This is a genomic window from Streptomyces sp. NPDC052020, from assembly GCF_040680575.1.
GTDB lineage: Bacteria > Actinomycetota > Actinomycetes > Streptomycetales > Streptomycetaceae > Streptomyces.
This window is the reverse complement of the sequence record NZ_JBFAWY010000004.1, coordinates 1-54,569: the sequence shown is the minus strand read 5'-3', so window position 1 is coordinate 54,569 and position 54,569 is coordinate 1. Positions and strand designations below refer to the sequence as shown.

The window sequence follows — 54,569 nt, the reverse complement described above, 5'->3', positions numbered from 1 at the left end:
CACCCATCGTGATGGTGCCGTCCTTCTCATAAGCCAGAAGATCGGCCTTGCCGTCACCGGTGACATCCGCGAAGGAAAGCCGGCCGTCATACCCGCCGAACCCGGACGTGATCTTGTGATAGTCGGTGAACCCGTCACCGAAACCACGCCCCATCGTGATGGTGCCGTCCGGCTCGTAGACAGCCAGATCGGCCAAACCGTCACCGGTCAGGTCCTTCGTCGTCTTGCCGGCACCGCTGTCCACGATGTTGTTGTAGCGGCGCGGGCTGAAGGTGCCGTGGCCCGACCAGTAGGGGTAGGGGATGGTGCGGTGTACCGCGCCAGTGCTGCCCGCCTGCTCGTAAGCGTCGTACGACGTGCGGCTCGAGTCGGTCCAGCCGTTGAAGATGACGACGTGGCCGTCGGCTCCCGCCGCCGGGTTGAGCAGGATGTCACCCGGCTTCAGGGAGTCCTTGTCAATGGCACTGGTGAAGTTGAGGAGCGTGCCTGTGGTCTCCCCGTAGTTGTTGGCGGAGGACGACTTCAGGTGCCACGCCATCGAGACGAAGCCCGAGCAGTCCGTTCTGTAGGTGCCGTTCGCGTCCGTACGGTACGAGGTCATGCTGTACGGCACGCCCGCGTCCACCCAGGTCTTGGCTCTGCTGATGACCTCCGCGCGGGTGATCTGGCCTCCCACGGCGGAGTCCGCGGCCAGTGCCGCAGGAGCGGACTGTGCCGACGGCAGGCTCAGGCCGCGCTTCTTGGCCGCGGCCTGCAACTGCTCCTTGGTGGCGGTAGTGGGGTTGGGCACGGTCGGCGCGAACGGGGTGATGGTGCCGTCGGCCGGAGCGGAGGCGACTGCGACGGACTTGGCGGGAGCGTGCTCGGCGGCGTGGGCCGGGACCGAGACACCCAGGACCACGGAGGCGAGCGAGGCGGCGAGCAGGGTGGTGCCGGCAGTGAGGGTGCGGCGGAAGGAACGAGGCATGGGTGTCTCCAGTGAAGTCGCAGGCAAGTGACCCCCGTGTCGATGGCTCGGGGGCGGAGTGTGCGAGGGCGCTTCAGTCGGTTGAGAGGTTGGCGCTCAACCCCTGGGCGCCGAGGAAGCCGCGGGCACGGACGAGCAGGTCGCGTGCGTGCGCGAGGGCGATCACGTCCGAGTCGGCGCGGAGGAAGAGGAAGACGTCGACACCTGACGGTGTGGGGCGGGCCCGGATGTGCTCCACTCCGATGGCGGGCACTGCGTGCGCCCACAGCAGGTCTTCCACGGGGACGCTGATGCTCCGGACGGCAGCGGACGAAGCGCTGTGGCAGAGCGAGGCGCGGACCACGCGCACGTTGGTCAGTCCCAGCTGATACTGATGCGGACGGCAACTGGCCGGGAGTCCCGGCTGGTGTCAGCCGACTCGTCGGCGGCCGCCGCGGTGGTGGCCGTCACAACGCCCAGGACGGCGGTGACGACGAGCAGGGCAGCGGTGCGCAACATCTGATCCTCCAGGTACGGCGATGCGTGGCGAACAGCCGGACGGAGAAGTGCTGTGCGTGACTTCCGCCCTTCCGGTGATCACCATCCTGCTGTGCCTACGACCTGCGAAGAAGACTTTTCGGTGGCACTAAGATGACTGACATCTTGGTGACAGGTGTCGAACTGTGTGCCGCACAGGGCACGGAACGTGTGGCCTGCACTCATTCGGCTGGGGGGCTGGGGAATGTTGGAAGCGTTGGGGCTCGACCCGCATGTGGAAGCGGTGTACCGGGGGATGCTGGACGATCCCTCCGGTGGGGTGGCGGAACTGGCCGCGCGGCTGTCGCTGACCGAGGCCGAGACGAGGGACGGCCTCGACCAGTTGGTGGACCTGGAACTGCTCAGACCCTCCCGCGACCTGCCGGGCGGGCTGCGCGCGGTCACACCGGAACTGGGGCTGGAGGTGATCCTGCACCGCCAGGAGGAGGAAGTGGCCCGGCGTCAGCAGGAATTGGCCCGCAGCAAAGCGGCCGCCGCGCAGATCGTGGCCGAGTACGCGACGCTGCGGCCGAACACCGAGTCCGAGGGCGCCGAGCGCTTGGTCGGCATGGACACCATCCAGGCGCGGTTGGAGCAGCTCACCTGCGAGCTCACCGAGGAATGCCTGGCACTGATACCGGGGGGCGCTCAATCGGACGCCAGCCGCGAGGCCTCGCGGCCGTTGGACCAGAGCGCGCTGGCGCGTGGCGTGCGGATGCGGACGGTCTACCAGAACAGCATCAAGAACCACCCTGCCACCCTGGCCTACGCACGCTGGCTCACGGATGAAGGTGCCGAAGTGCGCACCAGCCCTGTGCTCTTGTCCCGTCTGCTCGTCTTCGACCGGTCGGTCGCGCTCGTTCCCATCTCTCCGCACAACTCCCGCCTGGGTGCCTTGTGCACGCGATCACCGGGCATCGTCGCCTCGCTGCTCGCCCTCTTCGAGCAGGTCTGGGACTCCTCAGTCCCGCTCGGAGCCGATCAGGTCACCCAGTCGGCGACCGGTCTCAGTCCCGTCGAACAGCGCCTTCTCAAACTGCTCGCCTCCGGTATGACCGACGAGGCCGCCAGCAAGCGGCTCGGAACCTCGCTGCGCACGGTGCGCCGCCAGATGGCCGCGCTGATGGAACGCCTCGACGCGACGAGCCGTTTCGAAGCAGGCCTCAAAGCGGCGCAACGCGGCTGGCTGTAGGAGGGTTGGAGCCCTGTCGGCCGAAGCGGCAGTGCGCCGGTGCGGAGGAGCCGTGCGGCGGGGTCGCTAGTGCCGCGGCAGGCAACGTTTGCCCGTCAAGGAGCGGTGTCCGGTGCGTGCTCTGGGGGTCCCCCCGGCCGAAGGCTGGGGGAGTGTCGGCCGGAAGCCCTCGTACTGGACGTACTTGGGCTTTCGGCCGGTGCGGCGAGTGGGGGTCCCCCTGCTCGAAGAGCTTGGGGGGGGTGCCGGGCGTCGCGACGGGGCAAACGTTGCCTGCCGCGGCACTAGAACAGCGCCGCGCCCCGCTCGAAGTCCAGCAGGCGCCGTTTGCGGTCCAGGCCGCCGCCGTAGCCGGTCAGGCTGCCGTTCGCGCCGATGACGCGGTGGCAGGGCACGATGATGCTCACCGGGTTGCGGCCGTTGGCCAGGCCCACGGCGCGGGAGGCGGACGGGACGCCGAGGGCGTGGGCCAGCTCGCCGTAGGTGCGGGTCTCGCCGTACGGGATCCGGTTGAGCTGGTCCCAGACCCTGCGCTGGAACGGGGTTCCGGCCAGGCTCAGCGGGAGGCTGAACTCCCGCAGCTCGCCGGTGAAGTACGCCTGGAGCTGTTCCTCCACCGCGGCGAACGAGTGCGCGTCCCTCCCCGCCGCCCGGCCGCGCTCGCGCGCGGGAACCCTCGTGCCGAAGGTCTCCTCCGGCGGGCGGTGACGGTGGTCGGTCATGTACAGGCCGCACAGGACGCCGTCGTCGGCGACGAGGGTGAGCGGGCCGTACGGGCTGTCGATGACCGTGTGCTGTTTCATCGGCGCGTGTCCTTGCTGTCTTTCCGGATCTCAGACGGGGAGGAAGTTGATGGGGTGGCCGTCCGTGGCCCACAGGTACTGGACCGCGTAGGCCCGCCAGGGGCGCCAGGCGGCGGCGCGGGCGGTGAGGGCCGCCGGCGTGGCGGGCAGCCCCAGCTCCTTGGCGGCGCGGCGGACGCCGAGGTCGGTGGGGAGGAAGGCGTCGGGGTCGCCGAGGGCGCGCATGGCGATGACGTCGGCCGTCCAGGGGCCGAAGCCGGGCAGGGCGAGCAGGCGGGCGCGGGTGTCCGCCCAGTCGCCGGCGAGGCTCAGGTCGAGGGAGCCGTCGGCCAGGTGGCGGACGAGGGTGGTGAACGTGGTGCGGCGGGTGCGGGGCATGGCCAGGGTGGCCGGGTCGAGCGCCGCGAGCGCCGCGGGGACCGGGAAGAGGTGGGTGAGGCCGCCCTCGGGGTCGTCGACGGGCACGCCGTGCGCGGTGACCAGGCGGGCGGCGTGGGTGCGGGCGGCGGCGGTGGAGACCTGCTGGCCGAGCACGGCCCGTACGGCGAACTCCGCCTCGTCGGCCGTGCGCGGTACCCGGCGGCCGGGGGCCTTGTCGACCAGGGGCGCGAGCACCGGGTCGACGCGCAGCCGCTCGTCGACGGCGGCCGGGTCGGCGTCCAGGTCGAGCAGGCGGCGGCAGCGGCTGATGGCGACGGTCAGGTCGCGCAGGTCGGTGAGGGTGAGGCGGCAGGCGATGTGGTCGGGGCGCGGGGCGAGGGCGACGATGCCGTGGCCGTGGGGCAGGCGGAGCGTGCGGCGGTAGGCGCCGTCCCGCCACTCCTCCACGCCGGGCACGGCGGTGGCGGCGAGGTGGCCGAAGAGGTTGTCCGGGTTGAGGGGGGCGCGGAAGGGCAGGCGCAGGGCGAGGGCGCCGGGGGTGGTGCCGGTGCGCCGCTCGGGTGCGCGGGCGCGCAGCTCGCTCGGGGTGAGGGCGAAGACCTCGCGGACGGTGTCGTTGAAGGTGCGCAGGGAGGAGAAGCCGGCGGCGAAGGCGATCTGCGCCATCGGCAGCGCCGTGGTCTCGATGAGCAGCCGCGCGGTCTGGGCGCGCTGGGCACGGGCCAGGGCGAGGGGGCCCGCGCCCAGCTCGGCGAGGAGCTGGCGTTCGATCTGCCGGGTGCTGTAGCCGAGCCGGGCGGCGAGGCCGGGCACGCCCTCGCGGTCCACGAGGCCGTCGGCGATCAGCCGCATGGCGCGGGCGGTGAGGTCGGCGCGCCGGTTCCACTCCGGGGAGCCGGGGGTGGTGTCCGGGCGGCAGCGCTTGCAGGCCCGGAACCCGGCCTGCTGGCACGCCGCCGCGCTCGGGTGGAACACCATGTTCTCCGGCTTGGGCGGCACCACCGGGCAGCTGGGCCGGCAGTAGATCCCGGTGGTCAGGACGGCGGTGAAGAACCATCCGTCGAACCGGGCGTCCTTGGACCGGACGGCGCGCACGCAGCGCTCGGTGTCGGTGTGCATCCCCGTCTGCATGCGTCCAGCATGGCCCGTCGGCCGCGCCGGGGCTGGCGGAATTCCGACATCAGCGTCGTCCTTCCTGGGCGGGGCCGGATCGCCACGCGGATTCCCTGAGCAGCCGCAGCCCGTTGAGGCCGACCAGCACGGTCGATCCCTCGTGCCCGGCGACGCCGAGCGGCAGCGGCAGGTGGCCGATCAGGTCCCACAGGACGAGCACGGTGATGAACGTCCCCGCGATCACCAGGTTCTGCACGACCAGGCGGCGGGCGGCCCGGGAGAGGCGGATCACCGCGGGGACGGCGGCCAGCTCGTCGCGCACCACGACCGCGTCGGCCGTCTCCAGCGCGAGGTCGGAGCCCGCGCGGCCCATGGCGACACCGGCGTGGGCGGCGGCGAGGGCGGGCGCGTCGTTGACGCCGTCGCCCACGAACAGCACCTTGCGGCCGGCCTGTTCCAGCGCGCGTACGGCGGTGACCTTGTCCTCGGGCAGCAGGTCCGCGCGGACGTCGGTGATGCCGGTGGCGGCGGCGACGCGGGCGGCGGCGGGCGCGTTGTCGCCGGTGAGCAGGGTGGGGGCGGTGCCGGTGAGGGTGGTCAGCGCGGCGGCGGCGCCGGCGGCGTCGGGGCGCAGCCGGTCGGTGAGGGCGAGGGTGCCGACGGGGGTGCCGTCGCGGGTGACCTGGACGGTGGTCTCGTCGCCCTCGGGGGTGTCGGCCCGGCCGACCAGCACCTCGTGGCCGCCGACGGCCGCCTTCACACCGCGTCCCGGGGTCGCCGTGAAGTCCGTCGCGGGCGCCAGGCGCAGGCCGCGGGCGCGGGCGGCGGCCACGACGGCGCGGGCCAGCGGGTGCTCGCTGGGGTGCTCGGCGGCCGCGGCGAGGGCGAGGAGGGCGTCCTCGTCGAGGCCGGAGCCGGGCAGCGGGCGTACGGCGGTCACCTCGGGGGCGCCCTCGGTGAGGGTGCCGGTCTTGTCCAGGGCGGTGGCGTCGATCTCGCCGAGGCGTTCCATGGCGACGGCCGACTTCACCAGGACGCCGTGGCGGCCGGCGTTGGCGATGGCGGACAGCAGGGGCGGCATCGTGGCGAGGACGACCGCGCACGGGGAAGCGACGATCATGAAGGTCATGGCGCGCAGCAGGGCACCGGTGAGGTCCTCGCCGAAGGCGAGCGGGACGCCGAAGACCGCGAGGGTGGCGGCGACCACGCCGACCGCGTACCGCTGCTCGATCTTCTCGATGAACAGCTGGGTCGGGGCCTTGGTGCGGGAGGCTTCCTCGACCAGGGTGACGATCCGGGCGATGACCGAGTCGGCCGGGTCGCGCTCGACGCGGACGCGCAGCGCGCCGGTGCCGTTGAGGGTGCCGGCGAAGACCTCGTCGCCGGGGGTCTTGAGGACCGGGAGGGGTTCGCCGGTGATGGTGGCCTGGTCGGCCTCGCTGGTGCCGTCCAGGACGGTTCCGTCGGCGCCGATCCGCTCCCCCGGCCGCACCAGCAGCACGTCGCCGACGGCGAGCTCGGCGGTGGGGACGCTCTCCTCGCCGCCGTCGCCGCTCAGCCGGGTGGCGGTGGCGGGGGCGAGGTCGAGCAGACCGCGCACGGAGTCGGCGGTGCGGGCGGTGGCCAGCGCCTCCAGGGCACCGGAGGTGGCGAAGATGACGATGAGCAGGGCGCCGTCGAGGACCTGGCCGATGGCCGCCGCGCCCAGTGCCGCGACGATCATCAGCAGGTCGACGTCGAGGGTCTTCTCGCGCAGCGCCCGCAGGCCCTCCAGCGCGGGCTCCCAGCCGCCCGCGGCGTAGGCGATCGCGTACAGCGGCCCGTAGGCCCAGGCGGAGGCGCCGCCGAGGTCCGCCGCGAGCGCCAGGAGGAAGGCGATCAGCGACGCGAGCGCCCAGCGGGCCTCGGGCAGGGCGAGGACGCGGGTGCGCCGGCGGGGCGCGTGCCGGGCCGGCGCGGGGACGGAGGTCGGGGTGAGGGTCGTGGACACGCGGACACCATACAGGAATACATGAAGACTCATTCAACCTTTCATTAGTTCAGGTGTTCATGGGAGGTGAGTAGGATGGCCGCATGGGTCACGGAGCCGTCATCCCCGCGCAGGAAGCCGCCGCACGGGTGCGCCTGGACGCGGACAACGTCGCGAAGGTCGCCACCACGCTCCAGGCCCTGTCCACCCCCTCCCGCCTGCTGATCCTCGCGCGGCTGCGCGAGGGCCCGCTGCCGGCCACGGAGCTGGCCGCCGAGGTGGGCATGGAGCAGTCGGCCTGCTCGCACCAGCTGCGGCTGCTGCGCAACCTGGGGCTCGTGGTCGGCGAGCGCCGCGGCCGGTCGGTCGTGTACGCGCTGCACGACCACCATGTCGCCGAGCTGCTCGACCAGGCCGTGTACCACGTGGAGCACCTGCGGCTGGGGATCAGCGACGCCGCGGAGTGAGCAGGCCGCTCATCGTCTCGGCGGCGCGCACGGCGGCGTCCGCGCAGCAGTTGTTGAACAGCACATGCAGTTCGTCCGCGTGCCGGGCCGCGCGCCGTAGCCGGGGCACCCACGCGGCGAGTTCGGCCGCCGCGTAGTCGTGGCGGAAGCGGTCCTCCTTGCCGCCCCTCCCCCAGTCCGGGCTGCGGCCGTGGAACCGCACGACCGCCAGGGCGGGCCGGGTGACCGGCGCGATGGGCGGCAGGGACCCGGGCAGGCCCTGGGCCATGTCGGTGCCGACGGCCGTCGCGCCGAGGCCGGACAGCAGATCCCAGGTGGCGTCGGCCCGCTCCGCCTCCCACCAGCCCGGATGCCGGAACTCCACGGCCAGCGGCCACCCCGCGGCGCGCCGGGCGCACGCCTCCAGCGCCTCCTCGCTCGCGGAACCGGGGGCGAACCACGGCGGGAACTGGAACAGCACGGTGCCCAGCCGCCCGGCCTCGCGCAACGGCTCGACCGCCTCCGCGAACCGCCCCCACACCTCGTCCAGCAGCGCCGGGTCCGCCTGCCCGCGCCGGATCGGGCCGAGCCCGGCCCGGCGCAGGTCGGCGGGGAGCGCCTCGGCGCGCGTGGGATGGCCGGTCAGCAGGGAGAACGCCTTGACGTCGAAGCGGAAGCCCTCCGGCGTGCGCTCCACCCACAGCTCGCTGTTGCGCCGGCTCGGCAGCGCGTAGTACCCGGAGTCCACCTCGACGACGGGCAGCCGGGAGGCGTAGTGCCGCAGCCGCCCCTCGGCGTCCCGCCGCCCGCGCGGATACCAGCCGCTGCCCACGAGCTGACGGTCCGTCCACGAACACGCTCCGACCAGAATGTCACCCATGGGAGCCCGGTTACCCCGGGCTCCCGGATCATGACAGGGCTCAGCCGTCCGCCGTGCGCCGCCGCGAGGCGGCCATCGCCTCGCGGACGTCGGCCAGGGGGCGCAGCCGGTAGGTGTAGGAGTAGTCGCGGTCGGCGAACAGCTTGTACTCGTCGTGGGTGTGGGCGCCCCAGCTGTTGTCGCCGCCGACGCCCATCTGACGGTGGTTCACCCGCAGGACGACCTGGTCCCGCGGGGTGAGCTGGTAGTCGTGGCGGACCCCGGAGGACAGGTCCTCCGGGGTGAAGTGGGAGGCGTTGACCTCCAGCAGCGGCTCACCGCTGACCAGCAGGCCGGCGCCGTCGCGGCCGGTGAGGGCCGCCCAGCGGACGTCGGTCTTGTTGCCGTTCTCCTGGGGGCGGATGTAGGGGGTCCACTGCTCGGCGACGGTGCCGGAGTACAGACCCACGTCGGTGCCGTTGTTGCGGTCCCAGTGGTTCTCCTCCGGGCCGCGGCCGTAGTAGTGCAGGCGGTCCAGGCGGCGCGGCAGGAACAGCAGCGTCCCGACCTCCGGGATGTACGGCAGGTTCGGGGCGCCGGGGCGCAGGGTGTTGTCGACCTTGATCTCGCCGTTGCCGAAGACCGTGTAGACGGTGGTGTACGCCGACTCCACCATGGTCGGCAGGGTGCCGCGGACCTCGATCCGGACGGCCCGGTCGCGCAGGGCGCGCACGGCGGTGCCGGTGACGGTGCGGCGGGCGCCGGCGTCGCGCCAGGTCTGGTTGCGGGTGTGCTGTCCGTTGCCCTTGTCGTTGTCGGTGGGCGCCCGCCAGAAGTTCGGCACGGGCCCGGAGTCGATCAGACGGCTGCCCTTGGCCTCGTACGAGGTGATGGTGCCGGTGCGCTTGTCGACGACGACGGAGAACGCCGTGCCGCGCACCGTGATCTCCCGGTCGCCGTCCTCGTACCGCAGGGCGGGCACGCTCTCCAGCGGTGCCGGGGTGACGGGCGGGCCGCCGGCGTCGAGGGGGAGCTGCTGGCGGGCCACCTCGAACCCGGCCTCGGCCCAGGGCGTGCGTTGCTTGGTGGTGAAGGACAGTTCGAGGAAGTACTCGGTGCCCGGCGCCGGGTCGTCCGGGAGCCGTACGGGCAGGGTGATGTCCTTGCGGGACAGCGGCGCCACGGCGAGCTGCTCAGGGGTCAGCCTGCCCCGCTGCACGGTCCCGCCGTCGGCGACCAGGGCCCACCGGCCGTCGAACTCGCGCAGGTCGGTGAAGAGGTACTCGTTGGCGAGGGTGACCGCGCCGGGGCCGCCGCCGGGGGTCAGGGCGGCGTTGACCGCCTGATAGATCCGCTTGACCTCGGCGGCCTTGCCGGTGTGGCCGCGGTCGGCGGTGACGACGCCGTCGGCGACGAAGTTGCCGTCGTTGGGGTTGTCGCCCCAGTCGCCGCCGTAGGCGAAGAAGGTCTTCTCCTTCGGTTTCCTCCGGGTGACCTCGACGGTGGCGGCGTCGAACCAGAACCGCACGCCGTCGTCGCCCGGACGGCGGTCGTCGGAGGCCAGTTCGGCGGCGGTCAGGGCACGGGCGTAGACGCGGGCGCGGCGGATGGTGCCGCTGAACTCCCGGGTCCAGTTGTCAACGTCGGTGGCGAGCGCGAGGGGCGCGGTGGTACTGCCCGGGCGCCGGGTGGTGGTACGGGTGGCGCGCGCCTCGCCGTCGACGTACAGGGTGAGCGTGCCGGCCTCCGCGTCGAACACACCGGCGAGGTGGTGTTCGCGGCCGGTCCAGTCGTCCGGCAGCGCCCAGGTCGCGGTGATCCACTGGCCGCCGGAGTGGATGAAGAACTCCAGTCTCCGGCCGTTCTGCTTCAGCGCGTACTGCGTGTCGCCCTTGGCGACGATGGGCTGGTGATAACCCGTCACGTGCGGGGTGACCCACGCCTCCAGGGTCAGCGACCCGGTGATGTCGAGGCGGTCGTCGCGGGCGAAGACCGTACCGCCGGACAGGCCCTTGTCGCGGTCGAAGGTGCCGCTCGCGGCGAGGATCTCGCCGCGCAGCCCGGCCGGCCCGGTCTCGGTCAGCAGGGTGCGCTCCGGGACGGGCCAGCTCAGCGACTGGTCCGCGAAGTCCCAGATCCAGCCGCCCTGGAGCACGTCGTAGCGGCGGACGAGGTCCCAGTACTTCTTGAAGTTGCCGTTGGAGTTCCCCATCGCGTGGGAGTACTCGATCATGACGTACGGGCGGGTGTCGGTGGTGTCCCTCGCCCGCTGCTCGACCCGCTGGGGCGTGTCGTACATCTCCGAGCGGATGTCGCTGATACCGGGGCGGTCGTCGCCCTCGTACTGGATGACCCGGGTGGGGTCGTAGGAGCGGATCCAGTCGTGCATGGCGGTGAAGGTGGAGCCGCCCCCGGCCTCGTTGCCCAGGGACCAGATGACGACGCTGGCGTGGTTCTTGTCGCGGTGGACCATGTTCTGGGCGCGGGCCACGCAGGCCGCGGTCCACTCGGGGTGGTCGCCCGGGTACTCGTCGCGGATGCCGTGGGTTTCGAGATTGGTCTCGTCGACGAGGTAGAGGCCGTACTCGTCGGCGAGTTCGTACCACAGCGGGTTGTCCGGGTAGTGCGAGGTGCGGACGCTGTTCATGTTCAGCCGCTTGATGAGCCTGATGTCCTCGACCATGTCCTCGCGGGTGAGGGCGGTGCCGCGGGCCGGGTGCATCTCGTGCCGGTTGGTGCCGCGGAAGGAGACGGGCTTGCCGTTGATGCGCATCAGCCCGTCCTTGAGCGCGAACTCGCGGAAGCCGACCCGGTGCGAGAGGGTCTCGGTCACCTTGCCGGACGGGTCGCGCAGCCGCAGGACGGCGGTGTAGAGGTACGGGTGCTCGGCCGACCAGAGCTCGGGGTCCGCCACGGCCTTGGCGGCGCGTACGGTGACGTCCTCGCCGGCGCGGACCGTGCCGAGGTCGGCGGCCTGCTCCAGCGGCCGGGGCCAGACGGCGTGGCCGCGGGCGTCGTACAGCTGGGTCTCGACGGTGTACCGTCCGGCGCCGGCACCGCCGTAGGCGCGCACGCTCGCGGTGACCGTCAGTTCGGCGGCGGTGTAGCTGTCGTTCAGCGGGGTGCCGAGGGTGAAGTCGCGCAGGTGCACGGCCGGGGTGGAGTACAGGTAGACCGAGCGGAAGATGCCGCTCAGCCGGATCATGTCCTGGTCTTCCAGCCAGTCGCCGTCGGAGTAGCGGTAGACCTCGACCGCGATCTGGTTGGTGCCGGGCCGGAGGTGGTCGGTGATGTCGTATTCGGCGGGCGTGTAGGAGTCCTCGTGGTAGCCCACCAGTTCTCCGTTGATCCACACGTAGTGCGCGGACTTGACGCCCTCGAAGTGGAGGAAGGCGCGCCGCCCGGACCAGTCGCGGGGGACGGTGAAGGTACGGCGGTACTGGCCGACCGGGTTGTAGCGGGTCGGGGCGGCCGGGGGCTGCGGCTCCTCCCCCAGGCCGTTCGGGCCCCAGTACGGATAGGTGATGTTCAGGTAGATCGGGCGGTCGTAGCCGTGCAGCTGCCACACGGACGGGACCGGGATGGTGTCCCAGTCGCCGTCGTCGACGTCGGTGCGGTGGAAGTCGGGGTCGCGGTCGTCGGGCCGCTCCGCGTAGGCGAACTTCCACCGCCCGTCCAGGCTCAGCCGGTAGGGCGAGCGGGTGCGGTCGCCGGCCAGGGCCTGCCGCACGTCCGCGTACGGCATCAGGGTGGTGTGCGGCGGCTCGGTGCCGAGCCGGAAGACACCGAAGTCGTTCCATGCCGGGGGGCCGTCGGTGACCGGGCGGGGTCCGGCCGCTGGGGCCGCGGCGGACGGCGTGGACGGCGTGGAGAGGACGGCGCCGCCGAGGAGGGCGGCGCCCGACTCCAGCAGACGGCGGCGGCTGACGACCGGGCGGGGGCGGGGGGCCGGGAGATCGGCGGGTGACGTGTGCGAGTGCGGCATGACCGTGGCCTTCCTCGGGACGACAGGGCGCTGCACCGGCTTCGGGACGCGACGGGGTCCCGCCCCCGGGCAGCCGGACCGGACGCGTCCGGCTGCCCGGGCCGCGCGGGGCGACGGCGGCTCAACCCGCCGTCGGGCGACGGAAGTTGGGGCTGGGCAGGACCACGACCGCTGAGGACAGGGCAACCTCTGAGCCAGAGTCACCCTAGGACCCGAACACAACCGAATCAATGACCCCGTCGGACTTTGTGTGGTCCTGTGAACACGGTGGGTGGCCGAGGCGTATCGCGCCGCCGCGCGCCGCCGGTCCCGCCGGAGACCGGCGCGCGGCGTCGCGCCGGCCGCGGTGCCGCGGTGCCGCCGTCTCGGGGTCAGCCGGTGAGCGCGGCGAACGCCGCGTGGGCCCGCGCGTCGAACAGGACGAACCGGACCTCCTCGACCGAGGTCCGCGCCTCCCGTACGGCCGTGACCGCGATACGGGCCGCGTCCTCCATCGGCCAGCGGTAGACCCCGGTGGAGAGGGCGGGGAACGCCACCGTCCGCGCGCCGAGTTCGTCGGCGACCCGCAATGACTCCCGGTAGCAGGAGGCGAGCAGGGCGGAGCGGTCCTCGGTGGCGCTGTGGACGGGGCCGACCGTGTGGATCACCCAGCGGGCATCGAGGTCGCCCGCGGTGGTGGCGACCGCCTGCCCCGTGGGCAGCCCCCTGCCGTACCGGGAGGCGCGCAGCCCGCGGCACTCGGCGAGGATGGCGGGGCCGCCGCGGCGGTGGATCGCGCCGTCGACGCCGCTTCCGCCCAGCAGGGAGGAGTTGGCCGCGTTGACGATCGCGTCGACGCTCTGGTCGGTGATGTCGCCCTGGACGAGGGTGAGGGTGGTCATGTCTGCCTGAGCCTTCGCCAGACGGCCTTCGCCGCGTTGTGTCCCGCCATGCCGTGCACTCCGGGGCCCGGCGGGGTGGCCGACGAGCAGATGAAGACGGCCGGGTGCGGGGTGGCGTAGGGGAACAGGGAGAGCTTGGGGCGCAGCAGGGTCTGCAGGCCGCGGATCGCGCCGGAGGCGATGTCGCCGCCGACGTAGTTGGCGTTGCGGGCGGCGAGCTCGGGCGGGCCGGCGGTCGCACGGGCCAGGACGCGGTCGCGGAACCCCGGCGCGAAGCGCTCCAGCTGGCGTTCGACGGCGTCGGTGAGGTCGCCGGTCCAGCCGTTCGGGACGTGGCCGTACGCCCAGAACACCTGCTTGCCGGCCGGGGCCCGGGTGGGGTCGGCGACGCTGGGCTGCACGGTGATGAGGAACGGTCTGTCGGGGGCGCGGCCCTCACGGGAGGCGGCGCGCAGGGCGGCGCCGATCTCGGCGCTGTCGGCGCCGATCTGGACGGTGCCGGCGACTCGGGCCTCCCGCGCGGTCCACGGGACCGGGCCGTCCAGCGCGTAGTCGATCTTGAAGACGCCGGGGCCGTAGCGGTAGCCGTCGTAGTACCGGCCCAGGCCGGCGATCCGGGCGAGTGCGGTGGGCGAGGTGTCGAAGACGTACGCGCGCGCGGGCGGCAGGTCGTCCAGGCGCTTGACCTCGTAGTCGGTGTGCACGGCGCCGCCGAGGTCCGTCAGGAGGGCGGTGAGGGCGTCGGAGATGGCCTGGGAGCCGCCGCGGGCGACGGGCCAGCCCCGGGCGTGCGCGGCCAGGGCGAAGACCAGGCCGATGGCGCTGGTGGCGAAGGAGCCGAGCGGGGCTATCACGTGGGCGACGAGCCCGGCGAACAGGGTCTTGGCCTTCTCGTCTCGGAAGCGGCGCATCAGCCACGTCGACGGGGGCAGGCCGGTGAGGCCGAAGCGGGCGAGGGTGACCGGGTCGCGGGGCAGCGCGGTGAGCGGCAGGGACATGAAGTCGCGGACGAGGGTGTCCCACCGGGGCAGGAAGGGCTCGACCAGCCTGCGGTAGGTGCCCGCGTCGCGGGGTCCGAAGGAGGCGGCCGTCTCGCCCACCGAACGGGCCAGCACGGCGGCCGAGCCGTCCGGGAACGGGTGCGCCATGGGCAGCTCGGCGTGCAGCCACCGCAGGCCGTAGCGCTCCAGCGGCAGGGCGCGGAAGGCGGGTGAGTTGATGGCGAGGGGGTGGGCCGCGGAGCAGGGGTCGTGCCGGAAGCCCGGCAGGGTGAGCTCCTCGGTGCGGGCGCCGCCGCCGACGGTGCCGCGCGCTTCGAAGACGGCCACGGAGAAACCGCGCCGGGCCAGCTCAACGGCGGCGGTCAGCCCGTTCGGCCCCGCCCCCACCACGACCGCATCGAGCATCGACGGCACCTTCGGACTCCTTCGTCAGCCGATGGCAACTGAGGATCAGGATAGGCCGGGGCACCGGCGGCGCCCCGCCTCGGGGTCCGGCCCGCGGATCGGCCGGGGCGGCGGGACCGGTCCGGGGACGGTGTCACGCGGTGAGCCGGGTCCACGGGGGCGGTCGCATCCCGGCGGATTCGGTCTCCGGGGCGGTCTTGTCCCGGCGGGCCCGGTCTCCGGGGCGGTCGCGGGCGGTCAGGCCGCCCCGCCGGACAGCAGTGCCGCCACCTGCCGGGCCGTGGCGGCGTCGCGGGCGGCGGTGAACGGCAGGTCGTTGCCGCCCGTGACGCGGAAGGGCTCGCCGGTGCGGGTCAGGTGGGTGCCGCCGGCCTCCTCCACGAGGAGCAGGCCGGCCGCGTGATCCCAGGCGGCCTCCCACGAGAACGCCGTGGCGTCCGACTCGCCGCGGGCGACGGCGAGGTACTCCAGGCCGGCCGAACCGCAGGCGCGGGGTGCCACCCCCTTGGTCCGCAGGCCGAGCAGGGCGCGCTTCTGCTCCTGCGTCGTGTAGTCCGGGTGGGACGTGGCGACCCGCAGGTCACGGCCCGGCTCCGGCGGCCCGGCGTGCAGCCGCCCGCCCTCCAGGAAGGCGCCCCGGCCGCGTACCGCCGTGGCGAACTGCTCCCGGGCGGGCGCGTAGGTCCAGGAGGCGTACACCACTCCGCGCAGGGCGAGCGCGATCAGCGTGCAGAACCCGGTCTCGCCGTGCACGAACTGCCGGGTCCCGTCGACCGGGTCCACGATCCACACCGGTGCCTCGCCCCGTATCGCCTCGTAGGACGCGGGGTTGGCGTGCACCGCCTCCTCGCCGACGACCACGGAGCCGGGCAGGAGGGCGACGAGCTGCTCGGTGAGGTACTGCTCGGCCTTGCGGTCGGCGTCCGTCACCAGGTCGTGCGGCCCCGCCTTCTGGTCGACCTCGTGCGCCGCGAGCCGCCGCCAGCGCGGCATGATCTCCAGTGCGGCGGCCTGGCGGACGGTTTCCTCCACGTCGGAGGCGTGCCGGGCGAGAAACCCGTCGACGGTTTCGCTGTCTTCGATCATGACTCCATGAGAGCACGCTCCACTGACAATCCCCACCCGGCCGGTGTACTCCGGGCGGAACCGGCATGAACACGTGCTTCTGAGCCGTCCCCGGCCACGGGGGCGGGGTTCCGTGCCGTCCCCGGTCACCGGGTTCCGTGCGTCCCCGGCCCCCGGTCACGGAGGGTCCGTGCCCGGCCCGTGGCGCCCCGGCCGGGGGCTCCGTGAACCGGACCCGCCCGCAGACGTCAGCGTCCCACCGCGTACCCCTGCATACCCCTCGGGTTCGCGGCGGCCGACAGGATGCCCGTCTCCGGGTCCCGGGCGACGGCGCACAGCCGCCCTTCCGACCAGGGCTCGCCGACGATGACGTCGTGGCCGCGGCGCCGCAGTCCGTCGACGACCGCCGGGTCCGTGCGGGACTCGACGGTCACGCTGCCCGGCCGCATGCCGCGCGGGAAGAAGGAACCGGGGAAGCTGTCGTTGTGCCAGTTCGGGGCGTCGATGGCGCCCTGGAGGTCGAGCCCCCCGCGCACCGGTGCGCGCAGCGCGACCGCGAGGAGGAAGTGGAGCTGCCACTGGTCCTGCTGATCCCCGCCGGGCGTGCCGAACGCCATGAACGGGACGCCGTCGCGCAGCGCGATCGAGGGGGTGAGGGTGGTGCGGGGGCGGCGGCCCGGCGTGAGGGTGTTCGGCAGGCCCTCCTCCAGCCAGGCCATCTGGAGGCGGGTGCCGAGCGGGAAGCCGAGTTCCGGCACGACCGGGTTGGACTGGAGCCAGCCGCCGCTGGGCGTGGCGGCGACCATGTTGCCCCAGCGGTCGACGATGTCGAGATGGCAGGTGTCGCCGCGGGTGCCGCCGTCCGGGGAGACGGCCGGCTCGCCCGGCACCGGGGAGGCCGGCCCCTTGGCGACCGTGGGCTCCCCCACGCCCAGCGCGTCGAAGCCGGCGCCCTCGGCGGCCGCCGCCCGCGCGTGGGCCGCCAGGCGCGGCGTGCGCCCGCCGGGGCTGCCGGGCCGCAGCTCGCGGGAGGCCGTGTCCCCGACCAGACGCCTGCGCCGCGCGTTGTACGCCTCCGAGAGCAGGTCCTCGACGGGGACGTCGGCGGCGTCGCCGTACCAGGCCTCCCGGTCGGCCATGGCGAGCTTGCAGCCCTCGATCAGCAGATGGACGTAGTCGGCCGAGCCGTAGGGCGGCAGCTCGGGCGGGAGCAGCGCGAGCTGCTGGAGGAGGACCGGGCCCTGGCTCCAGGGGCCGGGCTTGCATATGGTCCAGCCGTTCCAGTCGTACGTCACCGGTGTCTCGTACGTCGCCGACCAGGCGGCGAGGTCGGCGGCCGCGAGGGTGCCGGCGTGCCGCTCGCCGCTGGTGTCCAGCGCGGGGCGCCCGGCCTGCCGTACCAGGGCCTCGGCGATGAACCCGGTGCGCCACACCTCGCGGGCGGCCTCGATGCGCGCCTCGCGGTCCCCCGCCCCGGCGGTCTCGGCCAGGAGCCGCTTCCAGGTGGCGGCGAGGGCGGGGTTGCGGAACAGCTCGCCCGCGCGGGGCGGCCGTCCGCCGGGCAGGTACACCTCCGCCGAGGAGGTCCACTCCGTCTCGAACAGCTCGCGCACCGTCTCGACGGTCTCGCCGACGCGCTCCACGGGCGCGTGTCCGTGCTCGGCGTACCCGATGGCGTACTTCAGCACGTCGGGGAGGTCCTTGGTGCCGTGGTCGCGCAGCAGGAGCATCCAGGCGTCGAACGCGCCGGGCACGGCGGCGGCGAGCGGGCCCGTGCCGGGTACGAGTTCCAGACCGAGCCCCCGGTAGTGCGCCGCGGTGGCGCCGGCCGGGGCGACGCCCTGCCCGCACAGCACCCGGACCTCGCCGCCCGCCGGGGCGAGCAGGATCGGCACCTCGCCGGCCGGTCCGTTCAGGTGCGGCTCGACCACGTGCAGGACGAACGCGCCCGCCACGGCGGCGTCGTAGGCGTTGCCGCCGTCCTCCAGGACGGCCATCGCGGTCTGCGAGGCCAGCCAGTGCGTGGAGGACACCATGCCGAAGGTGCCCTGGAGGGTGGGACGGGTGGTGAACATACGGCCTCTCACCTCGCTGTTGACGCGCACAGCCTGATGCGCGCTCGGGACCGGTCCTGGGGAAACGCTGGGGAGTTCGGGCCGGGGCTCCCCCGCCTCCGCTCCCCCAGCAGGCTATCGATCGCCCTGCGCCCCTTCCGCCCCGCCTCCGGCACGAAGGGGGCCCCGTGGTCGAGGGCGATGGCCGGCGACGAGCGGGCCGGCCGCTGGGCGAGGGTGACGGCGACGTGTGCTCGGTTCGCGTCCGGCTTCTCCCTCAGCCGGCCACGCGAGGTGATCCCGAGCTTCGGGAGGACGCGGCAGAGGTGCGCGCCGATCGTCCGCGGTGACGGATACCGCGGCCGGTCCTCCCGCGCCCCGTACGGCCCGTCCCCGAGCCAGTGGCGCGGCACTCACGGCGGTGCTGTGCCGCCCGGCCGGTAAGGCGGCATCCGGCGTGCGGGGCCGGCCGTCGTGGCCCCGTGCTTTCCGCTCGCCGCTTCTGTTGCCCGGAAGTGCCCAGGACGGGAGATGACCGGCAGGGGTCACGGGCGGGACTCGCGCGGCAAGGACAGGGCCTCCAGGGCCCGGGGGGCGCGCCTACCGCAGGACGGCGTCGCGGCCCGGGCCGCCTTCGACGGTGTCCTGCCCCGGGCCGCCGCTGACCAGGTCGTCACCGCCCTCGCCGTGCAGCGTGTCGTCGCCGGGGCCGCCGAGGACGATGTCGCGGCCGTCCCCGCCCAGGGCGTGGTCGTCGCCCGGGCCGGCGTACACGACGTCCGCACCCTCGTACGCCTCGATCATGTCGTCGCCCCGGCCGCCCCACAGCCGCTGGCCGCTGTCGTCGCCCATCAGGTGGTCCATGCCGTCGCCGCCGTCCAGGACCGCGCGTCCCATGACCATGTCGTCCCCCGCGTCGCCCCGTACCGTGTGCGCGGTGTGGGCGTGCAGTTCGTCGTCGCCGGGGCCGCCGCGGACGGTGGCGACCGCGGGATCGCTGGTGACGATCGTGTCGTCGCGGTCGCCGAGGAAGACGTCGATCCTGTCCGGCCGGGGGCTGCCGGTGGGCAGTTCGCAGACGACGAAGGTGTCGTCCCCGGGTGCGAGGTACGCGCAGTGGTCGCCGGGTTCGAGCGGGACCGCGTCGCGGAAGCCGATCCGCCGGATGCCGGCGCCGAGATCCATCGGGATCACGTGGAGGTCGTTGGCCTGCCCCGCGGCGGCGGTGAAGACGACCGACTGTGCCGCCCAGTCGGCGCCGACGCGGGCCTTCGCCCCGGTGGCGGCGGGGGCGGCGGCTGCCGGGGCGGCGGCGAGACCGGTGGCGAGCAGGGTCACGGCGACCGCGCGGGCGGTGGCTCCGTGTCGATTCATGGGACCTCATCTCGATGGGGCGCGACCGGTGGGCCGGCCTGCTGGCGGGGTGGCCGCCGGGGAGCCGGCGGGCGGTCGTGACGGCGGCGTCCTCGTCTCGTGGCCGCCCCTTACGGGCGGGGGCGGTTCGCGGGGTGTTCGGGGCGGGCCACCGCGCCACGGCCGGCGCGCTCCGGTGCCCGGACGTCCTCACGGCGGCGCGGCCCGGCCCCACTCGTCGGCCGCCACCACGAGGCAGGCCGCGACCAGGACGACGTTCTTGATGATGTACTGGCCCTCCAGGGTGGGGACCGGCGCGTCCCCCTGCCACATCTCCCCGGGGAGCAGCAGGAGCGCGGAGAAGACTCCGGCCATGTGGGCGAAGAACCCCACCAGGGCCACGCGGAGCAGCACTCCCGTGACGAGGCCGAGGCCGATGGCCGTCTCACACGCCGCCAGCACCCGCAGCACCGCGTCCGGCGGCAGCAGGCCGAGGGTGAGCTTGGTCGCGGCCCGTACGGCGACCCCCTCGGCGGGGCTGGCCGCGGGGAAGAACTTCAGGACGCCGAAGAAGAGGAACACCGTGCCCACGCAGACCCGGAGGAGCCCCGGGCCGCGCCGCTGGACCCGGGCGGCCAGGGACCGGGCCGCCCGGGTGGCCCGCCCGCCGTCCCCGGTTCCCTCACGGGCGATCCCCCGAGGGCGGCACAGGTTTCGCTCGCCGGTTCTCTCCACCGCCGCACCCACCCTTTCGCACGTGCTCGTACGCGGTCGTCCGAGAGCTCCCGGCCGCCGCCGGACGGCCGGGAGGGGAGGAGGCACCCGGTGCCCGGAGCGGGCGGCGCACCGTCCGCTCCGGGCACCGGGACAGAGGGCCGGCCCCTACCGGGCCGGTGCGTCCCGGCAGGGCCGGTGCGTCCCGGCAGGGCCGGTCCGTTCCGGCAGGGCCGGGTGGTGCGGCGCCGCGTCAGCTCACGTTCACGTCCACGCAGGCGTAGAAGGCGTTGGCGGTGTCGGCGATGTTCCACACGGCCAGTACCTTCTGCTTGCCGGTCAGGCTGCCGAAGTTGACCTGGTGGGTGACGGTCTCGCCCGGCCGGGCGCCACCGTCGTTGAACTCCGCGATCTTCCGGCCACCCGCGTAGTACTGCCAGGTGCTGGTGGCGTGCCGTGCGGTCAGCCGCCAGTTGAAGCTGGTCGTCCGGCTGACCGGGGTGACCCTCCAGCCCTTGCTGTCGTTGTCGAGCTCGGCGAAGCGGGCGTTCCCTCCGCTGCAACTCATCAGGCCCTTGGGGCCCTCGACGCTCTGCGGCTCGTACTTGATGGAACCGCAGGAGACCAGGCCTGCGGCACACTGCGCCTGCCGGCTGGGGGGCGAGGATATGTAGCCGTGCGCGCTCGCGCTGCCGGCCGGCAGGCTCACGGCCAGGAGCGGGGCGATCCCCGCGCCGATGGCGGCGGCCAGCATCTTCTTGCTCTTCATGACGACTCCTGGTGTGGGGGTTCGTGCCCGCCCGCCCTGAGGCCAGACAGGCATGAGCATGTCAAGCAGCGGCTCCATGGCCGTGGGGAACGGTCAGGGGCAGCGACGGAAGCTTACCCCGCTTGGTCTAGACCAAACCAGTACTCGGGCACGACCGCTGTGTCCGACCGCCGGGGGCCGGTCTCCCGAGCACGAACGGGAGCCGGGCGGCCAGTGCGCCGAGGGCGGCCTCCCCGGCGCGGGCGAGGGCGCGCCGCCTGGTGCCGGTCAGCAGGGCGTCCTTGTCGGACAAGGCCGGGGGGAACGCGGCCGCGGCGATCTTCTCCGGCAGGGCGCGGGACCGGGCGAGCCCTTCGGCGGGCGGTTCCGGCGCGCGGGGGAGGTGAGCTGTCAGGTCGAGGGGGTGCGGCGTGCATTCCGGGACGTAGGCGCACAGGTAGTGCCGCACCAGGCAACGTTCGCCCCGTCGCGGCACCAGTGCGGTGCCGCGAGGGCGACCAGCGCGAGGCCGGCCGCTCCCGGGGGCCTGTGGAGGGACGTCTCCGCGGGCGTCTCCGGCCGGACCGGACCGGGGCGGGGTTCCGGTCCGGCCGGGGACGCGTCTCATGCCCGCGGTGCCGGCTCCTGGCGGAAGGACGCGTGGAAGGCGCGCGTGTGGTCCACGTGGCGGGCGCGGCCGGTCAGGGTGACCGTCGCCGTCAGGCGGGGGTCGGTGCTGGAGGCGGCCAGGCGCAGTTCCAGCGCGCCCGGCTCGACCACGCGCCGCCCGTCGCGCCCGGTGAAGGAGGCGAGGTCGGCGGGGACCGTGACGTGTACCCGCCGGGCCTCGCCGGGGGCGAGCGGCACCCGGGCGTAGCCGATGAGCCGCTGCACCGGCTGGACGACGGAGGCGACCGGGTCGTGCAGATAGAGCTGGACGACCTCGGTGCCGTGCCGTTCGCCGGTGTTGCGGACGGTGCAGGCGAGCAAGAACGCGCCGTCGGTGGGCGCCTCGCCGGCCTCCACGGAGAGGTCGCTCCAGTCGAACGTCGTGTACGACAGGCCGTGCCCGAAGCCGAACGCGGGCGTGGGGTCGATGCTGGACACCTCGCTGGCGTGCGCGAGGCGCGCGCCGAGGTAGGTGGCCGGCTGGGCACCCTCGCCGCGCGGCACGCTGACCGGCAGCCGTCCGCTGGGTTCGGTCCGGCCGCTGAGCACCCCGGCGATGGCCGCGGTGCCTTCGACGCCGGGGAAGAACGACTGGACGATCGCGGCGGCCTCGGTCAGGGCGCGGCCGAGCGCGTAGGGCCGTCCGGCGAGCAGCACGGCCACCACCGGCTTGCCCGTGTCGAGCAGGGCGTCGAGGAGCTGCCGCTGGGCGCCGGGCAGGGCGAGCGACTCGGCGTCGCAGCCCTCGCCGCTGGTGCCGCGGCCGAAGAGCCCCGCCCGGTCGCCGAGCACCGCGATGACGACGTCGGCCTCCTCGGCGGCCCGGACGGCGTCGGGGATACCGGAGACGTCACCGTCGTCGACGCCGGTGCCGCGTACGGCCGTCAGCTCCGCGTCGGGGAACTCGCCGGCCAGCGTGTCGCCCAGGGTGGGCAGGTCGATGCCGACCGGGGTGCCCGGGTGCTGGACACCGACGTGCCGGGGGAAGGAGTAGCAGCCGAGGACGGCGGTGGGCTCGGTGGCGTTGGGGCCGACCAGCGCGATGCGACGGGGCCGGCGCAGGGGCAGGGTGCCGTCGTTGGCGAGCAGCACGACCGCTTCCTCGGCCACGGTCCGGGCCAGGGCCCGGTTGCCGGGCGTGTCGAGGTCGATGGTGCCGCGCAGGGCGTCGGGGTCGTCGACGTCGGCGCCGTGGAGGGCGGGCGGGAGCGGGTCCCAGTCCGCGTCGAGCAGGCCGAGCACCGCCTTCTGGGTGAGGACCCGGCGCAGGGCGCGGTCGATGACCGCCTCCGGCACCCGGCCCGCGCGGACGGCGTCGGCGAGGGGCTCGCCGAACGTCTTGACGGTGGGCAGCTCCACGTCGACGCCCGCCGCCAGGGCGGCGCCCGCGGCCTCGGCCCAGTCGCCCGCGACGCCGTGCAGGGTCTTGAGGAAGGCGATGCCGAAGTAGTCGGCCACCACCGTGCCGTCGAAGCCCCATGTGTCGCGCAGCAGGCCGGTCAGCAGGGACTCGTCGGCCGCCGACGGGACGCCGTCGGTGTCGGTGTAGGCGTGCATGACGGACCGGGCACCGCCTTCGCGCACGGCCATCTCGAAGGGCGGCAGCAGGACGTCGGCGCGTTCCCGGGGGCCCATGGAGGCGGGGGCGAGGTTGCGTCCGGCGCGGGAGGCGGAGTATCCGGCGAAGTGCTTGAGGGTGGCGACGACCCCGGCGGACTCCAGGCCCTGGACGTAGGCGGTGCCGATGGAGCCGACCAGGTACGGGTCCTCGCCGATGGTCTCCTCCACGCGGCCCCAGCGGGCGTCGCGCACCACGTCCAGAACGGGCGCGAGCCCCTGGTGGACGCCGACGGACCGCATGTCGCGGCCGATGGCGGCGGCCATCCGGCGGATCAGGTCCGGGTCGAAGGTGGCGCCCCAGGACAGCGGGACGGGGTAGGCGGTGGCGCCCCAGGTCGCGAACCCGGCCAGGCACTCCTCGTGGGCGAGCGCGGGGATGCCGAAGCGGTTGGCCGCGGTGATCCGGGCCTGGGTGCGGGCCAGGGACAGCGCGCCCAGGGCGGGGTCGACGGGGGCGGTGCCGAAGGGGCGGGTGAGCTGTCCCAGTCCGGTGGGCAGCAGGGCGTCGAGGTCGACGGCCTCCTCCATGTCGTGCTGGTGCGGGGCGACTTCGCCGCCCTCGTCGGAGGCTCCGACCCACACGCCGTACAGCTGGGCGATCTTCTCCTGAAGCGTCATCGCCTCGATGAGCGCGGACACCCGGGCGGTGACGGAGTGGGTGGGATCGTTCCACAGGGGAACTTCGGGGGTGGTCTCAACGGCCACGTTGGCGGTCACTTTCCTCCCACGCCCATCAGGCCCTGGACCAGGGCGCGACGGGCGAACAGGTAGACGAGCAGGACGGGGACCATGGACAGCACCACGGCCCCCAGCAGACCGGGGATGTCGATGCCGTGTTCGGTCTGGAAGTTGTACAGACCCAGGGTGACCACCTTGGTGGAGTCGGACTGGGTCAGGACGAGCGGGAACAGGAAGCCGTTCCATGCCTGGAGCGCCGAGAACACGACGATCGTGGACAGCCCGCCCCGGGACAGCGGCAGCACCAGCTGGAAGAACATGCGGCGCGGGGTGGCGCCGTCCATGGCCATGGCCTCGAACAGCTCCGGGGAGATGTCGCGCATGGCACCGCTGAGGATGAGGGCGGACATCGGCAGGCAGAACGCGGCCGTGGGCAGGATGACGCCGAGGAGGTTGTCGTACAGGCCGGCTTCGCTGATCAGGTAGAACATCGGGACGATCACGGCCTGTGCCGGGATGGCGAGGCCGAGCAGGAACAGCCGGAAGACGTGTGAGGTGACCCTGCTGCGGTTGCGGACGATGGCGTAGGCGAGCGGCGGGACCAGCAGGAGCACGATGCCGATCACGCACGCCGTGACGACGAGGGTGTTGACGAAGTACCGGCCGAAGCCGGAGTCGAAGGCGCTGGTGTAGTTGTCGAGGGTGAAGCTCTCCGGGAAGGAGAGCGGGCCGTGCTCGGCGTAGTCCGACCGGGTCCGCACCGTCGCGGCGAGCATCACGTACAGCGGCAGGCCGACCAGGAACAGCCAGAACAGTGAGCCGGCGCCGGCCAGGTAGTTGGGGCGGCTTCGCGTCCCGCGGCTCATGACACACCCTCCATGTCGCTGCGCATCTTGTCGTAGCCGGAGACGCGCACGACGATCAGCGAGATGATGGTGGCCGCGATCACCAGGGCGAGGGCGATGGCGGCGCCGGCGCCGAAGTCGAAGCCCTTGAACGCCTTTTGGTACATGTAGTAGGCGCTGATCGTGGTGTCGGTGCCCGGTCCGCCCTGGGTGAGGATGAGGACCGTCTCGAACGTGGTCAGACCGCCGACGATCATGAGGATCATGGAGGTGATGACCGAGTTGCGCAGCTGCGGCAAGGTGATGTGGAAGAACTGGCGGTAGCGGCCGGCACCGTCGATCTCGGCGGCCTGGTACAGCACCTGCGGGATCGCGCGGGCGGCGCCCTGGTAGATCAGGGTGTGGAACGGGGTGAACTGCCAGGTGCTGACGAACGCCAGCACCCCGATGGCGGTGGCCTGTTCCCCGAAGAGGTTGCCGTCGCCGAACAGCCAGGTGGCGCGGGCCGGGATGCCGAAGTTCGGGTCGAGCAGCGCCCGCCACAGCACGGACACCGCCGTCGCGGACAGCAGCAGCGGGATGAAGTAGACGACCGACAGCACCGCCCGGTTGCGCTGGTGGCCGGCGGCCCAGACGCCGAGCACGATGCTCAGCGGCGTCTGGATCACCACGCCGAGCGCGGTGAGCAGCAGGGTCAGCCAGATGCTCTTGAGCATCACCGGGTCGTCGGCCAGGCGCGACCAGTTGTCGAGGCCGACGAACTCGGGTGAGCCGAGGCCGTTCCAGCTCATGAAGGACAGCACCGCCACCATGATCAGCGGGGCGATGGCGAAGAGGGCGAAGAAGACGGTGGCGGGCAGCGCCCAGAGGAACCCGGGGCGCCCCACCCGGGCCGCGGAGGACGCCTCCGGCCGCCGCCGGGCACCCTTGCGGGGCTCGACGGCGACGGGAGCGCTCGTGATCTGAGTGGTCATGCGGTTCATTCGGTGGGAAGGGCCTGCATGGCCTTGATGAAGCCGTCGGCGTCGATCTGGCCGCTGAAGAACTGCTGCACGGCCTGGTGGATGGGCGTCATGGCCGACGGCGGGTACGCCTGGTCCCACGACAGCTGGAAGGCCGGGGCCTTCGCCACCAGGTCGTACTGGAAGCGCGAGTAGTCCGGGTCGGCCGCGGTGTCGAGGAACTTCGGGGTGTTGGTGGTGGTCGGCAGGTTGCCGATGGCCAACTGGGCCTTGACGAACTCGTCGGAGTACATGAGCTTCAGGAACTCGGCGACGGCCTCGGGGTGCTTGGTCTTCTTCAGCACCGAGTAGAAGTTGTTCGTGTTGCCGACCACGTTGGTCGGGTCGCCCTTGCCGCCCTGGACGGTCGGGAAGGCGGAGTAGCCCAGGCTGGTCTCGGCGAACTCCTTGGCGTCCTCCTGCTGCTGGGCGTAGTACCAGGAGCCCATCAGCTCGAAACCGGCCTTGCCGGAGGCCAGCAGCGCGGGCGAGGAGCCGTTGGTGTACTTCACGGAGTCGTAGTTCTTGCCGAAGGCGCCCGCGTCGACGAGCTGCTTGAGCATGCTCAGCGCCTTCTTGCTGTCCGCGCTCGCCCAGGCGTCCTTGTCGCCCTTCAGGGCCTTCTGGAACAGCTCCGGCCCGGCGACCCGGTCGTAGAGGTACTCGAACCACATCATGGTCGGCCAGCGGTCACCGGCACCCAGTGAGATGGGGGTGACCCCTTCGTCCTTGAGCTTCTTCACCGCGTCCAGCAGCTCGTCCCAGGTCTTGGGGGGCTTCACGCCGGCCTTGTCGAGCACCTCCTTGTTGTGGAAGAGGAGGATCGGCTGGGTGCCGCGCATCGGGACGCCGTAGGTCTTGCCGTCGACGACGGCGCTGGCGACGACCGAGGGCAGGAAGTTGGCCTTCAGCCCCGGGTCCTTCTCGATGAAGTCGTCCAGCGGCATCAGCAGGTCGGCCTTGACGAAGGGCTGGATGCTGCCGCCGCCCCAGTTGAAGAACACGTCCGGCGCCTGCGGCGTGTTGATGATCGTCTGCAGCTTCTGCTGGTAGTCGGCACCGGGGATGGTGTCGAGGACGGCCTTGACGTCGGACGTCTTGTTGAACTTGTCGACGATCTGCTTCTCGACCTTGTTGCTGGCGTCGCCGTATACCAGGACACGGATCTTCCCGTCACCCGACGATCCCCCGCCGTCCCCGTTGCCGCAGGCCGTCAGACCCAGGGCCAGGGCGAGCGTCGCACCGCAGGCGAGCAGCCGGGGCAACCGCACACGTGTCTTCATCGTTCGCCTTTCGAAAGTTTCGGCTCCCTCGCCGAAAGTCCATGCCGTGGGACAGTAGGTGGAGACCCGAGACGCGGTCAACGGTCCTGCGCGCACGCGGCCAAACCGTTACCCGGCAGGGTGACTTATGCTGCGCCCATGCACGATGACGACGAGGTGAGCGGCAGAGTGACCTTGGCCGCGGTGGCGAAAGAGGCGGGTGTCTCGCTACCGACAGTTTCGAAGGTGCTCAACGGCCGTTCGGATGTCTCCCCGGTGACCCGCGCCAAGGTCGAGGAGCTTCTGAAGGTGCACGGTTACCGCCGCAGGCACCACGGGGCGCCGCCCTCGCCGCTCGTCGAACTCGTCTTCCACGAGCTGGACAGCATCTGGGCGATGGAGATCATCCGCGGGGTGGAGACCGTGGCGAAGGCCAGCAAGGCGACCGTGGTGCTCACCGAGGGCGGCACCCGGCACGCGCCCGCGCCCGGCTGGATCGAGGGCGTACTGCGCCGCCGGCCGCTCGGGGTGGTCCTGGTCTTCTCCACGCTCCCCGAGGACGTCAAACGGCAACTGCGGTCGCGGTCGATCCCGTTCGTCATCATCGACCCGGCCGGCGATCCCGACCCGGACGTGCCCTCCGTCGGCTCCGCCAACTGGGCCGGCGGCCTCGCGGCCACCCGCCACCTCACCGGCCACCGCCACGAACGCGTCGCGATCATCACCGGCCCCGAGGACATGCTGTGCTCGCTGGCCCGCCTGGACGGCTACCGCTCGGCCATGGCGATGGCGGGCCTGGAGACCGACCCGCGCCTGATCCGCTTCGGCGACTTCCACGTCCAGGGCGGCTTCGCCCACGCCATGGACCTGCTGGACGGCCCGGACCGGCCCACGGCGATCTTCGCGGGCAGCGACCTCCAGGCGCTCGGGGTGCTGGAGGCCGCCCGGCTGAAGGGGCTGAGCGTGCCGGAGGACCTGTCGGTGGTCGGGTACGACGACGTCCCCCTGGCCCAGTGGTCGAGCCCGCCGCTGACCACGGTCCACCAGCCGCTGCGGCACATGGCCGAGGAGGCGACCCGCATGCTGCTGCGCCCCGACGACCCCGGCAAGGCCGCGCAGCGCATCGAACTCGCGACCCGGCTGGTGGTACGGCAGAGCACGGCACGGCGTAAGGGGGCCTGAGCCGCCCCGGGAGCGGGGCGTGGGCCCAGGGCGGCTCGGGCCGGGAGGCGGCTCGCCGGGCGGGGGAGGATGCGGCCGGGGGTGCTGCCCGGGCTGCGGTGGGGGCGGGGCCGGGGGGCCGGCGGTGCCGCGCGCGCTGGGCCGGGGGCGCGCGTCGCGCGGCGGGTGGGGCGCCTCGCGGCCTTCGGCAGTTGCCCGCCGGGCGGGGGCTCCGCCTGCCGGACGGGGCGCGGGGCGCCGTGACGGCCCTGAGCGGGCGGGCGCTCCCGGCAGTGCGGCGTCACGGCGTGGGGCGGGTCCCGGGGCGCGTGTGCGGCAGGCTCGTACGGCAGAGGGGGCGTGCTGGACGGCGTACGGCACGGAGGCGCGGACGGTACGGGCGGGCACATGGCACGGGCGCGCGGACGGCACGGGTGACGCGACACGCGGGCTCGTACGGCACGGGCGCGCGTACGGATCAGGCGGACCTACGGCACAGGCGGGCCTACGGATCGGGTGCGCGTGCGGACCAGGCGCGCGGCGCGCCGCCGCCCGGCGCGGGGACGGCGCGCCGGGCGGCGGCGGACGCGGGGGCACCCGCGAGGACCGCGGGTGCCCGGCGCCGCTCCCACGGCGCGGCGGCCCCCGGCCGGAGTCCGCCGGGGGCTCAGCGGGACGCCGCGGGCCTGGCCCGGCCCGTCAGCGCGGCCTGGAGCGCGCGGTAGGCCGGCTTCGGCCGGTAGGTCTCGTCGAGGATGTTGGCGGCGCCCTCCCCCTCGAAGGTGTCCGGCACCCAAGAGTACTTGTCGGTGAAGCCCCACACGGTGAACGAGACGCAGTGCCGTGCGCGCAGGCAGGCGTCGAGGAGCAGCCGGTAGCCCTCGGCCTGGGTGCGCAGCTTCTCGTCGTCGGCCGGCATGACCATGCGTACGTCCGCCTCCGTCACGGCGGTCTGCACCCCCAGCGCGTCGAAGCGCTGGAAGTTGGCGGCCACGCCGCCGGGCAGGCCGTACTGGATGCCGAGGTGGCCCTGGAAGCCCACGCCGTGGACGGGCACGCCCTCGGCGCGCAGGGTGCGCACCAGATCGAGCACGGCGTCGCTCTTGGGGCCGGCCCACTCGATGTTGTAGTCGTTGTAGAAGAGCTTGGCGCGCGGGTCCGCCGCGTGGGCCCAGCGGAAGGCGTCCGCGATGTAGCCGGGGCCCAGCTCGCGCAGCCAGATGCTGTCCCGCAGCGTCCCGTCCTCGTTGAACGCCTCATTGACCACGTCCCAGTGCCAGATCCGGCCCTTGAAGTGCCGTACGGTGTCGGTGACGTGCCGGCGCAGGATGTCGCGCAGCTCCTCCTTGGTGAAGTCGCCCTCGGTGAGCCAGGACGGCAGCTGACTGTGCCAGACGAGCACATGACCGCGGACCTTCTGCCCGTGCCGCTCGGCGAACCGGACGAGCCGGTCGGCCGCGGCGTAGTCGCGCTCACCCCGCCGCGGTTCGAGCGCCTCCCACTTCATGACGTTCTCGGGGGTCACGGAGGAGAACTCCGAGCCGGCGACGCGGCGGTAGGGGGCGTCCTCCGCGAGGGCCGTCATGTCGACGGCGGTCCCCACGCGCAGCCGGTCGTCGGCGGCGAGCTGCCGCAGCGGCCGGTCCGGCGCGGCGGCGGACGCCTCCGCCCCGGCCGCGGGGCCGGCGGTGGCGAGGGGGAGCAGGGCGAGGGTCGATGTCACGGCGGCGGCTGTGACGAGGCGCAGCACCTTCACGAGCGGGCACTCCTTGGTGTCTGGCGGCGGTAGGCCACGGGAGCGCAACGCGTTCCGAATGTTTCGGAGACTCCATGCGCGTCGCGCTGCGTCACCGTAAGGGCCCGCCCGCACCACGTCAACAGGGCGGCCCCAGCCGCAAATCCCGCCTCGTCGACCTCCGCCGATTCCTGTTCAACCAGTTGACCCGGCGATCGGTGGGCCGTACGTTCTGCGCAGTCGCTCGGAAACATCGCCGAAACTTTCGATAACCAGCGATGCCCCAGACGTTCATCCGCCCTCCCGCCCTCCCGGGCCTCGCCTCCAGGCGACGGCCACCCAGAAGGGGATGACATGCTCATGCTCAATACTCGTCGTACGTCTCCGCCCAGGGCTCGCCGGGCCCTGGGCGCCGGCCTGGCCGGCCTGCTCGCCCTCGGCGGACTCACCGCTCTGGCCGGGACGGCCGACGCCGCGACGACGCTCGCCTCCGCGGCGGCGGCCAAGGGCCGCTACTTCGGCACCGCCGTCGCCGCGAACCACCTGGGCGAGGCGCCGTACGTCTCCGCGCTCAACACCGAGTTCGACTCGGTGACGCCGGAGAACGAGATGAAGTGGGACGCCGTCGAGGCCACCCGCAACTCGTTCAACTTCCAGGCCGCCGACCGGATCGTCAGCCATGCCCAGAGCCGGGGCATGAAGGTACGCGGCCACACCCTGGTGTGGCACTCCCAGCTGCCGAGCTGGGTCGGCGGCCTCGGCGCCGCGGACCTGCGGTCGGCGATGAACAACCACATCAACCAGGTGATGGGGCACTACAAGGGCAAGATCCACTCGTGGGACGTCGTCAACGAGGCGTTCCAGGACGGCAGCAGCGGCGCGCGGCGCAGCTCGCCCTTCCAGGACAAGCTCGGCAACGGCTTCATCGAGGAGGCGTTCCGCACCGCGCGCGCCGCGGACCCGGCGGCCAAGCTCTGCTACAACGACTACAACACGGACGGCATCAACGCGAAGAGCAACGCCGTCTACAACATGGTCAAGGACTTCAAGGCCCGCGGCGTGCCCATCGACTGCGTGGGCTTCCAGTCCCACTTCAACAGCGCCTCCCCGGTTCCGAGCGACTACCAGGCGAACCTCCAGCGCTTCGCCGACCTCGGCGTCGAGGTCCAGATCACCGAGCTCGACATCGAGGGCTCCGGCACCTCCCAGGCCACCAGCTACGGCAACGTGGTGAAGGCGTGCCTGGCGGTCACCCGCTGCACCGGCATCACCGTCTGGGGCATCACCGACAAGTACTCCTGGCGCGCGAGCGGCACGCCGCTGCTGTTCGACTCCAACTACAACAAGAAGCCCGCCTACGCGGCGGTGCTGTCCGCCCTCGGCGGCTCCTCGGGCGGTGGCGACGGCGGCGGCAGCGGCGCCTCCTGCACCGCCACCTATGCCAAGGCCGAGGAGTGGAGCGACCGCTTCAACGGCCGGGTCACGATCACCGCGGGCGGCTCGGCCATCAGCACCTGGAGCGTGACGGTCACCCTCACCCCGCCGCAGAAGATCTCCACGACCTGGAACGGCACGCCCACCTGGGACAGTAGCGGCAACGTGATGACCATGAAGCCGAACGGGAACGGCAGCCTGGCCCCCGGGGCCTCGACGAGCTTCGGCTTCACCGTCATGAAGAACGGCACCAGCACCCCGCCGGTCATCGGGGCCTGCACGGCCTCCTGATCCCCTCCGTGGACGGCCTCCCGATGCGGTACGCCCGCGCGGGAGGCCCTTTGTTCGTGCCCGGCTCCCCGGGACCGGGCGGGGGTGGCGCCCGGGCGGGGCCCGGCCCCGCGCACGCTCCGCCGCATCCGGGGCCGGGATGATTTGCCACCCCGCCACCGGGGGGCGGAGACTGTAAGGACCCGACGTGGAGCCACCCACGATCCGCTCCGCGCCGCCCCTGGGACCATCGAAGGGGCTGAGCCGGTGGAGAACGACAACACCTTGGTGATCCTCCTCTCCGAGGAGGGAGCGGACGCCGAACGCGTGGCGGAGCGCACCGCCTACCTGCGGGAGGAATTGCTCGCCACGGACGTGGAGGAGGTCTCGGCCGCCCCCGGTGAGGACGTCCCGCCCGGAGCGCGGGCCGTGGACGTCGCCATGATCGGATCTCTGCTGGTGGGCCTGGGCAGCTCGGCCACCGCCCTCAGCCAGGTGGTGACCGTCATCCGGTCCTGGCTGGGCCGGTGCCACGAGGCGCGCCCGTCGCTGCGCCTGACGCTGGGCGACGACACCCTGGAGCTCTCGGAGGCCACGGACGAGCAGGTCACCGAGGCCTTCGACATGTTCGTGCGCAGGCACTCCGCGGCGGGAGCCCCGCCATGACCCCGTCACGGCATGCGCTGATCATCGCCAACGACCGCTACGACGAGCAGGGGCTGAAGAAGCTGCGGGCGCCCGCGCAGGACGCCACCTCCCTCGCCGAGGTCCTGCACGATCCGGAGATCGGCGACTTCGAGGTCGAGGTCGTACGCAACGAACCGGCCCACGTCATCCGCCGCCGTATCCAGGGCTTCTTCAACGACCGCCGGCGCGACGACACGCTGGTGGTGCACTTCTCCTGCCACGGGCTCAAGAGCGAGTCCGGCGAGCTGTACTTCGCCGCCAGCGACACCGAGCCCCGGCTCCTGGACGCCACGGCGGTCCCCGCCCAGTTCGTGCGCGGCTGCATGGCGCGCACGCGGGCCGGCTGCACCGTACTGTTCCTCGACTGCTGCTACGGCGGCGCCTTTTCCAAGGGGTCGTCCTCCGTGCGCGCCTCCGGGGACGTGAACGTCCTCGAGACCTTCCAGGCCGAGAAGCCGCCCAGCGGGCGCGGCTGGGCGGTCATCACGGCGTCCAACTCCATGGAGTACGCCTTCGAGGGCCCCGATCTCGCCGAGAACGCGCAGCCCCGGCCGTCGGTGTTCACCCATGCGGTGGTGGAGGGCCTGAGGACCGGCGAGGCCGATCTCGACCTGGACGGCGTCGTCTCCCTGGACGACCTGTACGACTACGTCTTCGACCACGTACGGGAGCAGAACCCGAACCAGACGCCGAGCAAGACCGTCGAGATGCAGGGAGACCTGCATCTGGCGCACAGCAAGCACCGCCGGATCAGGATCGTTCCCGTCGGTCTCCCGCCCTCCGTCAAGAGCGCGCTCGGCAGCAGGAACGCCTTCGCCCGGCTGGGCGCCGTCGCCGAGCTGCGCTCCCGGCTGCGGAACGAGTCCCTCCCCATCGCCGAAGGGGCACGTCAGGCACTGGAGGAGGTCGCGCGCAACGACATCCGGCAGATCGCGGACGAGGCGAGCAGCGCCCTGCGCGAGGTCCGCCTCCAGCCCTCCCCGGCCCGCCTGGACTTCGGCCCGGTGCCTCGGGGCTCACCCCCGCGGCACCGGACCGTGACCCTGGCCGGCCCGCCCCTGGCACGCTGCTGCGTGGCCCACGCCACGCACGGCTGGCTGCGGGTGGAGGAAACGGCCGAGGGCCTGGACGTCACCGTGGACCCGTCGGTCGAGGGGCGCCTGAGCGGTGACATCGCGCTGAAGGGGGTCGCCGCGGACGCGGTGATCCACGTCGAGGCGGTGGTGGGACCGGGGCGCGAGGAGACCCCCTCCGCCGCGGGCGGCCGCGAGTCCCCGCCGCCCGGTCATGAGCCGTCCCCGCGGGAGGTCCGGGTCGTGCCCACGCCGCCCCCGCCTCCGCCTCCTCCTCCCCCACCGCCCCCTCCCCGGCGCGGGTCCGCCCTCTCCCCCGTCCTCGCGACCACCGCGCTGGGCGCCGCCATCGCCTCGGTCATCACTCTGGTCATGGCCGCGGTGCGGGCGGTGCGGGCCGTGAAGGACCGGGTCGCCGCGGGGCCCGGAAGCGAGCTCCAGACCCATGTGGAGGCCGTCGGGATGCTCTCGCCGCTCGTCGTCTGCCTGATCACCTCGGTGGCCGCCCTGGTCCTCGGCGGGTTCGCCCGGCACGAACTGCGCGCGAGAGCCGAGCGCTACGCGGCCCGCTCGGCGGGCGCCGCCAACGCCCTGACCGCGACGGCGAAGACGCTGGCGGTCCCGGCCCTGACCCTGGCCGGGCTCATCGGCCTCGCCTATCTCGTGGCGAAGGGCCAGTGGTGACCCGCCCCGCGAGCGACATGTCGGGAATCATCCGCCCTGGTCCGGCGTTGACCGGTGACGACGTCGACCGCCGAGGAGAAACCGGTCGATGACGCACGCGTCCGAACGCGATGGCGCGCTCGGACGCAGGACTGGGAACGGAGAGACGGTCGGGTGCACGGTGAGTACAAGGTCCCCGGCGGCAAGCTGGTCGTCGTGGACGTGGAGGCCGAGGACGGTGTGCTGCGCGACGTGCGCGTGGCGGGCGATTTCTTCCTCGAACCGGACGAGGCGCTCGACGCCGTGAACCGCGCCCTGGAGGGCTCCCCGGCGGACACCGACGCGGCCGGCCTGGCCGCCCGGATCGACGCGGCGCTTCCCGAGGGGACCGTGATGTACGGGCTGACCTCGGAGGGCGTCGGCATCGCCGTGCGCCGTGCCCTGGCGCACGCCACGGACTGGACCGACTACGGCTGGCAGCTCATCCACGAGGGCCCGCAGTCCCCGGCCCTGCACATGGCGCTGGACGAGGTCCTCACCGGCGAGGTCGCGGCGGGGCGGCGACCGCCCACGCTGCGCGTGTGGGAATGGGGCGCCCCCGCCGTGATCATCGGCAGCTTCCAGTCGCTGCGCAACGAGGTCGACGCCGACGGCGCCGCACGCCACGGCGTGGAGGTCGTCCGCCGGATCTCCGGCGGCGGCGCGATGTTCGTGGAACCGGGCAACACGATCACGTACTCGCTGTCCGTGCCCGGGGCGCTGGTGCAGGGCCTGTCCTTCCAGGACAGCTACGCCTACCTCGACGACTGGGTGCTGGGCGCGCTCGGCGACATGGGGATCCGGGCCTGGTACCAGCCGCTGAACGACATCGCCACCGACCAGGGCAAGATCGCGGGGGCCGCGCAGAAGCGGATCGTGGGGCCGGACGGCGGCCCCGGTGCCGTGCTGCACCACGTGACGATGTCGTACGACATCGACGCCGACAAGATGCTGGACGTGCTGCGCATCGGCCGGGAGAAGCTGTCCGACAAGGGCGTCGGAAGCGCGAAGAAGCGGGTGGATCCGCTGCGCCGGCAGACCGGGCTGCCCCGCGAGGCCGTCATCGAGCGGATGATCGACTCCTTCCGCGGCCGGTACGGGCTGACCCGGGGCAAGGTGACGGACGAGGAGCTGTCCCGGGCCCGGGAACTGGCGCGCGCCAAGTTCTCCTCGCCCGCGTGGACGGCCCGGGTGCCCTGAGCCGGCAGCGGGCCCAGGCGCCCTGAGCCGGCGGCGAACCCTGGTGCCCTGAGGCCCGCGGCGGGCCCGGTCCGCCCCGGGCCCGCCGTCCGCGCGCACGGGGGGCCGGCCCCGCATCGGGGCGCCCGCTGTCACCGCGCCCGCACACAGCGAGAGGGCACTTCCGCCCCACCGGGACTCGTGTGAGACTGTCGTCCCCGTCCGCAGTGCGGACAGCCTCCGCACCGTCCCCAAGAGAAGTGCGCCGTGCGTTCTCTCCCCCTGCCGTTGGCCCTGACCGCGCGCCTGGCCCCGGTCGCCGTGCTCGCCACGGCCGGCTGGGCTTTGTCGTCCGGCCCGGCCGCCACGACCTCCGCCGCCGGCCACCAGGCCGCCCCCGAGACCGGCAACCGGTCCTCCGCTTCCTCCTCCCTGTCCGCCCCCTCGGCCCCGTCGACGCAGGCGGTGCCGACGACGTACGCGTCCGCTCCGGACCCGTGCGCCGCTCTGACCGCGAAGACGATCACCTCGCTCGTCCCGGGGGCGAGGAAGGCGGGAAAGGAGATACCGTCCACGGACACGCGCGAGCGCCGCACCTGCTCGTGGAACGCGCTCCAGGGATACGACTACCGCTGGCTCGACGTCTCCTTCGAGATCATGAAGTCGGACCAGGCGGCGCGGGCGTCGTACGAGGAACGCGTCGGGGACGACGACGGCGGTGGCGAGGTCCCCGGCCTGGGCGACACGGCGTACTCCGTGGTCGGCCTGGTCACCGAGGACGGGCAGCAGACCCGCGAGGGGACGGTGATCGCCCGCGCGTCGAACGCGCTGGTGGTCGTCACGTACAACGGCAGCGACTTCGAGACCCGGAAGGCGCCCGGGACGGACGAGATCAACAAGGGCGCGATCAGGGCCGCGAAGGAAGCGGTGGCCGCGCTGGAGGACGTCCGGCGGGGCTGAACCCGCCGCACGTGCGTCTCCCGCCCCGGCCCCGCCCGGCCCGGCGCCAGCCGTACGACGTGGCGGCACGCGGCCTGGCGTCCTCAGCCCCGAGGGGCGTCCCGGCCGTTGACGGCGGGGATCACCCGCGTCCCGTACGCGTCGATCACGGCTTCCCGCGCGTCGTGCATGGCGTACAGGGCGAACTGGTCGACGCCCAGCGCGCGCAGCGCGTTCAGCTTCTCGATGTGCCGCTCGGCGGGCCCGATCAGGCAGAACCGGTCGACGATCTCGTCCGGCACGAACCGGGTGTCCGGGTTGCCGCTGCGCCCGTGGTGAGCGTAGTCGTAGCCCTGCCGCGCCCGGACGTAGTCGGTGAGCTCCCGTGGTACGACGCTGCCGTCCGCGCCGTACCTGGCGACGAGGTCGGCGACGTGGTTGCCGACCATGCCGCCGAACCAGCGGCACTGCTCCCGGGCGTGGGCGAGGGCGCCGGGCGAGTCGTCGGCGGTGACGTAGGCGGGGGCGGCGACGCAGACGGTCACCTCGGCCGGGTCCCGGCCGGCCGCGGCCGCCGCGTCCCTGACCGCCCGGACCATGGACTCGGTCAGGTAGAGGTCGGCGAGCTGGAGGATGAATCCGTCGGCCTCCTCGCCGGTCAGCTTCAGCGCCCTGGGACCGTACGCGGCGGTCCACACCGGCAGTTCGGCGCCCGGCCTGACCCACGGGAACCTCACGACCGTGCCACCCCCGAGGTCGGCCGCCTCGCCGCGGGCGAGGGCGCGGATGACCCTGATCGCCTCCCGGAGGCGGACCAGCGTGGTGGGGCTGCGGCCGGCGACCCGCATCGCGGAGTCGCCGCGGCCGATGCCGCAGATGGTGCGGTTGCCGAACATGTCGTTGAGGGTGGCGAAGGTGGAGGCGGTGACCTCCAGGCTGCGGGTGCCCGGATTGGTCACCATCGGACCGATCCTCAGCCTGGTGGTGTTCGCGAGGATCTGGCTGTGGATCACGAACGGCTCCTGCCACAGTACGGCGGAGTCGAAGGTCCAGCCGTGGGTGAAGCCGTTGCGCTCGGCGCGCTTCATCAGGCTGACGACCCGGGCGGCCGGCGGATCGGTCTGGAGAACGAGTCCGAAGTCCATGGCGTCGATCCTCTCCGCAACGCGGCCCGACGCCAATCCTCCCCGCCTCGAAAACCCCCTGCGCGCTCGGGTGCGAGGTGTGGCCGGACCGCTCAGGGATCCCCCTGCTCGAAGAGCTTGGGGGAGCGTGCCGGGCGTCGCGACAGGGCGAACGCTGCCTGCCGCGGCACTAGCTCAGGTACTGACAGGTAGAGCGCGGCGTGTACACGCCGTGTCCCGCCCGGCCGACGAAGCGGCGGTCTTCGATGACCGGTTCGCCGCGGGAGAGGACGGTCTCGACGCGCCCGGTGACCCGTTTGCCCTCGTACGCCGAGTAATCGACGTTCATGTGGTGGGTCTCGGCGGAGATGACCTGCTCGGCGTGCGGGTCGTAGACCACGATGTCGGCGTCGGCGCCGGGCGCGATCGTGCCCTTCTGCGGATACAGGCCGAACATGCGCGCCGGGGTCGCGCAGGCGATCTCGATCCAGCGGCGGCGGCCGATGTGCCCGTCGACGACCGCCTGGTGGAGCAGGTCCATACGGTTCTCCACGCCCGGCAGACCGTTGGGGATCTTGGAGAAGTCGCCGCGGCCCAGCTCCTTCTGGCCCGCGAAGCAGAACGGGCAGTGGTCGGTGGAGACCACCTGGAGGTCGTTGGTCCGCAGCCCCCGCCACAGGGCCGCCTGGTGCTCGCGCGGCCTCAGCGGCGTACTGCACACGTACTTGGCACCTTCGAAGCCGGGCTCGGCGAGGTTGTCGGCGGACAGGAAGAGGTACTGCGGGCACGTCTCACCGAAGACCGGCAGACCCTTGTCCCGGGCCGCGGCCAGCTCAGCGACCGCCTCCCCGGCCGACACATGCACGACGTACAGCGGGGCGCCGGCGACCCGGGCAAGCTGGATGGCACGGTGCGTGGCCTCCGCCTCCAGCAGCACCTCGCGTACCTCGCCGTGGTGGCGGGGATCGGTCTCGCCGCGGGCGAGGGCCTGCTCGACGAGGACGTCGATGGCGAGGCCGTTCTCGGCGTGCATCATGATCAGCCCGCCGTTGGCCGAGGCGCGCTGCATGGCGCGCAGGATCTTGCCGTCGTCCGAGTAGAAGACCCCCGGGTACGCCATGAAGAGTTTGAACGAGCTCACGCCCTCCTCCACGAGAAGATCCATCTCTTTGAGGGAGTTCTCGTCGACGTCGGAGACGATCATGTGGAACCCGTAGTCGATCGCGCAGTTGCCCTCCGCCTTGGCATGCCAGGTGTCCAGGCCCTCGCGCAGCGAGCGGCCGGCGCTCTGCACCGCGAAGTCGACGATCGTGGTCGTGCCGCCCCAGGCGGCGGCCCGGGTGCCGGTCTCGAAGGTGTCGGAGGCGAACGTGCCGCCGAACGGCAGCTCCATGTGGGTGTGGACGTCGACACCGCCCGGGATCACGTACTTGCCGGTGGCGTCGAGGACCCGCGGCGCCGTGAACGACTCGGCGGCCGGGGTGCCGGACGCGGCGAGGGCGGCGATACGGCCGTCCTCGATCAGCACATCGGCGTGGATCTCGTCGGACGCGGTGACGACGAGGCCACCGCGGATGACGGTACGGCTGCTCATGCTGCTCCCTCTCCTGCCGTGGTCGGTGCGGTCGGCGCGCGGTCGCGGCGGCACCCGGCCGGCGGCCGCCGCCCCGGGGTCCGGCGTGGACGCCGGGGCGGCGGCCGGGGCGTTCCCGCCCGTGCGCGGCCGGGCTACTCGATGCTTCTCAGGGCGCGCTCCAGGATCGCGGCGCCCTCTTCCGCCTCCGCGACCGTGAGGGACAGCGGCGGGGCGATGCGCAGGGCGCTGGTGTCGTGACCGCCGCCCTTGCCGATGAGCAGGCCGCCCGCGCGGGCCGCCTCCAGCACGGCGGACGTGGCCTGCCAGTCCGCCTCGTCGGTGCCGGGCCGGGTCAGCTCGATGCCGATCATCAGCCCCCGCCCGCGCACCTCACGCACGTGCGGCACCTGTGCGGCGACGGACCGCAGCCGCTCGATGAGCAGCCCGCCGACCCGCCGGGCGTTGCCCTGGAGGTCGTGCTCCAGCAGGTACGTCAGATTGGCGAGGCCGGCCGCCATCGTGACCTGGGTGCCGCCGAAGGTGGAGATGCTGTTGGCGTCCAGACAGTTCATGATGTCGGCGCGGGCGATCACCCCGCCGATGGACATGCCGTTGCCGATGCCCTTGGCGAAGGTGACGATGTCGGGCGGGCCGCTGCGGGCGTGGGCCTGCCAGCCCCAGAAGTGGTCGCCGGTGCGGCCCCAGCCGGTCTGCACCTCGTCGGCGATCCACAGGATGCCGCGGTCGCGCAGCACCTCGCGGAAGGCGGCGTACAGGCCGTCCGGCGGGGAGGTGAAGCCGCCGACGCCCTGGACGGGTTCGGCGATCAGCGCGGCCGGCGGGCGGGTGTGGCCGAGCAGGTCGACGAGGTCGGCGACACAGGCGTCGATGAACTCCCGGTCGCCGAGCGCGGCGTAGGGCCCGCGGGTGCGCACGCCGCCGTGGACGTACAGCGTCTGGAGCGGGGACAGCGACGTCGGGGACCAGCCGCGGTTGCCGGTGATGCCGACCGCGCCGAAGGAGCGGCCGTGGTAGCTGTTGCGCATCGCGAGGACCGTGTTGCTGCGCCGGTACGTCGTCGCCAGCAGCAGAGCGGTGTCATTGGCCTCGGTGCCGGAGGTGGTGAAGAAGACCCGGGCGTCGGGGATGCCGGACACCTGGGCGACGCGCTCGGCGAGTTCGACCATGGGGCGGTTCAGGTAGAGGGTCGAGGAGTGGACGAGCCGCCCGGCCTGCTCGCTCACCGCCTTGGTCACCTCGGGCAGGGCGTGCGCGGTCATGGTGGTGAGGATGCCGCCGAAGAAGTCCAGGTACCTGTTGCCGGCGGCGTCCCAGACGTGGCGGCCCTCGCCGTGGGTGATCTCGATCGGGTCCTCGTAGTAGAGGGCGAGCCAGTCGGGCAGGACGGCGCGGTGGCGGCTCAGCAGATCGCGGGTCACGGGCGCACCAGCCCCTCGTAGGCGTCGGGGCGGCGGTCGCGGTAGAAGGCCCACTGCCGCCGCACCTGGTCGATCACGGCGAAGTCGAGGTCGCGGACCACGAGCTCCTCCTTGCTGTCACTGGCCACGTCGCCGACGAACTGCCCGCGCGGGTCGACGAAGTACGACGTGCCGTAGAAGTCGTTGGTGCCGTACTCCTCCTGTCCGACGCGGTTGATCGCGGCGACGAAGTACTCGTTGGCCACGGCCGCCGCGGGCTGTTCCAGCCGCCACAGGTGGGCGGAGAGGCCGCGGTGGGTGGCGGACGGGTTGTACACCAGCTGGGCTCCGGCCAGGCCGAGTTGGCGCCATCCCTCCGGGAAATGGCGGTCGTAGCAGATGTAGACGCCGACCTTGCCGACGGCGGTGTCGAAGACGGGCCAGCCGAGGTTGCCGGGCCGGAAGTAGTACTTCTCCCAGAAGCCCTCGACCTGCGGGATGTGGTGTTTGCGGTAGGTGCCGAGGACGGTGCCGTCGGCGTCGATCACGGCCGCGGTGTTGTAGTAGAAGCCCGGCTGCTCGACCTCGAACACCGGTGCGACGATCACCATGCCGGTCTCCCGCGCGAGCGCGCTCATACGGCGCACGGTCGGACCGTCGGGCACCGGCTCGGCCCAGCGGTAGTGCTCCGGATCCTGGACCTGGCAGAAGTAGGGGCTGTTGAAGACTTCCTGGAACCCGATGATCTTCGCGCCCTGCCGGGCCGCCTCGCGGGCGTACTCCTCGTGTTTCGCCACCATGGACTCGGTGTCGCCGGTCCAGGCGGCCTGGACCAGAGCGGCACGTACGACATTGGCCATGAGCTGCTCCTCCGACGCGACGAAAGCGCCTCTACGCCCGTAGAGCGGGCCGTAGAGGGACGAACGTAAGCCTCCCGGACGGGCTTGCCAAGACCATCGTCGTCAAGCCGGGGTGTCGATCGCGTTTCGCACCCCTGTGGGTGAGCGGGCGGTGGGGGGGCACGGGCCCGGTGGGGCTGGTGGGGTGGATGGGGCGTGGTGGGGAGGGGCGGCGGTGACCGAAGCGCGGCACGGGGGAACGGGGCGCGGAGGGACGGCGCGGGGCCGGGAGGGGCACGGACAGGGAGGTGCGGCGGCGGGTCCCGGTGCCCGGGGCGCGCGGGCGGCGTCAGACGGTGAACCCGGCGACGCGCAGGGCGTGCGCGACGTCCCGGCGGTGTTCCTCCGAGACGCCTTGGGCGGCCTCCAGCAGCAGCGGGACGAGCCGCCCCGGATCGGGCGCGGCACTGCCGGCCGCGTCCTGCGGACCGCGCACGCGTACGCACGCGTCGAGCAACGCGCGCGCCGCACCGCGGCGGCCCGCGACGGCCAGCCCGAGCACGGCCTCCCCGAGCTCGGCGACGGGCCGCGCCACGCCCTGCCGCAGGATCCGCTCGGCGTCGGCCTCGCGTCCGGCAGCCCGGAGCGCGTCGGCGGCGTCGGCCAGCCGGTCCGCGGGCAGCGAGGCCGCTTCCCACAGCAGGGTCGTCCAGTCGGCGCCCAGCCCGGCCCGCCCCAGTTCCTCGGCGAGCAGCGGGAAGCGGACGACGGGCCAGCGGGCGGCCTCCGCCAGCAGGGCGTGCGCCTCCCCGCTGCGGCCCTCGGCGCGCAGCCGGGCCAGCGCCGCCACGCTTCCGGCCACCTCCCGGCGGTCGGCCTCGGCCGGCGGCCGGACGGGCGTCTCCCGCGGCGGCACGTCCTCGACGACCGCCCCGGCGAACCGCGCTCCGCGCGGAGTGCGCCCGGTCCCGGCTCGCGGCGCGGGCGGCTCCGGTAGGGCGGTCGGCGGTACGGCGACGGGAGCGACCTCGTCGGCGGCCTCACCGGCGAAGCGGGCACTGCCGCGCCGCCGTTTGCGGCGGGCCGGGGTGCCGGGGGCGGGTGCGGGGAGGCCACCTTGCGCCGCGGGCGGTGGCGCGGGGCGCCCTTCCGCCGGGGCGGCGGCCGGGGGCTGCGGGCTCGCCGCGGCTTCCCGCGGGCCGTGACCGCCGTGTGTCCGGCGTTCCCACTCGGTGATGCGCGCCCGGAGTTCGGCACACCGGGCGCTCGCGCGGGCGTGGTCGTCCTCGGCCCAGGCCAGGTCGACTCGGAGGGCGTCGGCCTCCTCACGGGTGGCGGCCGAGGCCAGCAGCCGCCTCAGCTCGGCCCGCCGTTCGGCGGCGTGACGGCGCTCGCGCAGCATGAGGTCCAGCTGATCGCCGAGGGAGTCCCGGGCACCCGGCAGCGCGTCGTGCGCGGCGAGGGCGGCGGTGTGCAGGGCGCGGGCACGGGCCGCCTCGGCCGCGACGGCGCCGGCATCGGTACCGCCCTGCGCGGCGAGGTCCTGGAGCAGCGCCTCGACCACGTCCCAGGGCGGCACCTGCCACCCCTCCAGACAGGCCCGCATGCCGTCGGGGTCGCGCCGCCAGAACACTCCGCACCAGCCGCCGCCCTGGTCCAGGCGGGCCAGCAGACCCGCGAGGCATCGAGCGAACTCCCGCGACGCTGCGGGGATCTGACCCATCGTCATTTCCGAACTCCCGCCAGACTGGAGCACTCCGGTCCGGAGTGAACACCAGCCGTGTTACAGGGCCGCTACGGCGAGTTTTCGGCCGCGGCGCGGGCTCCGCCGCGCGCCGGGACGGGCACGCCACCGCGCATCCGGGCGGGCACGCCGACGGTCGCGGCCGCCGACCCGCGCGGCCGCGGACCCGGCCCGGACCCGACGACGGGGACGACGACGGACGAGACGACGACCGACGCCGCGACGGAGGCGGCGACGGACAAGGCGCCGACGAGCACCGCGACGAGCCGACGGCGAACGCCCCGGCGTCAGACCCCGCGGTCAGACCCCGGCGAGCGCGCAGCGCCCCGCCAGCTCGTCCATCGACAGACCCAGGGCGTGGGCGAGGGCGGCCACCGTGAAGAAGGCCGGGGTCGGGGCACGGCCGGTCTCGATCTTGCGGAGGGTCTCGGCGGAGATGCCCGCGCTCGCCGCGACGTCCGCCATGCTCCGGCCGCCGCGCGCCTCGCGCAGCAGCCGCCCGAGCCGCTCGCCGCGTTCGCGTTCTTCGGGAGTGAGAGGGGTGCGCACCATGGCACCCATTCTAATACCGGTATTGTAATTGGCATGGTGGAACTGAAGACGGATACGTCGATCGACGCGATGTACGAGGCGGGGCAGGTGGTCGGGCGGGCGCTGACCGCCGTACGGCAGGCCGCGGACGTGGGGGTCTCCCTGCTGGAGCTGGACGCGGTGGCCCGGGAGGTGCTGCGCGCGGCGGGCGCCCGCTCACCGTTCCTGGGCTACCGGCCCTCCTTCGCGCCGACCCCCTTCCCGGCGGTGATCTGCGCGTCGGTGAACGACGCGATCGTGCACGGCATCCCGGACGGCTACCGGCTGCGCGACGGGGACCTGGTGTCCATCGACTGCGGCGCGCAGCTGGACGGCTGGGCCGGCGACTCGGCGATCAGCTTCGTCGCCGGCACCCCGCGCGCGGCGGACGTCCGTCTGGTCGAGACCGCCGAGCGGGCCCTCGCGGCGGGCATCGAGGCGGCCGTGGCCGGCAACCGCATCGGGGACATCGCCCACGCGATCGGCTCGGTGTGCCGGGCGGCGGGTTACGGCATCCCGGACGGCTTCGGCGGCCATGGCATCGGCCGCCGTATGCACGAGGATCCGCCGGTGCCGAACGAGGGCCGTCCGGGCCGCGGGCTCCGCCTGCGCCACGGCATGGTCCTGGCGATCGAGCCGATGGTGATCGGCGGCGGCGGGGACGGCTACCACGCGGCGCCGGACGGCTGGACCCTGCGGACGGACGACGGCTCCCGCGCCGCCCACGCGGAGCACACGGTCGCGATCACGGAGGACGGACCGCGCGTGCTCACGGCCCGCGAAGGGGGCTGAGGACCGGGCGCGGACACGTCCGGCGACGGCGGCGGCCAGGGCCGTCGCCGGACATGCCCGCCGCGGGGCGACGTGTCATCGTGGCATGAGCGGGCCCCGACCGGGTTACCCGGCCCCGGCACGTCGACCAGCGGAGGACACCGGAGGACGGACAGCGATGACCAGCGGCTTCATCAGCCCGGAGGGCGACCCCTTCGCCGAATTCCTCGCCCGGTTCTTCGGCGGACCGCGGCCCCGGCACATCGACATCGGCCGGCTGCTGAGCCAGCCGGCCCGGGAGCTGGTGCGCGGCGCCGCCCAGTACGCCGCCGAGCACGGCAGCCGGGACCTGGACACCGAGCACCTGCTGCGGGCCGCGCTGTCCGCGGAGCCGACCCGGAGTCTGCTCAGCCGGGCCGGCGCGGATCCGGACTCGCTGGCGTCGGAGATCGACGAGCGCTCCGGACCGGTCCAGCACACCCCCGGTGAGGCCCCGCCGCCCACCTCGCTCTCCCTGACGCCGGCCGTCAAGCGCGCCCTGCTGGACGCGCACGAGCTGGCCCGGGCGAGCGGCACCGGGTACATCGGGCCGGAGCATGTGCTCAGCGCGCTCGCCGCCAACCCGGACTCGGCCGCCGGGCACATCCTCAACGCGGCCCGGTTCGCGCCCTCCGCCCTGCCGCCCGAGGCGCCGGAGTCGGCGGGGGCCCGCACGGAACGGCCCCAGCCGACGAACACGCCGACGCTGGACAAGTACGGCCGCGACCTGACCGACCTGGCCCGGCAGGGCCGGATCGACCCGGTGATCGGGCGGGACGAGGAGATCGAGCAGACGGTCGAGGTGCTCTCCCGCCGCGGCAAGAACAACCCGGTGCTGATCGGTGACGCGGGCGTCGGCAAGACGGCGATCGTCGAGGGGCTGGCGCAGCGCATCGCCGACGACGACGTGCCCGACGTGCTCGCCGGGCGCCGGGTGATCGCCCTGGACCTGACGGGCGTGGTCGCCGGGACCCGGTTCCGCGGCGACTTCGAGGAGCGGATGAACAACATCGTGGGCGAGATCCGCGCCCACTCCGACCGGCTGATCATCTTCATCGACGAGCTGCACACCGTGGTCGGCGCGGGCGGCGGCGGCGAGAGCGGGTCAATGGACGCCGGCAACATCCTCAAGCCGGCCCTCGCCCGCGGCGAGCTGCACATCGTGGGCGCGACCACGCTGGAGGAGTACCGCCGCATCGAGAAGGACGCGGCACTGGCCCGCCGCTTCCAGCCGATCCTGGTGCCCGAGCCGACCACCGCCGACGCGATCGAGATCCTGCGCGGCCTGCGTGACCGCTACGAGGCGCACCACCAGGTCCGTTACACCGACGAGGCGCTGGTGGCGGCGGTGGAGCTGTCCGACCGCTACCTCACCGACCGGCGGCTGCCGGACAAGGCGATCGACCTGCTCGACCAGGCCGGCGCCCGGGTGCGGCTGCGGGCCCGCACCAAGGGCACGGACGTGCGGGCCATGGAGCGCGAGGTCGAGCAGCTGGTCCGCGACAAGGACCAGGCGGTCGCGGACGAGCAGTACGAGCAGGCCACCCGGCTGCGGGACCGGATCGTGGAGCTGAAGGAGCGCATCGCCCAGGCGGCCGGCGACGGCGAGGCCGACGAGGGGCAGAACCTGGTGGTGGGCACCGAGGCGATCGCCGAGGTGGTGTCCCGGCAGACCGGCATCCCGGTCAGCAGCCTCACCCAGGAGGAGAAGGACCGGCTGCTCGGCCTGGAGCGGCACCTGCACGAGCGGGTCGTCGGCCAGGACGAGGCCGTCCGGGTCGTCGCCGACGCCGTACTGCGCTCGCGCGCCGGGCTCGCCAGCCCGAACCGGCCGATCGGCAGCTTCCTCTTCCTCGGCCCGACCGGCGTCGGCAAGACGGAGCTCGCCCGGGCGCTGGCCGAGGCGCTGTTCGGCAGCGAGGACCGCATGGTCCGCCTCGACATGAGCGAGTACCAGGAGCGGCACACCGTCAGCCGCCTGGTCGGCGCCCCGCCCGGCTACGTCGGCCACGAGGAGGCCGGCCAGCTCACCGAGGTGGTGCGCCGCCACCCCTACTCGCTGCTCCTCCTGGACGAGGTGGAGAAGGCGCACCCGGACGTCTTCAACATCCTGCTCCAGGTCCTCGACGACGGCCGGCTGACCGACTCCCAGGGCCGTACGGTGGACTTCACCAACACCGTCATCGTGATGACCAGCAACCTGGGCTCCGACGTGATCACCCGTCGGGGCGCCGGCATCGGCTTCGGCCCGGGCGGCGCGGACGCGGACGAGGAGGCCCGGCGCGAGCGGGTGCTGCGCCCGCTGCGCGAGCACTTCCGGCCGGAGTTCCTCAACCGCATCGACGAGATCGTCGTCTTCCGCCAGCTCAGCTCCGAGCAGCTGCGGCGGATCACCAGCCTGCTGCTGGAGCAGACCCGGCGGCTGCTGCACGCCCAGGACGTCACCGTCGACTTCACCGACGCGGCCGTGGACTGGCTCGCCGAGCACGGCTACCAGCCGGAGTACGGCGCCCGTCCGCTGCGCCGCACCATCCAGCGGGAGGTCGACAACCAGCTGTCCCGGCTGCTGCTGGACGGACGGGTCGCCGAGGGCGGCCGGGTGACGGTGGACGTCGAGGACGGGCGCCTGGCCTTCCGTACGCGGCAGACGCCCGCCCCCGAACTGTGACGCTCAGCGGGCGGGGCGCACCACCATCGCCGAGCCGCCGCCGCGCCGTACCTTCTCGGCGGCGGCCAGCCACCCGCCGTCCGGCAGCCGCTGGATGCCCGTCGCCGCGCCGATCTCCGGGTTCGGCTTGAAGGAGTGCCCGATGGCCTCCAGCCGCCGCCGCGTCTCGGTGCCCTGGAGGGCCGGTTCCATGTCGGTCTGGGCCGTGTTGCGCTGGCTGACGCGCGGCGCGGCGATCGCGTCGGCGAGCGGCAGGCCGCGGTCGAGGAATCCGGTCAGGGTCTGGAGCACGGTGGTGACGATGGTGGCGCCACCGGGCGAGCCGAGGGCGACGACCGGCCTGGCGTGCCGGTCGAGCACGATCGTCGGCGCGATGGACGACCGGGGCCGCTTGCCGGGACCGGGCAGGTTCGGGTCGTGCACGGCCGGGTCGGCCGGGGCGAAGGAGAAGTCCGTGAGCTGGTTGTTGAGCAGGAAGCCGCGGCCGGGCACGGTGATGCCGCTGCCGCCGGTCTGCTCGATGGAGAGGGTGTAGGAGACGACGTTCCCCCACTTGTCCGCCGTCGTCAGGTGCGTGGTGTTCTCGCCCTCGTACGTCGTCGGCGCCGCCGTGCCGCCGCCCCGGCACGGGGCCGGGTGGCGCGGGTCGCCCGGGGCGAGGGGGCTGGTGAGGACCGCGTCGTCCTGGATGAGGCACGCGCGGGAGTCGGCGTACCGCTGCGAGAGCAGCTCTCGGGTCGGTACGTCCTCGAAGGCGGGGTCGCCGACCCAGCGGCCGCGGTCGGCGAAGGCGATCCGGCTGGCCTCGATGAAGCGGTGCAGGTATTGGGCCTGGCTCGTCCGCTTCGGCGAGAGGTCGCCGCGCTCCAGGATGTTGAGGGCCTCGCCGACGGTGGTGCCGCCGGCGGAGGAGGGCGCCATGGAGTACACGTCGAGACCTCGGTAGGAGGTCTTGGTGGGGGCCTGGAGCCGGGGGCGGTAGGCCGCCAGATCCCTGGCGGACAGGTCGCCGGGGCGGGCGTTCCAGCCGGAGTCCGGGTCGATGGGCGGCTTGTTGACGGTGGCGACGATGTCCTCGCCGATGTCGCCCCGGTAGACCACGTCCACGCCCTTGCCGCCCAGCTCCCGGTAGGTGCGGGCGAGGTCGGGGTTCTTGAAGGTGGAGCCGACGGCCGGGAGCTCGCCGCCGGGCAGGAACAGCTCGGCGGTGTCGGGGAAGTACCGGAAACGGGCCTCGTTGGCGGCGGTCTGGGCGCGGAAGGTGGCGTCGACCGTGAAGCCGTCGCGGGCCAGCCGCTCGGCGGGCCGCAGCACGGTGGCGAGCTTCCGGCTGCCCCACTTGTCCAGGGCCGTCCGCCAGGTCGCGGGTGTGCCCGGGGTGCCGACCGCGAGGCCGCTGGTGACCGCGTCGGCGAACGGGATCGGCTTGCCGTTCTCGGTGAAGAGGTCCTTCCCGGCGGTCAGGGGTGCCGTCTCCCGGCCGTCGATGGTGTGGACCTTACGGGACGTGGCGTCGTAGTAGACGAAGTAGCCGCCCCCGCCGATGCCGGACGAGTAGGGCTCGGTGACGCCGAGGGCGGCGGCGGTGGCGACGGCCGCGTCGACGGCGTTGCCGCCCTTCCTGAGTACCTCGATGCCGGCGGCGGAGGCGTCGGAGTCGACGCTCGCGACCGCGCCGCCGTACCCGACGGCGACCGGTGACTTCTCGGCGGGCTGTGGCCGCGCGGTCGGCGGAGCCGCCGCCCCCACCGACACCACCACGGCGGCCGAGACCGACAGAACCGCCAGATTCCGTGCGACCAGATTCCGTGCGACAGGACGACGCATCCGCACCTCCAGTGACAGGCCGTCCGGGCAGCTTAATTCATCGTCATGGCCGCGTCATGGACCCGCCGGACACGGCCCGGTCGCCGCCCGCTAGCATGCGCGGCCATGACCGACGACGTGCGCGACATCGTCCTGGGCGTGCTGGCGGCGGGCATCAGCGCCACGCTGGGCTGGGCCGCCCGTACCTATTTGTGGAAGCGCAAGCTCCGCCGCAAGCGGGCGTTCCTCGGTCTGCCGGCGAACGGGGAGTCGCTGCTCGTGGTCAACCGCGACCCGGCCGCCGTCGAACCGGCGGTCCACCGCTTCGACGTGTTCGCGCTGCTGGAGCTGGCCGCGGTCGTCCGGGAGTGCGGAGCGCACTTCCAAGTGGTCACCCACGACACAGTCCACCAGGGCGTCGGCGAGCGCACCGAGTTCTGCGTGGGCGGCCCGGGTTCGAACCGGCGCGTTGCGGCACACATGGCGGCCATGCTGCCGGGCGTCCGCGTCACCGTTGGTCCGGAGCCGGGCCCGGACCGGGCCGCCTTCCTCATCGGGACCGAGCACTACCGCATGGAGCCTGGAATCACGGAGTATGTCCTGCTGGCCCGGCTGACCGCGGGCGGAGGCCCTGGAGTCCGTCCCGTGTTCCTCTTCTGCGGCCAACGCGCGATCACCAACCAGGCGGCGACCCGGTACCTGGCGCGCAACCACGAACGGCTGGCCCGCGAGCACGGCGGCGAGCCCTTCGTCCTGCTGCTGAAGGTCGTCAACTCCCAGGCGTACGGCCCCGACGTCGTGGAGCTGGTCGCCGACGTGACCCGGGCGGCGACCAGCCCCCTGCCGCCACCGGCGTCCCCGGCGTCCCATGGCACCTCCTGAGCATCCCGAAGCAGACGCGAGCGGCCTGCGTCAGTTCTCGGCGACCTCCGCGTACGCCTGCGACAGCTGGGGCGCACCGCTCGCGGCCCACTCCCGGCCGACGGCCACGACGTCGGTCTCACGGCCGGAGGGGAGCCGTATGACGGGCCGGCCGTCACGCCGGATCCGCCAGGCGGCACCGGCCACGGTGCGGACGATCACGGTGCCCAGATACAGCCCGGCGTCGTTGCCGAGCCAGGGCAGGACCTCCTCGTCGTCGCGCCAGCGCGGCACCATCTGGTCGAGCGCCTCCAGGGAGGCGGCGGTGTCGTCGAGCCGGATGCCGTCCCCGGACGCCTGGGAGCGGAGCAGCTCGCACTCGGCGAGCAGCCCGGCGACGCCCTCGGGGTCGAGAGCCGCCGCGGGTGCCTCGCGCCGGCCGCCCAGGAAGGGGATGTGCATACGTCCAGACTGGCATCGGCCCCGGGCTGCGCACCACAGGCACGCGGAGGGCGGATTCCGGCCGTCCGGCCCCAGGGCTGCGCATGGCGCGTTGACCGCCCGGCGCCGCTTCCCTACGTTCGCGGTGCGCGCGTCGCGCCGCCCGCCGCCGCGACCGCCGCGTCCGCCCGTGCCGTGACGCGTCGTCCGCTCGTCACTCGTCATCCGGAAGGGACCGTCCATGCGCCGAGGGGTCCGGAGTACCGCCGTCGTCCTCGCCCTGCTGGCCGCCGCGGTACCGGCCGCCTCCGCCGCGCGGGCCGCGCCCGGGTCCGGCGCCGGGCCGCTGCCGCTGGAGCGGCTCTTCGACAACAGGGCCGTCAGCGATGACGCCCGGCCGGGTCAGGCCGACTTCGACGGCTCGGGAGCCTCCCTGTCGGCGCGCGACCTGGCCGCGGCCGGCTGGGCGCCCGGCCGCACGCTCACCGTGCAGGGCGCCCGGCTGCGCTGGCCGCGGCAGGCGGCGGGCCGGCCGGACAACGTGCGGGCGGCCGGGCAGCGCGTCCGCGTCACCGGACGCGGCGACGCGCTCGCCTTCCTGGTCGCGGGCACCTCCGGCACCGCCGTGACCGGGACGGGGACGGTGACGTACGCCGACGGTACGGGCTCCGCCTACCGGCTCACCGCGCCCGACTGGCGCACCGGCCCGCTCGCCACCAAGGCGGTGGCGCTGCCGCACGTCAACACGCCCGCCGGGCAGCTCGCCGAGCACGCACGGCTGTACGTCGTGACCGTGCCGCTCGCGCCGAACCGGCAGGTGACCTCGGTGCGGCTGCCGCGCGCGGCCGGCCTGCACGTGTTCGCGCTGTCGGTACGGGACGCCGGGCGGGGCTGGACCGGCGCCTGGGCGACGTCGACGTCCGGGTACCCGGCGGTGGGTCCGTGGTCCGGCCGGACGCTGCGGCTGGTGGTGCACACCTCGGCGGGCGGGCCACGGGTGCGGGTGCGGTTCGACAACACCTTCGCCGCGGCGCCGGTACGGATCGGCCGCGCGACCGTGGCGGTGCGCCGGGCGGGCGCGGCGGCGCTGCGGGCCCCGGTGCCGCTGTCCTTCGGCGGCGCCCGCGGCGCCGACATCCCGGCGGGGGCGCAGGCGTACAGCGATCCGCTCCCCTTCGCGGTGCCCGCCGGCCGGGATCTGCTGGTGAGCTTCCATCTGCCCGGCCACGTCGCGGCGGCGCCCGTGCACCGGCAGGCGCTCCAGCGGTCGTACCTCAGCGAGCCGGGCGACCACACGGCGGACGGCACCGCCGGACCGTACACCTCGGTCCTGACCAGCTGGCCCCTGCTGACCGGTGTGGACGTCGGCGGCGGTCCCGGGTCGGTGGTGCTGCTCGGCGACTCGATCACCGACGGCGACCGGTCCACGGCGGACGCCAACCGCCGGTGGCCCGACGCGCTGGCCCGGCGCCTGCTCGCGCAGCGCGCGGTCCCCCGGTACGGGGTGCTCAACCACGGCATCTCCGGCAACCGGGTCACCGGCGACCGCTATCCCGGCGACGGGGTGTCCACGGACATGGCCGGGGTGAGCGCCCTGAACCGGTTCGACCGCGATGTGCTCGCCCAGACGTCCGTGCGCACGGCGGTGGTCTTCGAGGGCGTCAACGATCTGCTGGCGGGCACGGACGCCCGGCGCGTGATCACCGGCCTGCGGGAGCTCGCCGAGCGGGGGCGCGCCCGGGGGCTGCGGATGCTGGGAGCGACCGTCCTGCCCTGCGGGGGCAGGGCGGGGTGCACGGCCGCCGTCGACGCGGAGCGCGCCGCGGTGAACGCGTGGCTGCGGGAGACGGACGCCTTCGACGCCGTGCTCGACTTCGACGCCGTGATCCGCGACCCGGAGCACCCGGCCCGGATGCTCCCGGCGTACGACAGCGGCGACCATCTGCACCCCGGGGACGCGGGGCTGGCGGCGCTCGCCGGTTCCGTGGACCTCGGTCTGCTCGCCGGGTGACGGGCGGACGGGTGCCTCACACGTCCAGGTCCACCACGACCGGCGCGTGGTCCGAGGCGCCCTTGCCCTTGCGCTCCTCGCGGTCCACGTAGGCGTCCTCGACCGCCTTCGCGAACGGCGCGTTGCCGTAGACCAGGTCGATCCGCATGCCGCGGTTCTTGGGGAAGCAGAGCTGGCGGTAGTCCCAGTACGTGAAGGGGTGCTCGTACTTCAGCGGGCGCGGCACCACGTCCGACAGGCCGGTCTCGCGCAGCGCGGCCAGGGCGGCGCGCTCGGCCGGGGTGACATGGGTGGAGCCCTCGAAGGCGGCGCGGTCGTACACGTCGTCGTCGGTCGGGGCCACGTTGTAGTCGCCCAGCACCGCGAACGGGCGGCTGCCCGCCGCGTCGCCGGCGACCGCCGCGCGCAGCGCCTCGAACCACTGGAGCTTGTACGCGTAGTGCGGGTGCTCCACCTCGCGGCCGTTGGGCACGTACACCGACCAGACGCGGACCGGGCCGCAGGTGGCGGAGATCGCCCGGGGCTCCTGCGCGCCGTCGTAGCCGGGGTCGCCGGGCAGGCCCTTGACCACGTCCTCGATGCCGACGCGGGAGAGCACCGCGACGCCGTTCCACCGGCCGGTGGCGTGGACCGCCGCCTCGTAGCCCAGCTCGCGCAGCTCGGCGAACGGGAACTGCTCCTCGGCGACCTTGGCCTCCTGGAGGCAGAGCACGTCCGTGCCGCTGCTCTCCAGCCAGGCCAGCAGCCTCGGCAGGCGGGCGGTGATCGAGTTCACGTTCCAGGTGGCGATGCGCATGCCTCACAACCTACCCGGCGGCACCGACACCCCGGTCAGGCCCCGTCCCGCCCGCGGTCCCGCTCACACCTCGGCGCTGTCCCCCGGCGCCAGCCGCAGGTGCTCCGCGCCGCCGAGCTGCCCGATCTGCCGGTCGTAGATCGGGCGGGCGAGGTCGGTCAGGAGGGCGTCGTGGATGTCGTAGGCACGCCGCGGCCGGACCTCGCGGACGTAGTCGATCACCTCGGAGATCTTGTTCCAGGGGGCCATCACCGGCAGCATCAGGGTCTCCACCGGCCGGCCGGGGACGGTGAGGGCGTCGCCGGGATGGAAGACCTTGCCGCCGTCGATCAGGAAGCCGACGTTGGTGATCCGCGGGATGTCCGGGTGGATCACCGCGTGCAGCTCGCCGTGGACCTGGACGTCGAATCCGGCGGCGGTGAAGGTGTCGCCGTGGCCGACGGTGTGGACGCGGCCCGGGAACGCCGCGGAGATGCGCTCCGCGACCGCCTTCAGCGTCCAGATCCGCGCGGCCGGGTTGATCTCCATGGCGGCGCGCAGCCGCAGCTCGTCGAAGTGGTCGGGGTGCTCGTGGGTGACGAGGATCGCGTCCGCGCCGAGCGCGGCGTCCTCCTCGCTGAATCCGCCCGGGTCCAGGACGAGCGTCTGCCCGTCCTTCTCCAGACGGACGCAGGCGTGCGACTTCTTGATGAGCTTCGTCATGGGTCCATCCTGCCTCCGCCGCGCCACCGGAGCGCGCCCGGCCGGCCCGGTCCGCGCCGGCCCCGGCTCAGTCCTGGGGCGTGGTCTCCTCCCGCACCACCCGCTGGGCCACCCGGAAGGCCCGGTTCGCGGCGGGCACCCCGCAGTAGACGGCCGTCTGCAGCAGCACTTCCTTGATCTCGTCCGGGGTGAGCCCGTTGCGCAGGGCGGCCCGGGTGTGGGCGGCGAGGTCCTCCAGATGACCGCCGGCGGCCAGGGCGGTCAGGGCGACGCAGGAGCGGGTACGGCGGTCCAGGCCCGGCCGGTTCCAGATCTCGCCCCAGGTGTAGCGGGTGAGGAACTCCTGGAAGTCCCCGGCGAAGTCGCCGGCCTCCGCCAGCGCCCCGTCGACGTGCGCCTCGCCGAGCACTTCGCGGCGCACCTTGAGCCCCGCGTCGTACGGGTCCGGGCGCTGGTCCGGCCGCGGCGGCACCGCGGCCGGGGCGATCTCGGCGACCGGCGCGACCGGCACGGCCTGCGGCGGCGCGGTCGCGGCCAGGACCGGGCGGACGGGCGCCGCGGGGATCGCGGTCTGCCCGGTGGCGGAGTCGTGCACGGGCTGCCAGGCGGTGGTGAAGTGCGTCGTCAGCAGGTCGGTGACGGCGGCGGGCTGCTCGACGGGGACCAGATGCGAGGCGCCGGGGACGACCGCGAGGCGGGCGTCGGGGATGCCGGCGACCAGCGTGCGGGCCTCGGCGGGGCCGGTGACCTGGTCGTCGGAGCCGACGAGGACGAGGGTGGGCACGCCGACCCGGCCCAGCTCGGCCCGGACGTCGAACGCGGCGAGCGCCTCACAGGCGGCGATGTAGCAGCCGGGGTCGGTGGTGCGGACCATCTGCACGGCCCACTCGGTGATCGCCGGCTGCGCCGCGGCGAACCCGGCGGTGAACCATCTGTCCGGAGCGGTACGGGCGATCGGGTCGAGCCCGTTGGTCCGGACGACCACGCCGCGCTGCCGGAACTCGTCGGCCGTGCCGAACCTCGGCGAGGCGGCGATCAGCGCCAGGGAGGCGAGCCGCTCGGGGTGGCGCAGCGCCAGCTCCACCCCGATCGCGCCGCCGAACGCGCATCCCGCGTAGCCGAAACGCTGCACGCCGAGCCCGTCGAGGGTGGCGAGCAGACGGATCGTCAGCTCGGCGACGGAGCCCGCCGGATGGGCCGGGGCTCCGCCGTGCCCCGGCAGGTCGAAGCGGATCACACGCCACTGCTTGGCCAGCTCCGGGACCTGTCGGTCCCACATGTGCCATGTGGTACCCAGTGAGGGACCCAAGATCAGGGCCGGAGCGTCTTCTGGCCCGTCAAAGCGGTATTGCAGGGTGTTCGGTGGTGTCTCGCTCACGCCTCAGACCCTCTCACGTCTCACAGACGCCCCTATAACGCGGGGGCGCGGGAAACCGGTCTGACCAGGTTGAAGACCTCGCGGGCGGCATATCGCTTGAGGCATCGGATGATCTCGC

43 protein-coding genes and 1 pseudogene are annotated in these 54,569 nt (G+C 73.5%); 12 read left to right on the top strand and 32 right to left on the bottom strand.

What is annotated here, in order from left to right; translation table 11 throughout:
- From AB0L74_RS04915 to AB0L74_RS04905, 3 genes are all read right to left on the bottom strand, one after another.
- Nucleotides 1-967, bottom strand: a 967-nt coding sequence (locus AB0L74_RS04915; protein WP_365645645.1) for an FG-GAP-like repeat-containing protein, incomplete at its 3' end; no start/stop codon positions are given.
- A 73-nt stretch (nucleotides 968-1,040) separates the two neighbouring features.
- On the bottom strand, nucleotides 1,041-1,247 hold the full coding sequence (locus AB0L74_RS04910) for a hypothetical protein (RefSeq protein ID WP_365645643.1): 207 nt from the start codon (nucleotides 1,245-1,247) through the stop codon (nucleotides 1,041-1,043).
- Nucleotides 1,248-1,321: 74 nt separating this feature from the next.
- Complete coding sequence (locus tag AB0L74_RS04905; RefSeq protein WP_365645641.1) at nucleotides 1,322-1,465, bottom strand: hypothetical protein; 144 nt, start codon at nucleotides 1,463-1,465, stop codon at nucleotides 1,322-1,324.
- Between the two features lie 223 nt (nucleotides 1,466-1,688).
- Here AB0L74_RS04905 and AB0L74_RS04900 point away from each other — a divergent pair, with 223 nt between their 5' ends.
- Nucleotides 1,689-2,675, top strand: a complete 987-nt coding sequence (locus AB0L74_RS04900) for a LuxR C-terminal-related transcriptional regulator (RefSeq protein ID WP_365645639.1) — start codon at nucleotides 1,689-1,691, stop codon at nucleotides 2,673-2,675.
- Between the two features lie 284 nt (nucleotides 2,676-2,959).
- On the opposite strand, the gene AB0L74_RS04895 is transcribed toward AB0L74_RS04900, so the two are convergent.
- From AB0L74_RS04895 to AB0L74_RS04885, 3 genes are read right to left on the bottom strand one after another with little or no spacing between them, the layout of a single operon-like run.
- Complete coding sequence (locus tag AB0L74_RS04895; RefSeq protein ID WP_365645638.1) at nucleotides 2,960-3,478, bottom strand: methylated-DNA--[protein]-cysteine S-methyltransferase; 519 nt, start codon at nucleotides 3,476-3,478, stop codon at nucleotides 2,960-2,962.
- A 30-nt stretch (nucleotides 3,479-3,508) separates the two neighbouring features.
- Complete coding sequence (locus AB0L74_RS04890) at nucleotides 3,509-4,990, bottom strand: AlkA N-terminal domain-containing protein (RefSeq protein ID WP_365645636.1); 1,482 nt, start codon at nucleotides 4,988-4,990, stop codon at nucleotides 3,509-3,511.
- 49 nt (nucleotides 4,991-5,039) lie between these two features.
- Nucleotides 5,040-6,995 carry a heavy metal translocating P-type ATPase gene (locus AB0L74_RS04885; protein ID WP_365645634.1) on the bottom strand — a complete coding sequence of 652 codons (1,956 nt, stop codon included), beginning with the start codon at nucleotides 6,993-6,995 and terminating at the stop codon, nucleotides 5,040-5,042.
- A 50-nt stretch (nucleotides 6,996-7,045) separates the two neighbouring features.
- On the opposite strand from AB0L74_RS04885, the gene AB0L74_RS04880 reads away from it, so the two are divergent.
- Nucleotides 7,046-7,408 (top strand): metalloregulator ArsR/SmtB family transcription factor, encoded by a 363-nt coding sequence (locus AB0L74_RS04880; protein WP_365645632.1) that lies wholly within the window; start codon nucleotides 7,046-7,048, stop codon nucleotides 7,406-7,408.
- Here AB0L74_RS04880 and AB0L74_RS04875 read toward each other — a convergent pair.
- The 14 genes and pseudogenes from AB0L74_RS04875 to AB0L74_RS04810 form a co-directional block, all read right to left on the bottom strand.
- Entirely contained in the window at nucleotides 7,389-8,267 is an 879-nt protein-coding gene (locus AB0L74_RS04875; protein ID WP_365645630.1) for a DUF72 domain-containing protein, read from the bottom strand. The genes AB0L74_RS04880 and AB0L74_RS04875 overlap by 20 nt on opposite strands.
- Nucleotides 8,268-8,307: 40 nt before the next feature.
- Complete coding sequence (locus AB0L74_RS04870; RefSeq protein WP_365645628.1) at nucleotides 8,308-12,231, bottom strand: glycoside hydrolase family 2 TIM barrel-domain containing protein; 3,924 nt, start codon at nucleotides 12,229-12,231, stop codon at nucleotides 8,308-8,310.
- Between the two features lie 371 nt (nucleotides 12,232-12,602).
- Complete coding sequence (locus AB0L74_RS04865; protein ID WP_365645626.1) at nucleotides 12,603-13,112, bottom strand: O-acetyl-ADP-ribose deacetylase; 510 nt, start codon at nucleotides 13,110-13,112, stop codon at nucleotides 12,603-12,605.
- On the bottom strand, nucleotides 13,109-14,518 hold the full coding sequence (locus AB0L74_RS04860; RefSeq protein WP_365645624.1) for an NAD(P)/FAD-dependent oxidoreductase: 1,410 nt from the start codon (nucleotides 14,516-14,518) through the stop codon (nucleotides 13,109-13,111). The genes AB0L74_RS04865 and AB0L74_RS04860 overlap by 4 nt, the downstream gene beginning before the upstream one ends.
- Before the next feature lie 237 nt (nucleotides 14,519-14,755).
- On the bottom strand, nucleotides 14,756-15,604 hold the full coding sequence (locus AB0L74_RS04855) for an inositol monophosphatase family protein (protein WP_365645622.1): 849 nt from the start codon (nucleotides 15,602-15,604) through the stop codon (nucleotides 14,756-14,758).
- 227 nt (nucleotides 15,605-15,831) lie between these two features.
- On the bottom strand, nucleotides 15,832-17,658 hold the full coding sequence (locus AB0L74_RS04850) for a gamma-glutamyltransferase (protein ID WP_365645620.1): 1,827 nt from the start codon (nucleotides 17,656-17,658) through the stop codon (nucleotides 15,832-15,834).
- 579 nt (nucleotides 17,659-18,237) lie between these two features.
- Complete coding sequence (locus tag AB0L74_RS04845) at nucleotides 18,238-19,011, bottom strand: calcium-binding protein (RefSeq protein ID WP_365645619.1); 774 nt, start codon at nucleotides 19,009-19,011, stop codon at nucleotides 18,238-18,240.
- A 189-nt stretch (nucleotides 19,012-19,200) separates the two neighbouring features.
- Nucleotides 19,201-19,725, bottom strand: coding sequence for a DoxX family protein (locus AB0L74_RS04840; protein WP_365645617.1), 525 nt, complete (start codon nucleotides 19,723-19,725; stop codon nucleotides 19,201-19,203).
- Nucleotides 19,726-19,957: 232 nt separating this feature from the next.
- Nucleotides 19,958-20,473: a lytic polysaccharide monooxygenase auxiliary activity family 9 protein gene (locus AB0L74_RS04835; protein WP_365645615.1), complete on the bottom strand. Its 516-nt coding sequence runs from the start codon at nucleotides 20,471-20,473 to the stop codon at nucleotides 19,958-19,960.
- Nucleotides 20,474-20,600: 127 nt separating this feature from the next.
- Nucleotides 20,601-20,912, bottom strand: a pseudogene (locus tag AB0L74_RS04830) (hypothetical protein); the annotation flags it as partial.
- A gap of 164 nt (nucleotides 20,913-21,076) precedes the next feature.
- The gene (locus AB0L74_RS04825) at nucleotides 21,077-23,458 is read right to left on the bottom strand and encodes a glycoside hydrolase family 3 N-terminal domain-containing protein (protein WP_365645613.1); all 2,382 of its coding nucleotides are present in this window, start codon (nucleotides 23,456-23,458) and stop codon (nucleotides 21,077-21,079) included.
- Complete coding sequence (locus tag AB0L74_RS04820; RefSeq protein WP_365645611.1) at nucleotides 23,455-24,285, bottom strand: carbohydrate ABC transporter permease; 831 nt, start codon at nucleotides 24,283-24,285, stop codon at nucleotides 23,455-23,457. The genes AB0L74_RS04825 and AB0L74_RS04820 overlap by 4 nt, the downstream gene beginning before the upstream one ends.
- Complete coding sequence (locus AB0L74_RS04815; RefSeq protein ID WP_365645610.1) at nucleotides 24,282-25,238, bottom strand: sugar ABC transporter permease; 957 nt, start codon at nucleotides 25,236-25,238, stop codon at nucleotides 24,282-24,284. The genes AB0L74_RS04820 and AB0L74_RS04815 overlap by 4 nt, the downstream gene beginning before the upstream one ends.
- A 5-nt stretch (nucleotides 25,239-25,243) precedes the next feature.
- Complete coding sequence (locus tag AB0L74_RS04810; protein WP_365645608.1) at nucleotides 25,244-26,548, bottom strand: extracellular solute-binding protein; 1,305 nt, start codon at nucleotides 26,546-26,548, stop codon at nucleotides 25,244-25,246.
- A 138-nt stretch (nucleotides 26,549-26,686) separates the two neighbouring features.
- Here AB0L74_RS04810 and AB0L74_RS04805 point away from each other — a divergent pair, with 138 nt between their 5' ends.
- On the top strand, nucleotides 26,687-27,709 hold the full coding sequence (locus AB0L74_RS04805) for a LacI family DNA-binding transcriptional regulator (RefSeq protein ID WP_365645606.1): 1,023 nt from the start codon (nucleotides 26,687-26,689) through the stop codon (nucleotides 27,707-27,709).
- A gap of 646 nt (nucleotides 27,710-28,355) precedes the next feature.
- On the opposite strand, the gene AB0L74_RS04800 is transcribed toward AB0L74_RS04805, so the two are convergent.
- A complete protein-coding gene (locus AB0L74_RS04800; RefSeq protein ID WP_365645604.1) occupies nucleotides 28,356-29,444 on the bottom strand; it encodes an endo-1,4-beta-xylanase in 1,089 nt (362 codons plus the stop codon).
- 339 nt (nucleotides 29,445-29,783) lie between these two features.
- On the opposite strand from AB0L74_RS04800, the gene AB0L74_RS04795 reads away from it, so the two are divergent.
- The 5 genes from AB0L74_RS04795 (at nucleotide 29,784) to AB0L74_RS04775 (ending at nucleotide 35,728) form a co-directional block, all read left to right on the top strand.
- Complete coding sequence (locus AB0L74_RS04795; RefSeq protein ID WP_365646028.1) at nucleotides 29,784-31,148, top strand: endo-1,4-beta-xylanase; 1,365 nt, start codon at nucleotides 29,784-29,786, stop codon at nucleotides 31,146-31,148.
- A 246-nt stretch (nucleotides 31,149-31,394) separates the two neighbouring features.
- Complete coding sequence (locus AB0L74_RS04790; protein ID WP_365645602.1) at nucleotides 31,395-31,793, top strand: hypothetical protein; 399 nt, start codon at nucleotides 31,395-31,397, stop codon at nucleotides 31,791-31,793.
- Nucleotides 31,790-33,571, top strand: a complete 1,782-nt coding sequence (locus AB0L74_RS04785; protein WP_365645600.1) for a caspase family protein — start codon at nucleotides 31,790-31,792, stop codon at nucleotides 33,569-33,571. The genes AB0L74_RS04790 and AB0L74_RS04785 overlap by 4 nt, the downstream gene beginning before the upstream one ends.
- A 153-nt stretch (nucleotides 33,572-33,724) precedes the next feature.
- Complete coding sequence (locus tag AB0L74_RS04780; protein WP_365645598.1) at nucleotides 33,725-34,789, top strand: biotin/lipoate A/B protein ligase family protein; 1,065 nt, start codon at nucleotides 33,725-33,727, stop codon at nucleotides 34,787-34,789.
- A gap of 246 nt (nucleotides 34,790-35,035) precedes the next feature.
- Nucleotides 35,036-35,728, top strand: coding sequence for a hypothetical protein (locus AB0L74_RS04775; RefSeq protein WP_365645596.1), 693 nt, complete (start codon nucleotides 35,036-35,038; stop codon nucleotides 35,726-35,728).
- A gap of 83 nt (nucleotides 35,729-35,811) precedes the next feature.
- Here the strand turns inward: AB0L74_RS04775 and AB0L74_RS04770 are convergent, their stop codons facing one another.
- The 6 genes from AB0L74_RS04770 to AB0L74_RS04745 form a co-directional block, all read right to left on the bottom strand.
- Nucleotides 35,812-36,852 (bottom strand): TIGR03842 family LLM class F420-dependent oxidoreductase, encoded by a 1,041-nt coding sequence (locus tag AB0L74_RS04770; RefSeq protein WP_365645594.1) that lies wholly within the window; start codon nucleotides 36,850-36,852, stop codon nucleotides 35,812-35,814.
- Nucleotides 36,853-37,021: 169 nt separating this feature from the next.
- Nucleotides 37,022-38,425 carry a dihydropyrimidinase gene (gene hydA / locus AB0L74_RS04765; protein WP_365645592.1) on the bottom strand — a complete coding sequence of 468 codons (1,404 nt, stop codon included), beginning with the start codon at nucleotides 38,423-38,425 and terminating at the stop codon, nucleotides 37,022-37,024.
- Nucleotides 38,426-38,559: 134 nt separating this feature from the next.
- Nucleotides 38,560-39,846 carry an aspartate aminotransferase family protein gene (locus tag AB0L74_RS04760; RefSeq protein WP_365645590.1) on the bottom strand — a complete coding sequence of 429 codons (1,287 nt, stop codon included), beginning with the start codon at nucleotides 39,844-39,846 and terminating at the stop codon, nucleotides 38,560-38,562.
- Nucleotides 39,843-40,685: a nitrilase-related carbon-nitrogen hydrolase gene (locus AB0L74_RS04755; protein WP_365645588.1), complete on the bottom strand. Its 843-nt coding sequence runs from the start codon at nucleotides 40,683-40,685 to the stop codon at nucleotides 39,843-39,845. The genes AB0L74_RS04760 and AB0L74_RS04755 overlap by 4 nt, the downstream gene beginning before the upstream one ends.
- Before the next feature lie 328 nt (nucleotides 40,686-41,013).
- Entirely contained in the window at nucleotides 41,014-42,393 is a 1,380-nt protein-coding gene (locus AB0L74_RS04750; protein WP_365645586.1) for a hypothetical protein, read from the bottom strand.
- A gap of 315 nt (nucleotides 42,394-42,708) precedes the next feature.
- Nucleotides 42,709-42,960: a helix-turn-helix transcriptional regulator gene (locus AB0L74_RS04745; protein ID WP_358782940.1), complete on the bottom strand. Its 252-nt coding sequence runs from the start codon at nucleotides 42,958-42,960 to the stop codon at nucleotides 42,709-42,711.
- A gap of 33 nt (nucleotides 42,961-42,993) precedes the next feature.
- Between AB0L74_RS04745 and map the strand changes: the two genes are divergently transcribed.
- Together map and AB0L74_RS04735 are read left to right on the top strand one after the other, a co-directional pair.
- On the top strand, nucleotides 42,994-43,770 hold the full coding sequence (gene map, locus AB0L74_RS04740) for a type I methionyl aminopeptidase (RefSeq protein WP_365645583.1): 777 nt from the start codon (nucleotides 42,994-42,996) through the stop codon (nucleotides 43,768-43,770).
- A gap of 157 nt (nucleotides 43,771-43,927) precedes the next feature.
- Entirely contained in the window at nucleotides 43,928-46,456 is a 2,529-nt protein-coding gene (locus AB0L74_RS04735; RefSeq protein ID WP_365645581.1) for an ATP-dependent Clp protease ATP-binding subunit, read from the top strand.
- 3 nt (nucleotides 46,457-46,459) lie between these two features.
- On the opposite strand, the gene ggt is transcribed toward AB0L74_RS04735, so the two are convergent.
- The gene (ggt, locus tag AB0L74_RS04730; protein WP_365645579.1) at nucleotides 46,460-48,283 is read right to left on the bottom strand and encodes a gamma-glutamyltransferase; all 1,824 of its coding nucleotides are present in this window, start codon (nucleotides 48,281-48,283) and stop codon (nucleotides 46,460-46,462) included.
- A gap of 105 nt (nucleotides 48,284-48,388) precedes the next feature.
- Here ggt and AB0L74_RS04725 point away from each other — a divergent pair, with 105 nt between their 5' ends.
- Nucleotides 48,389-49,144 (top strand): hypothetical protein, encoded by a 756-nt coding sequence (locus tag AB0L74_RS04725; RefSeq protein ID WP_365645577.1) that lies wholly within the window; start codon nucleotides 48,389-48,391, stop codon nucleotides 49,142-49,144.
- Between the two features lie 30 nt (nucleotides 49,145-49,174).
- On the opposite strand, the gene AB0L74_RS04720 is transcribed toward AB0L74_RS04725, so the two are convergent.
- The gene (locus tag AB0L74_RS04720) at nucleotides 49,175-49,585 is read right to left on the bottom strand and encodes a DUF6278 family protein (protein WP_365645575.1); all 411 of its coding nucleotides are present in this window, start codon (nucleotides 49,583-49,585) and stop codon (nucleotides 49,175-49,177) included.
- Between the two features lie 220 nt (nucleotides 49,586-49,805).
- On the opposite strand from AB0L74_RS04720, the gene AB0L74_RS04715 reads away from it, so the two are divergent.
- Nucleotides 49,806-51,575: an SGNH/GDSL hydrolase family protein gene (locus AB0L74_RS04715; protein ID WP_365645574.1), complete on the top strand. Its 1,770-nt coding sequence runs from the start codon at nucleotides 49,806-49,808 to the stop codon at nucleotides 51,573-51,575.
- Nucleotides 51,576-51,591: 16 nt separating this feature from the next.
- Here AB0L74_RS04715 and AB0L74_RS04710 read toward each other — a convergent pair whose 3' ends face one another.
- The 3 genes from AB0L74_RS04710 to AB0L74_RS04700 form a co-directional block, all read right to left on the bottom strand.
- Nucleotides 51,592-52,371, bottom strand: coding sequence for an exodeoxyribonuclease III (locus AB0L74_RS04710; protein ID WP_365645572.1), 780 nt, complete (start codon nucleotides 52,369-52,371; stop codon nucleotides 51,592-51,594).
- A gap of 63 nt (nucleotides 52,372-52,434) precedes the next feature.
- Nucleotides 52,435-53,073, bottom strand: coding sequence for an MBL fold metallo-hydrolase (locus AB0L74_RS04705; protein ID WP_365645570.1), 639 nt, complete (start codon nucleotides 53,071-53,073; stop codon nucleotides 52,435-52,437).
- A 67-nt stretch (nucleotides 53,074-53,140) separates the two neighbouring features.
- A complete protein-coding gene (locus tag AB0L74_RS04700; protein WP_365645568.1) occupies nucleotides 53,141-54,451 on the bottom strand; it encodes an alpha/beta fold hydrolase in 1,311 nt (436 codons plus the stop codon).
- Nucleotides 54,452-54,569 lie beyond the last annotated feature (118 nt).

Bases quoted from the DNA above. Each gene is read 5' to 3' on its own strand.
- AB0L74_RS04905 (WP_365645641.1), bottom strand. From the start codon at position 1,465: ATGTTGCGCACCGCTGCCCTGCTCGTCGTCACCGCCGTCCTGGGCGTT.
- AB0L74_RS04900 (WP_365645639.1), top strand. From the start codon at position 1,689: ATGTTGGAAGCGTTGGGGCTCGACCCGCATGTGGAAGCGGTGTACCGG.
- AB0L74_RS04895 (WP_365645638.1), bottom strand. From the start codon at position 3,478: ATGAAACAGCACACGGTCATCGACAGCCCGTACGGCCCGCTCACCCTC.
- AB0L74_RS04890 (WP_365645636.1), bottom strand. From the start codon at position 4,990: ATGCAGACGGGGATGCACACCGACACCGAGCGCTGCGTGCGCGCCGTC.
- AB0L74_RS04885 (WP_365645634.1), bottom strand. From the start codon at position 6,995: ATGAGTCTTCATGTATTCCTGTATGGTGTCCGCGTGTCCACGACCCTC.
- AB0L74_RS04880 (WP_365645632.1), top strand. From the start codon at position 7,046: ATGGGTCACGGAGCCGTCATCCCCGCGCAGGAAGCCGCCGCACGGGTG.
- AB0L74_RS04875 (WP_365645630.1), bottom strand. From the start codon at position 8,267: ATGGGTGACATTCTGGTCGGAGCGTGTTCGTGGACGGACCGTCAGCTC.
- AB0L74_RS04870 (WP_365645628.1), bottom strand. From the start codon at position 12,231: ATGCCGCACTCGCACACGTCACCCGCCGATCTCCCGGCCCCCCGCCCC.
- AB0L74_RS04865 (WP_365645626.1), bottom strand. From the start codon at position 13,112: ATGACCACCCTCACCCTCGTCCAGGGCGACATCACCGACCAGAGCGTC.
- AB0L74_RS04860 (WP_365645624.1), bottom strand. From the start codon at position 14,518: ATGCTCGATGCGGTCGTGGTGGGGGCGGGGCCGAACGGGCTGACCGCC.
- AB0L74_RS04855 (WP_365645622.1), bottom strand. From the start codon at position 15,604: ATGATCGAAGACAGCGAAACCGTCGACGGGTTTCTCGCCCGGCACGCC.
- AB0L74_RS04850 (WP_365645620.1), bottom strand. From the start codon at position 17,658: ATGTTCACCACCCGTCCCACCCTCCAGGGCACCTTCGGCATGGTGTCC.
- AB0L74_RS04845 (WP_365645619.1), bottom strand. From the start codon at position 19,011: ATGAATCGACACGGAGCCACCGCCCGCGCGGTCGCCGTGACCCTGCTC.
- AB0L74_RS04835 (WP_365645615.1), bottom strand. From the start codon at position 20,473: ATGAAGAGCAAGAAGATGCTGGCCGCCGCCATCGGCGCGGGGATCGCC.
- AB0L74_RS04820 (WP_365645611.1), bottom strand. From the start codon at position 24,285: ATGAGCCGCGGGACGCGAAGCCGCCCCAACTACCTGGCCGGCGCCGGC.
- AB0L74_RS04815 (WP_365645610.1), bottom strand. From the start codon at position 25,238: ATGACCACTCAGATCACGAGCGCTCCCGTCGCCGTCGAGCCCCGCAAG.
- AB0L74_RS04810 (WP_365645608.1), bottom strand. From the start codon at position 26,548: ATGAAGACACGTGTGCGGTTGCCCCGGCTGCTCGCCTGCGGTGCGACG.
- AB0L74_RS04805 (WP_365645606.1), top strand. From the start codon at position 26,687: ATGCACGATGACGACGAGGTGAGCGGCAGAGTGACCTTGGCCGCGGTG.
- AB0L74_RS04795 (WP_365646028.1), top strand. From the start codon at position 29,784: ATGCTCAATACTCGTCGTACGTCTCCGCCCAGGGCTCGCCGGGCCCTG.
- AB0L74_RS04785 (WP_365645600.1), top strand. From the start codon at position 31,790: ATGACCCCGTCACGGCATGCGCTGATCATCGCCAACGACCGCTACGAC.
- AB0L74_RS04770 (WP_365645594.1), bottom strand. From the start codon at position 36,852: ATGGACTTCGGACTCGTTCTCCAGACCGATCCGCCGGCCGCCCGGGTC.
- hydA (WP_365645592.1), bottom strand. From the start codon at position 38,425: ATGAGCAGCCGTACCGTCATCCGCGGTGGCCTCGTCGTCACCGCGTCC.
- AB0L74_RS04755 (WP_365645588.1), bottom strand. From the start codon at position 40,685: ATGGCCAATGTCGTACGTGCCGCTCTGGTCCAGGCCGCCTGGACCGGC.
- AB0L74_RS04750 (WP_365645586.1), bottom strand. From the start codon at position 42,393: ATGACGATGGGTCAGATCCCCGCAGCGTCGCGGGAGTTCGCTCGATGC.
- AB0L74_RS04745 (WP_358782940.1), bottom strand. From the start codon at position 42,960: ATGGTGCGCACCCCTCTCACTCCCGAAGAACGCGAACGCGGCGAGCGG.
- map (WP_365645583.1), top strand. From the start codon at position 42,994: ATGGTGGAACTGAAGACGGATACGTCGATCGACGCGATGTACGAGGCG.
- AB0L74_RS04735 (WP_365645581.1), top strand. From the start codon at position 43,928: ATGACCAGCGGCTTCATCAGCCCGGAGGGCGACCCCTTCGCCGAATTC.
- ggt (WP_365645579.1), bottom strand. From the start codon at position 48,283: ATGCGTCGTCCTGTCGCACGGAATCTGGTCGCACGGAATCTGGCGGTT.
- AB0L74_RS04725 (WP_365645577.1), top strand. From the start codon at position 48,389: ATGACCGACGACGTGCGCGACATCGTCCTGGGCGTGCTGGCGGCGGGC.
- AB0L74_RS04720 (WP_365645575.1), bottom strand. From the start codon at position 49,585: ATGCACATCCCCTTCCTGGGCGGCCGGCGCGAGGCACCCGCGGCGGCT.
- AB0L74_RS04715 (WP_365645574.1), top strand. From the start codon at position 49,806: ATGCGCCGAGGGGTCCGGAGTACCGCCGTCGTCCTCGCCCTGCTGGCC.
- AB0L74_RS04710 (WP_365645572.1), bottom strand. From the start codon at position 52,371: ATGCGCATCGCCACCTGGAACGTGAACTCGATCACCGCCCGCCTGCCG.
- AB0L74_RS04705 (WP_365645570.1), bottom strand. From the start codon at position 53,073: ATGACGAAGCTCATCAAGAAGTCGCACGCCTGCGTCCGTCTGGAGAAG.